Origin of the sequence: Rhodococcus sp. 24CO (assembly GCF_050586165.1) — a bacterium.
In the GTDB taxonomy this organism is placed as follows: Bacteria; Actinomycetota; Actinomycetes; order Mycobacteriales; family Mycobacteriaceae; genus Rhodococcus_F.
In genome coordinates, this window is record NZ_JAZFNF010000002.1 from 113693 (window position 1) to 170301 (window position 56609).

Genomic DNA, 56609 nt, shown 5'->3' on the forward strand with positions numbered 1-56609 from the left:
TAGACGCGCGAAGGGTGAAGTGCGGGTCCCCGTGATGCCGCGAACAGCATCAGAAGACTGCGCGATCCAGCGGACGCGGAAGCGGATCGAGTGCGCCGGTCTCGCGCAGGCGCTCGTACGCCCGAACGACCCGATCGACGGCCCCGATCCGTAGCAACACGCCGCCGCCCGGTAACGCAGCAACGCCTGCTGCCAGGTCATCCGGGATCGCGTCAACGCGAGCGGGCGAGAGGTAGCCGACTCGGCCGATCACGGGATCACCGACGCGATAGTCGGACTCGTCTTCGAGAGCGTCGAGGATGTTGTCGTCGGTGACGTCTCCGAAATCCGGTTCCCACACCGCGGCGAGCATCCGAAGTAGGTCTGTCTCAGGAACTTCGGCGGTGTCCGGCGCGCTGACGGCAAGAATCATCGACTGAAGGACGATTTCAGGTTCGCCGCCCGCCAACCCGGAGAGTTCGAGCCCCCATTCGGGCCCTCCACTGGATGCGAGCCTCAATCCGATTCCCAGACGATCCGACCAGTCTTCGGCGGCCTGCGCGTTCTCGAGGACCTGTGCCAACTGGTCGACGGTCACGGCAGTAGCAGGTCCAGAGGAATGGATCTGTTGCCACGACCCGCCGACCACCTCGGGCAACAGGAATTCGACGTGCTCCAACGTCCGACGCCACCGGGAGGCCACGGCCTGCACCGATTCCGGCCGTCGTCCCCAGAAAACTCGAATAGCGCGTCGTGTCATCGATGCCTCCGGAAGGGGTCGTCCATGGGTAGCCATATCCCGTCTTCGTGGATTCCGAGATCAGTGACGCCGCGGGTGAGAGCATCGACGGCCGCGAGAACTGCAGGGCGCGTTTCGTTCTCGCGGCAGAGGAGTGACCACGTCCAGATTGCCGCGGGGTCGATCACCGGACGTGCAGTGAGATCGCTTGGCAGCGTGATGGTCTGCCCTTTGGGCGAGTTGACGACCGGACGGCCGATAGCGCGGACGTGATCGAAAAATGCGGGGCCGGTGATCCCACCGTCGTTGATGCGCAGGATCTGTGCGCCGGTATCGCGGGCGAATTCTTCGGCGTAGACGTTCCACGAATGCCAGGAGGTGGTGTCGTCGTCGACGAGTACGACGACGTCGCGTGCCCGCACCGGTGTGGTGTCCTCTCCGGTGGAGACCGCGTAGAGCCGATCCGCACCGAGCAGTTTCGCGCTCAGAGCATGTTGGGCGACATCGGTTTTCCGCACCCAGGCGATCGCCAGGTCGAGGCTGCCGTCCGCTACCCGCGCGGCCTGCGCGTGGGAAGGCACCACCCAGGCGTCGACGTGCAGTTGCGCGACCCCCGAGGTACGCGCAATCAGATCGGTGGGAAGCCAATTGACGTAGCCGATCCGGACGGGCTCCGCTCCGGACAGACGCTCCGCGCGGCGTCGCAGATTCTCGGCACTCTCGAGTAGTGCACGGACATCGGGGAGCAAGGCCGCGCCGGCTGGCGTCAGAGCGACGGAACGGCGGTCGCGGACGAACAGCTTGACGCCGAGGTCGCGTTCGAGTGCCATGATCTGCTGCGACAATGACGGCCCGGCTATCAGTAGCCGCGCCGCGGCTCGGCCGAAGTGCAGTTCCTCGGCGACGACCTCGAAATATCTCAGCTGACGCAGCTCCACGATCCTTGATGCTACGTGCGGTGGGAGGTTGTGCCTATCAGTCAGGAGCAAAGCGGTCGTGGCGGTCCGGCGCGGCCGGGGCACACGATAAGACCATGACCACAGTCCACAACGGCGTCTCCCCGCGAGCGCACGCTGTCCAAGCTGCCGCCGCGCTGGCGGCGAGCATGGGAATCGGTCGATTCGTCTACACACCGATTCTGCTGTTGATGCACACGCAGGCCGGTCTGTCCGCCTCGCTCGGCGCCACCCTGGCGACGGCCAACTACGTCGGGTACCTCATCGGCGCGCTCGCGGGAATCCTCATTCCAGGCGTGGTGCGCTCGGCAGCGGTGATGCGTACGTCGTTGGTGGTCCTCATCGTGACTTTGGCGCTCATGCCCACTACCCACGACGGATCCATCTGGTTCGCCCTGCGGCTCGTCGCAGGCATTGCCAGTGCCCTCGTATTCATGATCGCCGTCAGCGCTTTGCACGCGCACCTTCGGGGGCAGTCCCAATTCCTGGCCGGATGGGGATTCGGCGGAGTTGGGTTGGGTATCGCCCTGTCCGGGGTCCTCGTGTTCGTCGTCCGCTTCATCGGTACCTGGAGTACAGCCTGGCTGGCATCTGCGGCCCTGGCAGTGGTGTGTGCGGCCATAGCCTGGGGGCTGACACCGGAACCGCGTCCGACCATCACACCGGACGCGCAGGGAACTCCCAGTTCCCAACGCGGGTTCACCGCCTTGTTCATCAGTTATTTCCTGGAAGGCATCGGCTACATCATCGCGGGCACGTTCCTAGTTGCTGCAATCGATCTCGCCGCTCCAGAATGGGTGGGCAGCGGCGCCTGGATAGTGGTCGGTCTGGCCGCATTTCCCTCCTGCGCCCTGTGGGCCTGGCTCAGCCTGCGTTGGTCGCGGCCGACCCTCCTACTCGCTGCCCTGTTGATTCAGGCGGTCGGCATAGCGCTGCCTGCTCTGATCGGCGGCGTCGGCCCCGCGCTGATCTCCGCTTTTCTGTTCGGCGTGACCTTCCTCGGTATCGGGTCGATCGTGTTGGCCATCGGCGCGCACCTGCAGTTCCCACGCGCCGTGGCGTTGCTGACCTCTGGATACAGCGTCGGTCAGATTCTCGGCCCACTCGTTGTCGCTCCGCTGCTGCGAGACGGGTATCGCGACGCACTGTTACTCGGTGCTGTCATCGTCCTGGTCGCGGCATTGGCCGCGGCAGCATTGCGGTTCCGATTCCCCCATGATGTCGACGCGGCTCCCCGGACAGTGGCCCCGAATGGGGAGGCAGTTTTTGATGTCAGATGATGAGACCGTCGGAGCACTATCCGTCGTAGGAGTGGAGATATTCGAATGAGTGCACTCACAACCGATCTCGATCTCGAGATTCCCGTCATCGCGGCGCCCATGGCAGGCGGTGCGTCAACACCGGCTCTCGTCGCGGCTGCTTCTCGGGCAGGCGGTCTCGGCTTCCTCGCCGCAGGGTACAAGACGCCGCAGGCCCTGTCCGACCAGATCGACACCGTGCGTGCCGAAGGAGTGTCGTTCGGTGTCAACGTCTTTGCGCCCAACCCGGTACCTGTCGACGCCGACGCTTTCCGTACCTATGCCAAAGCGATCCAGGTCGAAGCGGATCGCTATGGCGTCACACTCGCCGACAGTGAGCCGGTCGAAGACGACGACTATTTCGCGGACAAGATCGATCTGCTCCTGGCCAACCCGGTTCCGTTGGTCAGCTTCACCTTCGGCATTCCCAACCCTGGTGTCATCACGGCGTTGCGCGCTGCCGGTTCACTTGTCGTGCTGACCGTGACTTCGGAGGCAGAGGCCCTTCTTGCCGTCGACGCCGGTGCTGATCTGCTTGTCGTGCAATCTTCGGCAGCCGGTGGTCACTCCGGAACGCTCACTCCTCTGCAGGTTCCGGCGGAAAGACCGATCGCCGAACTGATTGCTCAGATCCGCCATCGCACCTCTGTTCCGCTGTTGGCGGCAGGTGGGCTGGCGACCTCCGTCGACGTCGCTGCGGCATTGCACGCCGGAGCCGCGGCGGCAGTAGTCGGTACGGTCCTGCTACGTACCGAGGAGAGCGGTGCATCGGCTCCCCACAAGGCAGCTCTGGCCGACGCATCGCGCGGGAACACCGTAGTCACACGAGCTTTCACGGGACGACCAGCACGAGCACTTCGGAACGAGTTCATCGATCGCTACGACGCGCAAGCGCCCATCGGGTATCCGGCCATCCATCACCTGACTAATCCCATGCGCAAAGCCGCTGTTGCGCAGGCAGATCCCGAGCGCATGCACCTGTGGGCCGGCACTGGCTATCGCCACGCGACGGAGGAACCAGCCGGGGTAGTGCTTACGCGATTGGTCAACCTGTGACGGCGCGGACGCCGGACATCACATTGCCCGAGGTAGTGACATACGACGGGTTGCCCAGTGGTGCACACTCGCTTCGAGTCAAGCGTCCTGATGATGCATTTCAGCGGCTGCAGACATTCCTGGAAGCCTGCACCGAACCAGTATCGTTGCCGTCGTGGACGTTCGAGATCTATAAAGGCGGACCGCCAGTGCCGACCGAGCAGTTGTCGGCGATCGCAACCGAACTCTGCGGTGGACCTCGCCACCGTTCGCAAACCCACACGCAATGGAATGTCCCACCTGGTTCCGTCAACGAAGCGCTCGATGCCCTCGTTGATTCCGATGCAGTCACAACCCACGGACGTTCGCTGGCGGCACTGACCTACAGTGCGCCCGTACGCCTGATCGACCCGAACACCCGCGTGCCGTATCCCGACATCACCCCAGACGCGTTCGGCCGATATGCCGTGGATGGATACGGCCGAATTCTGGGCGAGTCAGGCATGCGCGCAACCCTCGGCAACGCCGCATCCTCACTGTCTCTGTGGCTCAACCTGCCTGCAGACCAGCGGTTGTCGCCCGGTGCTCGTCATCTGCAAGACCATCTCCCGTTCCGACTGTCCGCGAAACACTGGCGACTGTGGCGACCGACGCGGAGCGGGGACTCGTACCGATCCAACAAGATTCCTTCGCCCATCCAGCTACACAATTCGTGACTCTCGCACTTCCGTGTTGGCATGTTCGACGCGAACCCGGTGATCGCCCGGAACCGGCAACGATTGGTCGCTGCGAAAACGAACCTCGACGGCCGATGCCTGGGACACCCCTGATCTCGCGGCAAGGGGCTTTCCGCCAGAGGATCGGCGAGGTATTGCTGTCCGACCGGCGCGAAGAGAAAGCGCTCGTACATTTCTTCGCCCACAGGTCCATATTTCATCATTGCTTGCCTTGGCCCCGTGGAGGAGTGTGAGAGAGGGGGATTGACCCGTCGGTGCCGTCGGGGTGCCGACCGAGAAGAAGGGTGTCGATCGTGTATGCACGCTCTACAACCATTGATGCGCAGCCGTCGTTCATCGACGTCGGGATCAAGCACATGCGCGATACCGTGATGCCCGCGCTCGCCGGCATCGACGGCTGCGCCGGACTGTCCCTGCTGGTCGACCACAGCTCCGGTCGGTGCATCGCCACCAGTTCCTGGACGGACGAGGATTCCCTTCGCGCGAGCGAAGGACCGGTCCTGCAGCTCCGCGCCGGCATGGCCGAGGTCTTCCATGGCGCCACTACCGTCGCGCGGTGGGACATTGCCGTCCTGCATCGTGACCACCGCTCACACCGTGGTGCTTGCGTGCGGGTCACGTGGCTCGAGGTCGAGCCGGGCCATCTCGAGCGCGCCGTCGACGTGTACAAGATGGGCTCCCTGCCCCTGATGCAAGAGCTCGAGGGGTTCTGCAGTGCCAGCTTGCTGGTCGATCCTGCTGCCGGTCGCGCCGTGTCGTCGGTGACCTTCGACAGCGCCGCGGCCATGAATGGCAACAGGGAGGAGTCCGAGACCATCAGAACTTCGGGACTCCGTGAGTCCGGTGCGCGGCTTCTCGAGGTAGGTGAGTTCGAGTTGGCGATCGCTCATCTGCACGTACCCGAGATGGCCTGACAACGATTGTCGATGAGGCGTTAGGTTGCGTGCGAGTAGTGCCGGGCTCCGCTCAGCGCGTGTGTGTGTCGAGGTCGGGATCGGCCGCGACGCCGTACTCGGCGGCGAAACGCTACAAAGCCGACCTCGCGCACAGCGTTCCGATTTCCGCGATAACGCGATCGGTGCTGCGAACCACCCACACGGCCTTGCCGCCTCGCAGCGACGGCATCAACAGTCTTTGTTCCTCAATAGGCCACTGCACAAATCCGCCGGCCAGCTCATCCTGGACTTCTCCGGTGATCAGCACTGTCAGCTCGAGCACCGACTGTTCGATGTGCGGCCCGCCGAATCCGAAGCCCCTCAGCGGGCTGGTTCCTGCGCTCTTGTGCTTTGGCCGCGGTCCAGCGTCGAGCGCGAGGTGGCAGTAACCGTCATCGAGCAACGAGATAGTCCACAGGCAGTTCTCGATGTACGTATCTGGGCCGTGCCATCGGCATTGCAGATCCCTGCCGACTGCCTGGCACGCCTCGACGACGTTGGTGGGAGCGCCTTCTGGCATATCCGACCCCATGATCGGAAAGCTCCAAACTCCTACGTAGTCGATGTCGGGCATGTGCATGCCTTCACTGTGGCATGTTGTCAGAACGCTTCTTCCTCCAGTTCCATGATCTCGTTGTCGAGGGAACCCAGAATTTCTTTGGTCGACGCCAGGATGGGCAGGATGTTCTTCGCGAAGTACGACGCGATGACAACCTTGCCCCGGTAGAACGACTGGTCCTTTGCCGACGCGTCGCGGTCCAAGGCTGCCAACGCGACTTCCGCTTGCACCAACAGTCGCCATCCGATGAGCAGGTCACCTACCGCGTACAGAAAGCGCACCGAGCCGAGGCCTATCTTGTACAACTCGGAAGGCTGATCTTGGGAAGCCATCAGATAGCCAGTGAGCGTCCCGGCCATCTCCTGTACGTCGGTCAGCGCGGTCTCGAGCAGTACCCTCTCGGCCTTGAGACGACCATTGCCGGCGTCGCGGTCGATGAACTTTCGTATCTCACCGGCCACGTGCGCGAGCGCAACGCCACGGTCGCGGGCGATCTTACGAAAGAAGAAGTCCTGCGCCTGGATTGCCGTCGTGCCCTCGTAGAGGGTGTCGATCTTGGCGTCGCGGATGTACTGCTCGATCGGGTAGTCCTGCAGATACCCGGAGCCGCCCAGGGTCTGCAGGCTCTCAGTGAGCAGTTCATAGGCCTTTTCCGAGCCGACACCCTTGACGATCGGTAGTAGTAGGTCGTTGACCCGCGCCGCCAATTCGGCGTCCGCACCCGAAACCAATTCGGCGACATCGGCATTCTGATGCGCAGCGGTGTACAGATAGACCGCTCTGAGTCCCTCGGCGTAGGCCTTCTGCATCGCCAGGCTGCGTCGCACATCGGGGTGGTGGGTGATGGTCACGCGAGGTGCGGTTTTGTTTGTCAGTTCGGTGAGGTCCGCCCCTTGAACGCGTTCCTTGGCGTAGGCGAGGGCGTTGAGGTAGCCGGTGGACAGTGTCCCAACAGCTTTGGTGCCCACCATCATTCGAGCATTTTCGATCACCTGGAACATTTGGGCGATGCCATTGTGTACGTCGCCGACAAGCCAGCCCACCGCAGGAACGTCAGTAGCCCCGAATGTGAGCTCGCACGTCGGGGATGACTTGAGGCCCATCTTGTGCTCGACACCGGTGACGTATACGCCGTTGCGCTCTCCCAGTTCGAGTGTCTCCGAATCGAAGTGGAACTTCGGGACGTAGAACAGGCTCAGCCCCTTCGTTCCAGGGCCGGCTCCCTCGGGACGAGCGAGCACCAGGTGGAAGAGGTTCTCGGCAGTGTCACCGACGTCGCCACCGGAGATGAACCGCTTGACGCCCTCGATGCGCCACGTGCCGTCGTCCTGCGCGATTGCTTTTGTCCGGCCCGCGCCGACATCGGATCCGGCATCAGGTTCGGTCAGCACCATGGTGGCGGCCCAGCCTCGTTCGAATCCTTCTTTCGCCCAATGCTTTTGCTGTTCGGTACCGACGCTGTAGAGCACGCTCGCCATCAGTGGACCCATGTTGAAGAAGCTCGCCGATCCGTTTGCCGCGACCAACATTTCGCCGATTGCCCAGACCAACGGCGCGGGGGCGGGCACACCACCAATGCCCTCCGGGAGTCCGAGCCTCGACCAACCCGCCTCGTTCACAGCCTCGACGGTCTTGCGGAGCGGTTCCGGGACCACGACCGCGTGGTTCGGTGCATCGAACTCGACGGGATTCCGGTCCGCGTCGGCAAAAGAAGCGGCGACAGGGCCTTCGGCGAGCCGTGCGACCTCGGTGAGGATGCTCCGCACAGTGTCGGTATCGAGGTCGCCGTAGGCGCCGCCGTCCAGAAGCTCACCGATCCCGAGTATTTCGAACAGATTGAACTCGATGTCGCGAACATTGCTCTTGTAGTGACTCATGATTCTCCGACCTCGGCTCGTCATCAGTACACAAGAAAGCCTGCCCCACAAAGATTTCAGTACGCAACCGTAGGTTGAACATGTGACAAAGCGAGGGTCGCCCGAAGTGGCGTTGCTGCAAAATAGCGCGTCGTGGCTAGTTTGAATTCGGTGCAATCGCAAGATTTTGCTTGATGTACCGAGTGGTGTCGTCTGCGAGGATCTCGAGCAGGTCTTTCTCGATGCCGTCCAAGGCTTGTGCGGCGACATCGGCGGGGTCGATCTTCTGCTCGGCGGGTACACCTGCCGCCATGTCGGTGTCCATGTATGCGACGTGCAGTGCCGAGACGGTGATTCCGCGCGGCGCCAGTTCCTCTCGCGCAGCGTCCGTCATTGCCCACGCCGCCGCCTTGGCTGCGGCATAGGATCCGAGCGCGGCGGGGTGAAGCCAGGACAGTACGGAAAGAACGTTGAGTACTGTTCCCCCGCTGTTGTTTTCGATGACGGGCGCGAAGGCTCGCGTCACGGCGAGCGGACCGTAGAAGTTCACGTCCATCTCGCGGCGCACTTCGTCCATATCGCCGCCGATCAGCGGAGCGGAGGTGGAGATTCCGGCGTTGTTCACGAGCAGGGTTGCATCCGACGCGGTGCGGGCTGCCGCCCTGATCGACTCCTCGTCGGTCAGGTCCAACTGCAACGGGATGACGCCGGGCAGATCGACCGTTTCCGGATTTCGGGCAGCTGCGTAGACCTTCGCTCCCCGCTCGACGAGCCCCGCGGCCAGGTGCCGTCCGAGTCCCCGATTAGCGCCGGTGACGACGGCAACTGCATTGTTCAGATCCATGATGTCTCCCAGGGGTGAGGTGTGGACGGTAATTTAGATTACGTATGTAATCTAAATTCACGCTAAGATAGATGTCAAATGAAATCCAAACGGGAGTGTGGTTGATGGGCCGCGTATCGCAACAGCAAGCGGAAGAGAACCGTCGACGTGTCGTGAAAACCGCCGCCCGCCTGTTCCGAGAGCAGGGCACCCAGCTCAGCGTCGCCGACCTGATGAAAGCGTCCGGGCTGACCCATGGTGGCTTCTACAAGCAATTTGCCTCGAAAGATGCGCTGATCGACGAGGCCACGGCTCTTGCGTTTGCCGAACTGTCGAAGACCTACAAGTCCGACTTCGAACAGCATGTGGACGGACGCGATTCCGCTCAGCAGTCCTTGATGGACACCTATCTCTCTGTCGAACATCGCGATAACCCGGCTGACGGATGCCCCGCCGCCGCTCTTGCCGTCGATATGGCGCGTGAACCCGAAGATGCCGAGGCTCGTCGGGTCTACACCCGAGGCGTCCGTGATTTTGCCGAAGGGCTCGCCGATGACGATCAGGATGGGATTGCCCGATTGTGCACCATGGTCGGCGCGATCCTCCTCTCGCGAGCAACCAAGGGATCGACCGTCTCGGATGAGATTCTCAGCGCGGCGCGCGCTGCGCTGAAACCCGCCAACGGGTGATTCGCGGCAAGACGACGGCGTGTCAGCCGCGTGCCCGGAAACTTTTTCTCGAGAACTCCCATCCTTGTTTGATCCGGCTACGAATGCCACGCAGACGGTGTTTACCGTCTCCGTGCTCAACTATGTCGAGACGGTGTTGACAGGAAGGGCAGAGTGTCATGCATGCACTGGTAGAAGCTGGTTTTCCGTCAATCCACAGTCCGTTCGTTGAGCTCTCGTGAAGTTCTGGCCGACAATCACAGGAATGTGACCGACATGTCTATTTCTTCTTCTGGTACTCACGGAGACGAGAATCCGCGCCCAAGCAATCCGGGTGTCGGCTTTCTCCAAATGTTCCTGGATGCGAGCCGTCAACCCAGGTCGCCACACGATATGGCGGAAGAATCACCACAGGAACCGCGCGCTTCCGACGACGAAAGACTGTGATGGATGCGCCGACGCCTTCGCCGGCTGCCGAGACGGCCAGGCGAACATCCACCGGAAACGGTTTCTCCGAAAACTCAGGTCGATGGATCGCTCTCGTGTGGGGGCTCGTCGCGTGCGCATTGATCGCCCAGATCATCTATCCCTTGGTGAGTGGAGACTCACGGGACGCGGTCACCGTTGCGGTAGTTGCCCTACTGGCTGCTGCATCGATTGTGCATGCGGTGATTGCCCGTGGGCCGGCGTGGACCTTGGTGCTGTTCGCGGCCACCGCGGGGTTGGGTCTTGTTGCCGAAATGATCGGCACGGCAACAGGTTTTCCTTTCGGTAGTTACTTCTACGCCACTGATCGGTTGGGGCCGGACATCCTGGGGGTCCCGGCAGTGGTTCCACTTGCGTGGACGGCCGGGTTCTATCCGATTTGGTGCGCGGTGGGTTATGTACTCGAGCGAACCCGCGCGTCACCGAAGTGGCAGTCTCGCCAGCGAATCGTGATTACGGCTGCCGGGATGGTCGGGTGGGATCTCTATCTGGACACTCAGATGGTGACGGACGGCCAGTGGACGTGGACGTCCGGAAATTCGGGTCTTCCCGGCATACCGTCGATTCCGTTCACGAACTATCTGGGCTGGTTCGCCACAGCCCTGATAATGGCAGTTGTGATCGAGTATGTCGGAAAGCGTTTCGATACCCGTAGGAAGTACGGGCCGCAGGTTTCGGATGCCGCGCCAGTGGTGTTGTTCATGTGGACGTGGCTCGGCTCGGCACTTGCCCACGCTGCGCTGCTCGACGGGGACGAAATGAAGTACTCGGCGATCTACGGCTTTTGTGCGATGGGGATCGTGGGGATTCCTCTGGCGTGGATGTGGACCTGGAAGCCCCGAGAGGACTCGGTGACGGCATGACCGCTACGGGTTCACGAATCTTGCACCGCCTCACGGCGGCGGGTACGGCGCTGGCCGGAATCTCTGCGGCGATGTCTATCGGGAATGCGCTGTTCATGCCACGCTTGCGACAGACGGATGCAGGCAAGCCACACGATCGCGTCGTTGTGTGCATTCCCGCCCGCGACGAGGAATCCACCGTGCCCCTGCTCATCGCGGATCTGCGGGCGCAAACATATGCGGGCGAGTTTCGGGTGATAGTCCTCGATGACGGCTCGACTGACGGCACACTGGCTGCCGCCCGCCGCGCCGCCGACGGCGATCCGCGCATCACCGTCATATCCACGTGTGTTCCGCCAAGCCCTGGTTGGACGGGAAAGGCCGCAGCGTGTCGGACCCTGGCCGATATCGGTCTCGACGATCAACCGGACGTAATCGTTTTTGTCGATGCCGACGTCAGGCTGACGCCCGGTGCGGTCGCGGCGTCGGTTTCTGCGCTCCGCGAGCGCGATGCGGCATTGGTCTGCCCGTGGCCCGAGCAGAAGTCGGGCAGCGTTGTCGAGCATCTTGTCCAGCCGTTGCTGGCCTTTTCGTGGATGTCGACCCTCTCGGTACCCTTGGCGAACAGGTCGCTGCGGCAATCGCTTTCGGTGGCGTGTGGTCAATTCCTGATGTTCGATGCCGACGCCTACCGTGAAATCGGTGGACACGAGTCGGTGGCGTCCAGCGCCACCGAGGATCTGGACATAGCTCGAGCTCTTCGCAGCAACGGCAAACATACGATCCTGGTCTCGGGGGCAGGTTTTGTCAGTTGCCGGATGTACCGCAGCTGGCCCCAACTCCGGGAGGGTTACACCCGGTGGTTGTGGTCCTCGTTCGGAGGAAGAGCGGGCACCGCCGTTGCTCTTGCAGGCGTAGGCATCGTGTATCTCCTTCCGCCCGCTGCCGCTGTTCTGGGAACGGGCAGCACACGACGCTTGGGAACTGCCGGCTATCTTGCTGCCGTCACTGCTCGGCTGTGCTCTGCGCGATCGGAATCTGCAGGCACAGTTGATTTCGCAGATCTGGCGCGGGCCTGCGCCCACCCCATTTCGGCCACACTTTTTGCGACTCTTGTGCTCGATTCGCGTCGACGCTTCGCGCGAAACGAGCTGTCATGGAAGAGTCGCCCGTTGAACGCCCCGACCGCAGACGTGGCCACCCTCGCTAGCACGATGAAGAAATGAGAAACCTGATGTCGGTCTCGAATGCAGCGCCTGTGACAGGTCATCGATCATGAGATCAGTGAGCGGGCAGGTCGATTCGGTTGTTGTTGTCGGCGCCGGTCTCGCCGGCCTCTCCGCTGCGCTCCATCTCACCGGGGCGGGCAAGCGTGTCACTGTCCTCGAGCGTGAGGCCGCGATCGGTGGGCGTGTCGGTACCTATCCGGTGGTCGATGACGCGGGTAGTTTCCTGTACGACATCGACAATGGCGCCAGTGTTCTCACCATGCCGAATTTGATCGCCGACGCGTTGGCCGCAGTGGGCGAGTCTTTTGATTCCGTCACTCCTGCACTCACTTTGACGAAGCTCTCACCTAGCTATCACACGCGTTACGCCGACGGCAGTTCCATCGACGTGTATTCGGATCCGCTTGCGATGTCGGCAGAGGTCGAAAGGGCATGCGGTCCAGGCGAGTCCGACGGATACCGCAAGCTTCGACGGTGGCTGGCGTCGATCTTCGACACCGAGTTCGGTCGGTACATCGACTCGAATTTCGATTCACCACTCGATCTGGTGTCGTCTCCATCGGCGCTGCGCGACACTGCAACTCTGGCACGGCTGGGTGGTTTCGGTCGACTCGGGCCGCGGGTCGGATCCTTTGTGAAAGACGAACGACTGCGACGAATCTTCACATTCCAGGCACTGTACGCGGGAATGGCCCCCGCTAAAGCGTTGGGCGTGTACGGCGCCATCGCGCACATGGACACCTCGCTCGGGGTCTACTTTCCGGCGGGCGGCATGTCCAAGATCGCCGAGGTGATGGCCGACGCGTTGACGCGAAACGGGGGAGTACTTCACACCGACGCCGAAGTATCCGCAGTGAACATCGAGAATAAGCGCGTCACAGAGGTTTTGACGTCGGACGGTCGGAGCTATTCGTGTGATGCCCTCGTGTTGACTCCGGACTTACCGGTAGTCGATCGGTTGCTCGACCAAGCAGGTGCGCCGTCTACGGGTCGGCGACGCGGATATTCCGTCGTATCGCCATCCGCTGTCGTCTTTCACGGCACTGTTCCGGTGGATGTGACGCAGTCGTGGCCGTCAAGGTCTCATCACACCATCGACTTCGGCGAACAGTGGTCTGAGACCTTTGCTCGGATCACCGCGCGTCGTGGCCGCGGGCAGTTGATGGATGATCCCTCTCTCTTGATCACCCGACCGGCTGTGACGGACCCATCGTTGAATATCGTTCGTGACGGAGTAAAAAGTGAGCCCATCTCGATCTTGGCTCCTTGCCCGAATCTTGCCAGCGCGCCCCTCGATTGGGATCGTCTGGGGGTTCCGTACATGCGTGAAATCCAAGGAGTACTGGAACAACGTGGATATCTCAACCTGACCTCGTCGATGTCCGTCGACCACCTCGACACCCCACAAACTTGGCTGGACAAGGGAATGCTCGACGGCAGTCCCTTCTCGTCGGCACATGTATTCCGTCAGACCGGGCCATTCCGCCGCAAGAATCTGGTTCCTGGTCTCGGTAACGTCGTCCTCGCCGGTTCAGGGACCACCCCCGGTGTCGGGGTGCCGACGGTTCTCATTTCGGGAAAGCTTGCCGCAGAGCGGATAACAGGATCGAACAACGCGCAATCGTCCGCTGCTCTCGGTGTAGAAGTCGGTGTCGGTCATGCGTGAACTCGCCAAGATCGACCCGAGCCTGCACGACGCGTATCGACTATGCCGCGACCTGAACGAGCAGCACGGCAAAACATACTTCCTCGCGACGCGGTTGCTGCCGGCTGACAAGCGCGCGGGCGTGCATGCTCTCTACGGGTTTGCGCGGATGGTCGATGACATCGTCGACGTGGATTCCGGCGACAGTGAATCCGGTTATGTACCAGCGCTTTCCTCTGCCACAGTCGATTCGACGGGCACTTCGCCCACCGATGCCGATCGGAGGGCAAGCGCAAAGCTCGACCTGTTCGAGTCTCGCATCCGAGATGCGCTCGACGGGCAGCCGCTGGGGGAGAGTAGATCCGACCTGGTCCTCAAGGCGCTCGTGGATACCACTGCGAGATACAGCATTTCGCACGAGTACTATTACGCCTTCCTGCACTCGATGCGAATGGACATACCAGGAACCAAGATGTTCCGCTCGCGGTATCGCACGATGGATGAACTGTCCGAGTACATGTACGGATCGGCCGCTGTCATCGGGCTGCAAATGCTCCCGATCCTGGGCACCGCAGCAGATCGCGACAGTGCCGCCGGACCGGCGGTCGCACTGGGTGAAGCTTTTCAGCTGACCAACTTCATCCGGGATATGGGAGAGGATCTCGATCGTGATCGGATCTATCTGCCGACCGAGGAACTGAATGCTTTTGGTGTCGACGAAGACCTATTACAGAACTGTCGTGTCACCGGCCGCAGCGATGCCCGACTCGAGCGCGCTCTGGCACATCTGATCGCACACACCCGCGCCGTGTACCGCACTGCTGAGCCGGGGATCGACATGCTCGACCCGTTGGTACGCCCAGCGATGCGTACGGCGTTTGTCCTGTACGGCGACATCTTGCGCGCGGTGGAAGACAGCGGATACCGCGTACTTCACAAGCGGGCACGCGTTTCCCAGCGGCGCCGTATGTCGATCGCAGCGCCACGACTGGCAGAAACCGGATGGATCAGCCTCCGCACGCGGCTGACGCCGGCGCCCTGATCGAACGAAGAGAACGGACCTTTACATGGAATACGTCGTATTGCTCGACGACGCAGGTCGATCCATCGGGATCGAACCGAAAGCGAGCGTCCACACCACCACAACTCCACTGCACCTTGCATTCTCGGCGTACGTCTTCGATCGAAGCGGCAACCTCCTGATTACCCGGCGTGCACTGGACAAGACAACGTGGCCAGGTGTCTGGACCAACAGTTGCTGCGGACATCCGGCTCCGAACGAATCGCTCGAAGATGCCGTTCGGCGTCGGCTGAACCAAGAACTCGGAATGGACGTCGATAATGTCAGCCTTGCGCTCCCGTTCTTCCGTTACCTCGCAGTGATGGACACCGGCATCGTCGAAAACGAGATCTGCCCCGTCTTCCGGGTGATCTACGACGGCCCACAACCGGTTCCCGATCCGGCAGAAGTGGAAAGCGCAGAATGGGTTGACTGGCAGGAGTTTTCGGACGCTGTTCTTGTTGGCGACCGCGACGTTTCGCCGTGGTGCCATGAACAGGTGCAACAGCTTCGGCAGCTTGGCCTAGATCCGGTCCGGTGGCCCACCGCGCCCGCAACGGCATTGCCGCCCGCTGCGCGGGAAAATCAGGACCGGCGTCTACCGCAGTAGGGGACGTAGCGAGCTGCGGTGTGCCACCGAACTGGTTCGCATCGCAACATCAACGCTCGGTCTCGCCTGAGCCCGGGCGATGTCAAATATCGAAGAATACTGTCTCTGCTCCACCGTCCGGCGTGTCTTGTAGTCGTATGTCGAAGGTGTAGAGGGTCTTTCCGTTTTCGCTGCGGCGATTGGCTATCAGAGTGCTTCGGCGGGTGTGGAGTTCGATCCCCGAGAGGATCGGATCTGCTGCGTTGAGTTCGGGTTCGTCGTCGAAGTACAGGCGGGTATGCAGTCCGATGTTGACTCCTCGGGCGAAGATGACGAAGCAGATGTGGGGGGCTTGGACACGGTCGCCATCGTGCTCGACCGGTCCGGGTTTGATCGTCTGGAACTCGAAGATTCCGGATTCGAAAGCTGCGCCCGTACGGCCCCATCCGACAAAGTTCGGATCAACGCTTTTGTCTTGCGGGTCGAGGTGATGGGCGTACTTGCCGGCCGCGTTGGCTTGCCAGATTTCGAGCAATGCGTCGCGAACCGGCGATCCGCTGCCGTCGATGACGCGGCCCTCGATCGTGATCCGTTCTCCGGCTGTGTCATTGGAGACAAGGTTGTTGTCGAAGTTCTTCTCGAAGATCTCGAAGCCGGCCTGTTGCGGTGCAAGTCCGATGTGGACGTACGGGCCGCCGGTCTGTGACGGGGTTTCGGGAAATCGTGTTGTAAGAGATTGTGCGGCAAACTGATGGGCGACATTCATCGTGATGCTCCCGGAATCGTGTTCTCGAAGAAGGTGGCTCGTCGTCCGCGGAGAGTGACATCGAAGCGGTAGGTTCGAGCGTCGAACGGTACGTCATTCGACGGATCCTCATGCGCAATGAGGCTGCGTACCTGATCGATCGACGGAATGGTTGCGGCAATCGGGCAGCGCTCGATCAAGGGGTCGCCTTCGAAATAGAGTTGAGTGATCAGCCGCTGCGCCCAACCGTCTGCGCTCAGAGACATATGGATATGTGCAGGACGCCAGGCGTTGGCGCTGTTGGCCCACGGGTACGGTCCAGGTTTTATGGTGCGGAATACGTAGTAACCATTGCGATCGGTGAGCATCCGACCGCAACCGCCGAAATTCGGATCGATCGGCGCGAGATACTGGTCATTCTTGTGTCGATAGCGCCCACCCGCGTTGGCCTGCCACACCTCCACGAGTGCACCGGAGACCGGGTTTCCGAATTCGTCACGTACATACCCGTGCACGATCAGCCTTTCGCCGATCGGTAAGCCAGCTTTGGCGAAGTTGAGGATCAGGTCGTTGTCTTTCTCCCCCAAGTCTTTTCCGTTGAACACGGGCCCGGTGATTTCGGACAGGGTGTTGCGGGGAGATAGCAAAGCCTGACGTGGCGAGCGCAGGATGCTCGTCTTGTAACCCGGCGTCAGTGCGGGAGGGTGCAGTCTGACGTCGCGCTCAACAAATTCGCCGATTGTCACGGTGGTGCTCCTGTCGAAGGGATGTTCGCCCACCATATTTTCGATACTCAATCATGTAAATTGACGATTTCTCGCTAGTTCCATAACCTCTGTTTATGGAACTGCTGTGTGGTCTGAGCGCATGGTCGGCGTAGCGAGTAACCGAATTCAGCTTCGGCACCTGACCTGTTTTGTTGCCGTTGCGCAGGAGCGCAATCTCGGTCGCGCGGCACAGCGACTCCACCTGACGCAACCGGCGGTCACCAAGACGCTCAACGAACTCGAGCAACTGGCCGGGATGCGTCTCGTGGAGAGGGGCCGTCATGGTGCCCGTCTGACCCCGGCGGGCGAGTACTTTCTGGGCCACGCATCTTCGGCCGTCGACGCCATGGCGTCGGCGGCACGGGCGTTGGTCGCCCCCGGCGTACCCAGTGCGCCGGTCCGCGTAGGTGCGCTTCCCACGGTCGCGAGTGTGCTACTACCGAAGGCGATTTCACAGCTGCACGAAACGTATCCGGAGTTGGGGGTACATGTTGTCACTGGAGTCAACGACGCACTTCTGGAAGGGATTCGCGCGGGCGACCTCGATTTGGTGGTGGGCAGAATGACGGATCCCGATGTCCTGCAGGGAATTGACTTCGAGCTGCTCTACAGCGAATCGCTGGCACTTGTCGTTCGTCCCGAACATCCTTTGACGGCGTTTATGGAACCGGTGCCGATGCCACGGGTACTCGAATATCCATTGGTGGTGGCGACAACGGGGACGGTTCCGCGCCGACACACCGACGTGTTTCTGCGCCGACACGGGCTCACTCTGCCGAGCGGTTGTGTTGAAACACTTGATGTATCGGTTGCGCGTACACTTGCCCGCCGCAGTGATTCGGTGTGGTTCACACCCGAGCGCGTGCCGCAGACCGACCTCGACGACGGAACGCTTGTGCGCTTACCGCAGTCAACTCCAGGTACAGCTGAGCCTGTCGGACTGTTCCGGCGGACGAGTGAGCCTGCTGCGGGTGTCGAAACTTTGGCTGGGATTCTCAGGCGGTTGGCTGCTGTGTGAAATCTTCCAAGCACAAATCCGAAGGCTTCAGATCCAGTGCTCGGACGACGCCATGAGGCGGTCCATCGTTGCTGCGGAGAAAGTGCTCGGGGAAACCGGTGGAGGTTTGCGGCCACGGCGTGGAGCGGCCAGTTCGGGGTACAGGGAGCGCGACACCTCACGAGTTGCGTCGAGAACCAATGGCGCTACCCGCTCGAGCTGAGCGGTTCGCATATTGCCGCACAGCGAGATGCTGCCGATCGGACCTTCGTGGCCGCGAATTGCCGACGCGACGCACGCGACACCGGGCGTCGATTCACCGCACTCGAAGGCCAACCCTCGACGCTGCCGAATTCGGCTCAGCTCTTGATGCAGAACTGCGATGTCAGTGATGGTGCTGTCGGTGCAGCGCGGGAGCGTCGCACCGAACAGGGTGTCTACCTGCTCAGGGGGGATGCATGCCAGCATTGCTTTGCCGCCGGCCGTCGAATGTGCAAGGGCGCGACCGCCGACGCGTGATGGTAGTGCCGTAGCGGAGCGCCCACCGATCTTGTCGAGGTAGACACTTTCGCAGTTGTCGAGTACAGACAGATGCACCACCATTCCGGTTTTCAGGTGAAGTTCATGCAGAAGCGGTGCTGCGGCAGCACGCAGCTGGCCGTGGTCGCCGACGCCCCCGTCCAATCCGAGTGCGCGTCGACCGAGGCGGTAACCAATCGGCGCGTGAGCGACCCAGTCGAGCTTGACGAGCTGTTCGAGGATGCGGTGAACCGTCGATCGGGGCAACCGGGCGCGGCGCGCGGTTTCTTCGAGACTGAGGTGGGTTGCCCGACCGTCGAAGGCGTCGAGAATGAGGGTCATCCGCTCGACCATCGACGGCGGTAGGTCCGGGGTGGACCGAGCACCGGTCGGTGGAACAGAGGATTTCCTGTCGTTCATGTCGACGACGGTCATGGATGCCTTTCCGATCACGGGGTCCCACGTATCGCCGTGATGCCGTGGGCATCTGGCGCATCCACCAAGTGGTGACCCCTGTCACTTTCACTGTTATAGTCCGATTGTACATTGATCAAGCGATCAAACAACCTGCATATGGCCCTTAAAGCCGAAGGGGTCATTCACGCAGGGTGCCCGCCGTACGCTGCCGACCCACGGAGATGCCCCATGCCCTGTGATGAAGATTCCCCGGTAGCGGTGCTCGATCGCGCCTCGATATTGCTCGACGCTTTCGATGAGGACGAGCGACTGACGTTGTCGGACTTGTCGAGACGGACGGGGCTGCCCGCGTCGTCGACCCACCGCATGCTCGGACAACTCGTACGTCTGACATGGCTTCAGCGCGAGGGGCGCACGTATCGGTTGGGCCGAAAGATATTCGAACTCGGTTCGCTTGCGTTGCATCATGATCGGCTGCACAGCGTGGCGCAGCCCATCCTCTATCAGCTCCACGCGACTACGGGTCTCGTGGTTCACCTCGCAGTCCCCGTTGGAGCTGACGTCCTCTACCTCGACAAAGTTGGTGGCTCGTTCGCCGTCCAACTGCCCACCCGCGCCGGTGGGCGCCTTCCCGCAGCATCGACGGCGATAGGCAAAACCCTGATGGCAGAGCTTGATCCGACCGCGGCGCTGACCCCGCCGCGCTCCACGCCGAACACGATCGTAGACCCAGTTCGACTGCGAAGGGAGTACGCCGACATTCGGAACCGCGGAATTGCCCACGACCGGAACGAGACAGTTCTCGGCGTTTCGTGTGTCGGTGCCGCTATCATTAAGGGCCGCAGTCCGATTGGCGCGATCTCAGTGACCGGTCCTACCGGCACGTTCGACCCGATGGCTGCCGCAGTCCCTGTCCGCCTCGCGGTGGCAACAATCCGAAATCGACTGTCCGGAATCTGACGTTGCCGCGCTCTGCGGGAGGCAGGGCGCGGCAACTTTGATCTCGAGGGAATCTTACGTATCTGCGGAGACGCGAGCGAGGTTCTCCTGCACTTCGGTGGACCAGTTCTCCAGAGCGCGAGTGGTGTCCACCTCGTACTCGTAACGTGCGGTCATTTCGTCTGTGACGTCCTCGACGTCTACATAGAACTGCTGGTACCAGCGACGCAGTTGGTAGACGGGCCCGTCTTCTTCGGTGAGGAGCGGATTCTCGATGCGGCTCTTGTGTTTCCAGATTTCGATATCCTGAAGGAACTGTGTCTCGAGCCCCTCGGTGAACATCTGAGCGGTCGCTTCGGCCTGCTCGTCCGAGTTGCCGGGTGTGCGTTCGACACAGGTGCCGTACTGCAGGACAAACGAATTGTCGGTGACAGGGTAGTGGCAGTTGATGACCTTTGCCTCCACTGTGGTGTCACCGGAAATTGTCCACACCGTATCGAGCATGAAAGACGGACCGTAGTAGGCAGCTTCCGACACTGTCTCCGCGTCTGGAAGGTCCATCTGTACACCGGTTTTGATGTCGTCTCGGCCCACCGAGTGCATGTACTGCGCAGCGACCTGGCCTTCGAACACATTCTTGAAATAGCCCGGCATTTGGAAGTGAACGTAGAAGAAGTGAGCCATGTCGACAACGTTGTCGACGATCTCGCGGCAGTGCGAGCCTTCCACATGGAATGTGCGCCACGACCACTCGCTCCACCGTTCGGTGCCCCATCCTTCGATCTCCGGAATCGTCACGTCCTCCGGCGGATTATTGCCCTCCGGGTCATGCCACGTAAAGAGCATTCCGTTGCGTTCGAGTACATTCCACGATCGTGTGCGTGCAAGTGGAGGTACGCGCCGCGCGTACGGGATGCCGGTGCAGCGCCCGTTCCCGCCCCATCGCCAATCATGGAACGGGCAGGCGATGGAGTCGCCCTTGATCTGCCCCATCGCGAGGTTGCCGCCCATGTGTCGGCAATATGCGTCGAGGATGTGCAACTCGTTCTGGGAGTCTGCGAACACCACCAAGTCTGTGCCGAAAGCCTTGATCTGGTGCGGCTTTCCGTCACGAAATGTCTCGGCGAGGCCGAGGCAGTGCCAGCCTCGCGCAAACCGAGTCGGGTTCTTTCCCGCTTCGATGACCCGCACCTCGGGTTCGGTGATGATTTCAGTCATGAATCCTCCAGTGTGTATTCAGCGATGAAGCGATACGTGCGAAAGGCCCTCAGGACGAAGAGATTCGCGAAGCTCGCCATTCTCGACTGCAGCCTGGACAGCATCGGTCAGCCCGCTGCACGACTGCACGAGTGATCCGGGTTGCAGGGTGTTGACCTCGACGTCGCGATAAGGGCAACGCACCTTCTCGCCAGCCGGCCATTGGATGCCGGTATGGATCGAGCTGTACTTCTCGACGAGGACACGCTGGCCGCACGTTGCGCAGTCGACAGGCGCCATGGCACTTCCTTCCTATCGTTCTTCCTCGAACGTAGAAGAAATGATCGTCAGGAGACAGGCCAATTCCGTTGAGCTGAAAACTCACCGGACGAGGCGCCAGAATCGAGTAGCGGACCACTCGGCGAGCACAGGTCGATACTGTAGGGGGCATTCGCTCGTTTCGGTGAGCGCGCGTATTCGACAGTCGAATACGCGAAGCAGCATCAGGAGAACAGAAAAAATGGAACCGCAGGAGCGACGACAGCAAATTCTCGATCGCGCCGGCGAGATATTCGCAACCAAAGGGATAGCCGCCACCACGATCCGGGAGATCGGCGACGCCGTGGGAGTGCGCTCCGGTGCGCTCTACCATTACTTCCCTTCCAAAGACGCGATTGTCGCAGAGATCGTCAGGGTCTATCTCGAGGATCTTGTGGACAAGGTGCACGCAGTCACTGCCGTGGAGCCGACGGAACGCATTGAGGCGCTCTCCGGGATTGCTCTGCGCTGTTCGCACAAGTACCGGCACGCAACGACCATCTGGCGTCGTGAGGGCGACTACATCCACGCAACAATTCTCGAACAAGGCAACATCGGGGAGCTGTTCGGCCAATTCGAGAGGGAGTGGTCGAACGCCCTTGTGGCCGGCGTTGCTCAGGGTATTTTTCGCGACGACGTCGATCTCGACGTCGTCGATCACATGCTTCGGTATGCCATCTGGTCGTCGAGCGAGTGGCACACGCCGACCGAGGACAAATCTGTGGACTGGCTCGCCCACGAAGTGGTCAAGGTGATCCTCGGGGGACTGTTGCGCACCCCGAACGCGCAGTCGTGAGGCTCTGAGCACTGCGACGGATGAGCTACCACACTAAGATTCGTCGAGACTATTTGTACTGCAGGTAGATTCGATGAGATGATTCATGAGAATTTCGATCAGCTCGCCAAGTTCGTTGCGCGTCACATCAGTGAGGTCGAGTGAGTATTGGGCAGCGAGGCGGCGACCCCAGTCGTGGAAGAAGATCGGGTGTGCCGGGATTTTACCGTCTCCTGAGCTATCGACGGCTGCCAACCATTTTTCGATACTGGAGTCTTGTGATCTGGGCTTTCTCAGCGGTTTCTTGGAAGTCAATATTGTTGCCAACGTGCCTATTCCAGAGTTTGTGCATGCCGACTGAATTTTCGGAACAGAAAGGACTGGAGCCAGGGGCATAGCCAATAGGTGAGCGGTTCGTCTCGCCGCAGCGAGGTCATCGCCACAGTCGACGTGCACGCCGAGACGGGCGATCCACGGGAGGTGCGGATTGCTCTTGTCGTTGCAACGGATATCGATGCAGAAGTACGCGTCGTCGGTCCCTGACGGATGCGGTAGGTACGCAGTGATGGATGGCTGTCCGCCAGAGGTTGAACGTGTGTACATGTCGTACGGCGTGCGTGCAGCCAACTCGTGGGAAACTGCTCGCAACGCGACGGTCACGATCGCTGAATCCATTTGGCCGAACCGGCCGTTCAGTTGCGACTTCCATGTCGCGAAGACAGTTGATGCCTCGATGGCCAGGCCGCGAGCTGTTGAGTTCGTCGATGCAGACCAGCAGTCGAATAGGTCGGCGAGTCCGATGTGGGTCCACCCTTGTGGCACGGTTGAACCGTCGGTCTCCAAGTCCACCAGAAACTTACGGGCGTCATGTGTATGTGCGAATTCCGCGTATCTGTCGAGCTGATCGCCGTGCTCGGTTGCCGAAACCTTCAATTCGAGAATCGCGATAGGACTCGCGGCACCGTACAGCACGACATCCATGCGGCCTTTCCCATGGGGAACTTCTACGCGGACGCTGACGATGTTTTCATCGAGTCCGAGCGCATTCTGTAGTGGCGTCGCGTCGCGCTCCACTAAATATCCGATGAATGCACCGACATTTACCTCTGAACGAAGGAGACGTTGAAGGAACATTGATGCGTGTGTAGTCATATCCGGCCTATTCCTGTCTGTTGGCAACCGATACCGTGTCCGTCATGAGTGCAATGTGGGGTATCCACAACGATGAGCCCAGCGTTGATCTGATTGCCGGGAAATTTATCAGTATCGGTTGGGACAGGGTCGGGAATCTGAAGCAGATCGGAGACAATCGCGGCACCATCAAGACCTTACTTTCGGAGCAATATCCCGCAGGGAAAGCGGGGTCGTATCCGGTGCAGGCCGGGGTACTGGTGCGATTCGCTTTCGACATGGAAGTCGGCGACATCGTTATTGCGCCCCACAAGGACGATTCGACGATCAACATCGGCGTCATTGGTGGTGATTACTATTTCGCTTCCGATGCGCCTACGCACCGCCACCGTCGACCTGTGCAGTGGCAGCGTATCGGGATTCCACGGTCGGAGTTCACCACGTCGGCGCTGTACGAAATCGGCTCGGCAGTAACTCTATTTCGGGTTAAACGCCACGAAGGGGAATTTCGGACATATCTTGAGACCGGTAGGGCGGATGCAGTTGCTGCGGTCGTCGAAACCGAGGCGACTGCTGACGACATGGATGTTGCGGTCGACAACGCAATCGAAGAACCGAACCCGTCACGGCTTATGGAGTCGACCGCTGACTTCATCATCAACATGTTGAAAATCGACGTCAGCCACCGAGGTTTCGAAGAATTCGTCGCTGATCTGTTGGCCGCGATGGGGTACCGCACTCGTGTTCTCCCGTACTCACGAGACGGGGGAGTCGATATTGTCGCGCACCGTGATCCTCTGGGGTTGGAACCACCTCTGATCAAGGTGCAGTGCAAACACACCGATAGAACCATGGGGCGGCCCGAAGTGCAGCAACTCATCGGCACCTTGTCCACAGGGGAGGTGGGTTTGTTCGTGTCGCTGGGTTCGTACAGCGCCGACGCGCAGGCGCTGGATCGAACTCGTGGCGACCTGCGGTTGATCGGTCGCAGCGAGATCGTGGAATGGATTCTCGATCACTACGATTTACTGCCCGCCCATTGGCGTAGCAGACTACCGCTGCGGAAACTGTTTGTCGTTGACCGAGAAATCGGACTCGATTGAACAATTCATATCCACCCGAATTTCGGAATGATTCAGTTTCGAAGATGAAGACTTACAGCGATTTTGAATGGGGATCCGCGATTGACCATCGGTCGAGAACGGTCTTTTCGTGACGTACATGCACGACGCTGATCCGATGACAGTTATCGAGGCGATGACCGATGAAAATCTGGGCACTGCAACTGGATTGGATGGCGTCAATGAGCGCGGAGTTCTTATCCGCAACGACGTTTCCGGTAGGCAGCAACGACCAATCGACAGCGGCGGGGGATTGGCTTACTCGGCTACCTGGCTCAGCACGGTCGCTCCGATTCCGAGGGCGACTGCATCCTCGACGAGGGCTGCTGCCAGCGCCGGAACGCGCTTCGACGCCCACGCGCGGTAGGCGTGGCCCGCATAGGAAGCTGCCACCGCTGAGGCTGCGCCGATTGCGATGGCCGGAGCGACGGGTTCACTCTGCGACCGAGCTATCGCGTAGGCCGCGGCACCCCCGGCTGCGGCTCGCGCAGTCAAGGACGGAGGCGCGAGCCGAGATGGCGTCGTCGGGAGTTTGTCCATGACGAACTCGCCACCGATTGCAACGACGGATCCACCGATCGAGAGTCGTTCGTACCGCGTGTCACGGAACCTGAGCAACAGGAACGTGGTGATGCCGACTGCGCTGCGAAACCCACTGGCCTTGCCGACGGCGGCGTAGAGAACTGCAGATCGAATGTTCATGCGGTTCAGTATGTCCGTTTTTGCCCTCCGGTGGAGGCAATTGGGCTTCGCACGATGATCGATGAACGGTCTATTCATCAGCCGCATCGGTCGCGTCGAGAAGTGCGACGAGGGCACGATGGAGTTCTACGATTTCGCGGCTGCCCTCACCGCCGAGGGTGCGTGTGTTCTCGTGGTCCAGCTGGCGAACGATCTCTTTGGCCTGCAACGCAGTTCGGTGACCCTCTTTGGTGATATCGAGTCGAACAGCGCGCGCGTCGCGGGTATCGCGTTCGCTCGAGACGAAGCCGCCTCTTTCCAGTGCGCGTACGAGTTTCGAGATGTAAATCGGTTGCAGTCCAGTCTGTTCGGCGAGTTCGCGTTGGCTGGGTCTTTCGCCCGCGAGGACAAGGCCGTGAAGGGGAGCTAGTACCGAGTATTGAGCGTGTGTGAGGCCAATAGGGGTGAGCGCCCGGTCGATTCCCGCGCGCCAGCGCAGGCTGAGGTGCCAGACGAGTGATCCTGTTGTCCATGATTCGCGGTCTTGCATGTAAATAGAGTACATGGCTACTATTCAAAAATGGAGTACATGGAAACTATTTTGAGGAGACGTCATGCCCATCACCCCAGTGCTCGGTTCGACCATGGCTCATCGGGAATCGGGTGAGGGTCCGCCGTTCGTGCTGCTGCACGGTAATCCCACGTCGTCGTACCTGTGGCGGAACATTCTGCCGACGGTCGGCACGCTCGGCCGCGCTCTCGCTCCCGACCTCATCGGGATGGGGGAGTCCGGTAAACCCGCGATCGACTACGGCTTCGTTGACACTGCGCGCTACCTCGACGCCTGGTTCGCCGCCTTGGAGCTCGACGATGTTGTGCTCGTCGGACACGACTGGGGTGGGGCACTTGCATTCGACTGGGCTGCGAGGCATCCCGATCGTGTCCGCGGAGTTGCCTTCCTCGAGACGATCCTCCGTCCGATGACGTGGGCCGAACACTTTCCGGGTGACGCCAGGGCGCGGGTCGAGGCATTGCGAACTCCCGGGATAGGCGAGGCAAAGGTGCTCGAACAGAACTTCTTTCTCGAGGTTGCCCTCGACAAGACCGTGCTCAACGGACTCTCGGACGGCGATGCGGCCTCATATCGTGCGCCGTACCCCACGCCGGAGAGTCGTCGGCCACTGTTGGCCTGGCCGCGTGCATTCCCCATCGAAGGCACCCCGGCGGACGTGCACACGCGCGTGGCGTCGTACGGCGAGTGGCTGGCCGTAAGCAGCGATGTACCGAAACTGCTGATGACATTCAACGGCCCGTCCGAACTACTCATGGTCGGCCACGACGAGATCGAATGGAGCCGATCGAATATCGCTCACCTCGACGTCATGGAATGTGGCCCCGCCGGCCACCTCGCACCCGAGGATCAGCCCGATGCCATTGCCTCCGCAATCGTGGAGTGGACTAGGCGCCACCGGCTCGATTGCTGAGGGGAAACGGGTTTCGATGTTTGGCTCTCGTGCTCGGGGTACTCGCTAACGTATGCGGCTTGGTGTTCTCGATGTCGGCTCGAATTCGGCCCAGCTTCAGATCGTGGAAGCGACTGCAGGGGCGCCGCCACTGCCGCTGCACGCACTGAAAGCCGCAACAGGTTTGGCTGAGTCGATCGATGCCAGCCAGTGTCTGGACGGCAACGGAATAGAGCGGGTATGCGACGCGGTGACGCAGTCGCTCGAGGCTGCGCGGCACTACGAGGTCGATCAGATCTATCTCTTTGTCACTGCAGCGATCCGTGATGCGGCGAACAGGGAGGAAGTTCTCGATCGTGTGGCCGCGGAGTGTGGATTACGCCCACAATTCCTGACCGGCTTGCAGGAGGCGCGTTTGACGTATTTTGCCGTGCACCGCTGGTATGGCTGGTGCGCCGGCAGGTTGCTGGACATCGATATCGGCGGTACGACAATGGAGATCACGCTGGGGCGCGATGCCGCTCCGGAGTTGGCGGTCTCGCTCCCGCTCGGCGCTGGACGGCTGACTCGCACCTTCTTCGATACAGATCCACCGCCGAGTAAGCAAGTCAAAGAACTGCGCCGGTACGTTCGGTCCTCGCTCCGCGAGACGGCGGATCGTCTTCTGTGGGAAGGGAAACCGCAGCGAGTTGTCGGTACGTCGAAGACCTTCAAGCAATTGGCGCGATTAGCCGGAGCGCCGCCACAGCGAAAGGGGCCGTTTGTGCGACGAACATTGTCGCGCAAGGATCTTCACGGTTTGGTTGCACGGATGGCGACCATGACGACCGATCGTCGCGCCAAACTGCAAGGCGTGGCGCGATCGCGCGCTCATCAGATTCTTGCAGGCGCAATCGTGGCCGACGAAACTTTGTACGCCCTAGATGTCGATTCGATCGATGTGAGTCCGTGGGCCCTACGCGAAGGCGTCATCCTTCAGCATCTCTCCGCCGTCCCCGATCCACAGAATGATCTTCCGCTCCAAGTGTTGTCTCCGAAGGTGCACGTGGACAAGGCGGTAGTCACGTCATTGCCGGTCGCTGAATCGTCGCGCGACCGCCCGCGCTGATCGGATGATCATCCCAATCCCTTCACTCACGAATCGAGGAGACGAAAGAGATGAACAAGACCATTGCATCGATCGCGGTTGCGGGTGCGCTCGCCTCCGCTGTCGCGTGCGGTAGTGACGACACGGACCAATCCACAAGTGACGGAATGGATAACGGAACCGAACAAATGACGACTCCGCCCACCGGAGGTATGACGGAGGAGAGTGAGCCGGAAACCTCCCCCACCGATCTGGGAATGATCGATCAGGCGAAACTTGCATCGTTTGTCGTAGCCTTCCGCGCCGGGTACTCGGAGTTGGCGCAAGATCGCGACGACAGCAGCATCGAACTCATCGTTCTTCAATCCTGCGAAGGCATCGCGAACGGAGTTGACGAGCAGCAGGTTACGGATGAAATCCGAACTCTCGCTGCACACAACGGCAACGAACCAACTCAGGATCAAGCGGAACAGATTTACGACATGGTCACGCCTGCCTGCCCGGGATGAACTGGTGCGGCGCCTCCTCCGGGTTCGAGGTCAGGAGTCCGCCGACCCCAGGCCGTATATATACGCTGCTCGGATAACTAGTTGTGCATACTGCTGCCTCGCTGTGCTCGTCAAGAAGGTCACAGCGAGGCAGCAGACCGCGTCAGTGCCTGAATCGGCACGCACCACTACGTGAGTGCCAGATCAGGCCTCCGGGATCTCCCGGCCGTAGTTCTCGAGGGTGATGCTGTCGGGATCGGGTCCGCCGCGTACGCCGGTGTCGAGGGCATCGATCGCAGCAAGCTGGTCGCTGGTCAGGTCGAAGTCGAAGACGTCGAAGTTCTCAGCGATGCGGGTTGGCTTTGTCGACTTCGGGATAGCGGAGCGGCCTTGCTGCAGATGCCACCGCAGCATCACCTGTGCGGCCGACTTGCCATGCTGCGCAGCGATATCGAGCAATGTCGGATCGTCGAAGGTGCTCTTCTCGCCACCGCCGTATGAGGTGATGCCGCCGATCGGCGACCACGCCTGCGTCACGATGCCGTGCTCGGCGTGCAGGCGCTGTAGTTCCTTCTGCTGGAAGTACGGGTGTAGTTCGATCTGGTTCACGGCCGGTACGACGGTTGTCTCGGCCAAGAGTCGGTCGAGGTGCTCTGGCATGAAGTTGCTGACGCCGATGGCCCGGACCTTGCCATCGGCGAGTAGCTTCTCGAGAGCTCGGTAGGCGTCGAGCGCGAGGTCGAATTGGTTGGACAGCGGCTGGTGCAAGATAAGAAGGTCGAGTTGGTCGACGCCGAGCTTGCCCGTCGCCTTGTCGAACGCGTGCAGGGTGGTGTCGAAACCGTAGTCGCTGATCCAGACCTTGGTTTCGATGAACACCTCGTCGGAGTTGACGTCGGAACGCTTGATACCTTCTCCGACCTCACGTTCGTTGAAGTATGCGGCGGCAGTGTCGATGTGCCGGTATCCGATACGCAGGGCCGACTCGACCGCGGAAACCGTGACGTCCGGTGGGGTCTGGAAAACGCCCAGCCCGAGGGCCGGCATTTCCACGCCGTTGTTCAGGGTGATCGTAGTTTCAGTCATGTTTTCAGAGTAGGGACGTTCAAGAGTTGGTGACAGGCACTGTCGTTAACCCCCAAGGTGCCCGGATGTCCGGACGGGCCGCTACACAGGTTGTCGAGTCATGTCGTTTTCTGCCCTAAAGGTGTCGCAATCGCGATAGTTTCGCCTTACACGTCGACGGAAAGCGAATTTGCCATGACTTCAGATCCGGTAGCGACGGATTTCGACCCCGCATTGAAGCTCGCACGATTCCTGCCTCGCACCGTGATCACTCGGCGGACTGCGGGACTCCTTCGTCGACTCACAGGGTTAGGAGCTCTGGTTCCACCCAAAGGTGGGGAAGTTGTCCGTTGTGACGAGAAGGTTTCGGTCCGGGTATTTCGACCAAGTGCTCCCGTTAACCTCAGGCCGGGTGTGCTCTTCATCCATGGCGGTGGATATCTCATCGGCAGCGCAGCGATGGGGGATGGCATGTGCCGCAACATCGCCGCGAAATTGGGTGCTGTTGCAGCATCGGTGGAGTACCGGCTCGCACCGCAGCATCCGTACCCCGCACCCTTGGAGGACTGCTATACCGCACTGCGGTGGTTGGCGGATCAACCGGACGTCGACTCGAGCCGAATCGCTGTCGTGGGGGAGAGTGCCGGTGGGGGCTTGGCGGCTGCTCTGACTCTGCTGGCCAAAGAACGCGGTGAGGTGCTGCCGGCATTCCAGTTGTTGTCGTATCCGATGCTCGATGACCGGACCAACAATCGAACAGACTTCGACGAGAGCCGATTTCGGGTGTGGAGTCCCCGCAGTAACCGCTACGGATGGAGCGCGTATCTCGGATCGTCGATCACGGATGTGCCGCCGTTGGCTGCGCCGGCACGGTACGAAGATCTCGCGGGACTCCCGCCGACGTGGATCGGCGTCGGAACAAACGACCTGTTCTACGACGAAGACGTCAGCTACGCCAAGCGGCTGAGCGACGCCGGTGTGCTGTGCACCTTGTTCGAGGTACCAGGTGCCTACCATGGCTTCGATCAAATCGAAGCCCGATCGGCTCCGGCGCGGGACTACCGCCGCGAACAGTTGAAGGCTCTGTCCGTCCTCACTACCGAAGGACCTTGACTGCAAGGCGCCTACTTCGTTTCTGTGCGATCGCCCTTCGATTCCGCAAACCATGCGGCAACCTGTGTGCGCGAGGTGAATCCGAGCTTCACGAGCAGATGCTCGACGTGGCCCTGCGCGGTGCGCGGCGAGATCACCAAACGGGCTGCGATCTCCTTGTTGGTGAGACCGTCAGCCACCAGAGCGGCGACTTCGAGTTCGCGCTTTGTCGGCCTGCTCGACGGGCCGGTAGTGGAGCTTCGAGGGCTGGTGCGTTCCTCGCCCAGTGCGTAGTCGACAGCGTCGCGGAACCGAAGGTCGGCACCCTTTCTGCGTGTGTCATTGAAGGCTCGCTCGCCCAACGCGAGTCTGATCTTGCGTTCGTACTCGTCTTGGAAGACGGCCATGCTCGGCACGACAACAGACGAACTTCCGACGGACCGGCTCGCTCCCTCAGCGGTGCCCATCAACATGGCTGCGCGTCGAGCATCATTGTTGTCGATCGCGACCCACGACAATACTTGCAGGCACATGCTGGCATTCAATCGGTCATTGAGGTTGCGGCCCAATCGCAATGCCTGCTTCAGTAGTCGAGAGGCCTGATCGCCATTGCCCTGCTTCCAGGCCGCAACAGCCAGCGTCCACAGCACATACGACCGATACACAGTTTCGCCGTGTTCCTCGGTAATGGCAAGTACGCGTTCGTTGTATTCGATTGCCCGGTCGGTGTCATCCATCAGTTCGAGTGTCATGCCGAGGGTAAGCATGGCAGTTACCTGGAAGGGCAGGTTCTTCTGTTCGGTGAACAACTGAGCAGCCTTTTCGAGGTGGACACACGATTCGGCAAGGTTCTCATTGAACAGGGCAAGATAGCCCTCTGCATGGTGGAGGTAGGCGTTAATCATGGGGTCGGTCGATTGGCCGGCGAGGACCCGTCCCTCGTTGACGAGTGCTGCCGATGTCTGAATATCTCCCTGTACCGCAGCTAAAAGGCTTCCTGCATGAATTGCCCTGGCACGCTCGATGGTTGGTGGGCCCGTTCGATATTCGCTGAAACGCCGTAACCATTGGCGGCCTTCGGTGATTGCGCCGCGTGAAAGCCAGTACGAAAAGAGGGCTGTGGTGATCCGAGTGCCGATTTCAGGGCTGTCGGACACACAGAATTCCAAAGCCTCCCGCAGATTCGGCTTTTCCCGAGCGATAGTGCTGATCAACTCGATCTGCCGAGGACTGATCCACTCGGTATCTGCTGCGAGCGCCAGAGCTTCGAACCAATCACGGTGTCGGCGACGAAGTTCCGTGTACTCAAGTTCTCCCGACTCTTGTGCCTTCTGCCGCCCGTAGTCACGGATTGTCTCCAGCATCCGGAAACGCACGGTGTTGCCGGATACTTCACGGATCAGTATCGACTTGTCGACCAGAAACGTCACGGCGTCGAGCACGTCCGTGGGTGTCAGATCTCCGTCGCAAATCTGTTCTGCGGCTTTGAGTTCGAATCCACCGGAGAACACCGACAGTTGTGCCCACACCGCTTGTTCCATCGGAGTGCACAGGTCGTAACTCCAGTCGATGCACATTCGCAATGTCTGTTGCCTCGACGGTGCGTCCCTGCTTCCGCTGGTCAACAAGGCGTATCGCTCGGAAAGTCGTTGAAGGATTTGTGTGGGCGACATCGCCCGCAACCGCGCTGCTGCCAACTCGATCGGTAGCGGGAGCCCGTCCAGTTGCCGGCAGATCGATGCGATGGCGACTTTGTTGTCCTGCGTGAGTTCGAAGCCCGGCACAACTCCGGTGGCGCGATCGACGAACAGTCGCACGGCATCGTTACTCGATGCGCCCTTCGGTAGGTTGTCAGGATCGGGGACCGGTAGTGGGGGGACAAGGAGTATCGACTCTCCTCCGACTCCGAGTGGTTCGCGGCTCGTCGCCAGAATCCTCAGGTCTGGGCAGGCGCGTAGCAGGAATTCCGATAGCTGCGCCGCTGCAGTAACTACCTGTTCGCAATTGTCGAGTACCAGCAAAAGTTCTCGTTGAGCAAGGAACTCGGCAACCATCTCCCGTACGGGCTTCGCGGACCGGTCTTGTATTCCCAGGGTGCGTGCCACAACACCTGGGAGCAGGGATGGCTCTTGCAACTCCGCCAACTCCACCAGTCGGACGCCGTCGGCAAAACTGGGTTGTGTCTTGGCCGCGATCCGGAATGCGAGACGAGTCTTTCCCACGCCGCCGATTCCGGTCAACGTCACCAGTCGTGCGGTCGTGAGCAAGTTTTTGGCCGTGGCGAGTTCGGTGCGGCGGTCGACAAAACTGGTCAGTTCGAGCGGGAGTCCCCCGGTCCGATCCGTCGGCGGAGGAATGCTTGCTTCGGGGTACTCGTTTGGATGATGACCTTGTGCGGTGGACGGTGGGACAGATTGCGTGCGTACAGGTTCGGAGTACAAGGACATTTCATCGACCGGCAGACCATGGCGGCGTTGAGCTTCGCGGAGTTGTTGTCCCAGTTCCTTTGACGACGGGCGGGTTCCCGGGTTGGCGGACATGGCTCTTTCGATGAGACCGCCGACGTCGTCCGGGATGCCGAACTCGCGTGGGTTCGGAACAGGTTCCGACGTAACACGCAGGAACTGAGCGACCAGTCGTTCACCACTGCGACGTTCGAAGGCAGCATGGCCGGTCAGTGCGGCGAACAACGTAGAGCCGAGACCATAGACATCGGCTGCTGAACTCGGCGGCTCGCCAGTCACGATTTCCGGCGCAATGAACGCCGGCGAACCCGTCACAATGCCTGTGCCAGTTTCGAATCCGCCGGAAAAGTGAGCGATGCCGAAGTCCGACAGTGCCGGCTCACCGTAGTCGGTGAGCAAGATATTCCCGGGCTTGACATCTCGATGCAGGATGCCGAGTCGGTGTGCCGATTCCAAGGCGCCGGCGATCTTCACACCGAGGCGCAGAGCTTCGCCGAGTGGGAGCGGTCCGTGCCGTCGGATCTTGGTGTCGAGGGAATCCTGGGCGTAGTACGGCATGACGATGAACGGCCGTCCACTGTCGGTGACACTGGTTTGAAAAACGTTCACGATGTTGGGATGTCCGGTCAGTCGTCCCGCTGCTCGCTGCTCTCGAAAGAACCGTGCGCGGTTCTCCTCGTCGAGGTCGGCAGTGAGAACCTTGAGCGCCACAATGCGGTCGAGTGCAGGCTGGGCGCAACGGTAGACGACTCCAAAACCTCCACGGCCGATCTCGGTTGCGTCCTCGAACCCGGACGCAGACAATTCCGCCGCGACCGAACCAGCCGCGTCGAACTGCGTCGCGAAGGGATCGATATCGGTCATCGACTACATCGATCCACCTGTGCACGTCGCGTGGAGAATCCGACGAAACTCACCTATCGATGATGGACCCTCAACGCCTCTGCTCGCCACCCCGAACGGATATTCTGTTGGAAATTCAAGTGAGTTGGCTCAACGCAGACTCACGTCGCGGCAACCTTGACGGCGAAGGCACTCAGCAGTGCCCCGGTGACGAGGCGCTGGGCCGCCATGACGCGCGGATGGTGACGAAGGTATTCGGAGACCGATGACGCAGCGAGCACTATCGCTCCGTTGATCGCCACAGCAACGGTGATTTGAACTAGTCCCAACTGAAGGAATTGACCCAGCACCGGTCCGTTTTCGGGGTGCACGAACTGAGGGACTAGTGCCGCGTACATCAGTGCGATCTTGGGATTCAAGATGTTTGTCACCAATCCCATGGTGAACAACCGGAAAGGTGAGTGATCGTCGAGTTCTCGGGCCTCGAACGGTGAGCGTCCGCCTGGTCGCAACATGTTCCACGCGAGATATGCCAGGTAGACGGCGCCGACGAGTTTGACGGTCGTATATGCAGCCGGGACCGCTGCGAACAGCGCGGACAGTCCTGCAGCGGATGCACCCAGGTAGAAGACAAATCCCAGAGCGACTCCGCCCAGCGAGACCAATCCGGCGCGCCTGCCTTGTGCGATGGAGCGTGACGCGAGGTAGACCATGTTCGGGCCGGGGGTCAGCGCCATAGCCAGCGCGACGAGCCCGATCCCGACCACGGACGCGATGGGCAGCATGTTCTCTCCTCTGTACTTGTTTGTGGACTTCGATTAGTTTCCGGTGCGAGCACTGTCCACGTCCATCGCATATTTGCGAACTATTTCGTGAAGGATTGCTTCATGGATGAACTTGCCACGCTTCGCGCGCTCCAGTCGGTCAAGGAGCATGGGACGGTCACGGCTGCAGCTGCAGTTCTGCGACTGAGTCCGTCCGCGGTCAGCCAGCAACTCAAGCGACTCGAAAAGGCGACGGGTCGGTCCTTGTTGACGCCCACGGGGCGGAGAGTGGCTCTGACGCCCGAGGCCCATGCTCTGCTCGACGAGGCGGGCCCGGTGTTGAGTCGGTTGGAAGCCATTCTCGGTGTTTCGTCCGGTCGAGAGACCCATGTCGTGGGCCATGTGCGGGTCGCCGCATTTACGACGGCCATCCGGCACGGTGCGCTGACGGCGATAGCCGAAGTTCAGGACCAGCACCCACAGCTCACGTGTTCACTCGCCGAGATGGACCCCGGCGAGGCGTATCACGCCCTGTCTGCCGGGATGGTGGACATTGCAGTCACACATCATTGGCAGGGGCTCCTCGAGCCGGTGCACCCAGCGATCACAGTGAGCCCCCTGACCGACGATATTGCCGACGTAATTTGCCACCGAGACCATTCACTTGCCCTCTCGCCCGCACTCGAAGACCTTGCGACGCACAGTTGGGTGTCTACAGGTGCGGGCACGATCTGTCACTCGTGGCTTACCCATATGTTCGCCCTGCATGGTCATCGGCCACGTATCACCGCGGAAATTTCAGATTTCGCGCTGCATGTCCCGTTCGTAGCCGCGGGTCTCGGGCTCGCTCTGGTGCCCCGGCTGGGCCGTCCCGAATTGCCTGGCGAAGTTCGCGTCCTCGAGCTGGAAGATCCACCGGCCCGCAGGATCGGCATCGCACTGCGTACCCATCAGGTCGGCGACAACGCGATATCGGTAGTCGGGGCGGCGCTACGATCACGCCTGCGCGATTAGGTCGAGAGTCTTTGTTCGGTAGGCACTTTGGCACGTATCGTGACCTGTTTGCAACCCCAGTCGTCGATCCTTATGTGTCTACCAGTTTGGCCGAACACTCTTTCGGGTAGGTCCGAAATAGTGCAGCGATCCACTCAGGAAAAGGCATGCTTCCAGCAGAAGAGAGGACGTACCAGATGGCTCGTGGGGACTCACAACCACAACTCAAAGACCAGGACCTCTACGAGAAATTGCGCGAGAAGGGAGATTCCAAGGAGAAAGCGGCGCGGATTTCCAATGCAGCAGCCAATCGTGGTCGTTCGAACGTAGCTGAAACTGGCGGTCGGTCCGCTTCGTACGAGGAGTGGACAGTAGAGGAATTGAAGACGCGAGCAAAGGAACTTGACCTGCATGGGTACTCGAAGATGAAGAAAAGTGAATTGATCGACGCACTTCGCAACCACTGAATTGGGCTCTTTCCGTTGAAGGCTCGTGGTTTGTGAGTGTCGAAGCCGAGGATCCCATGGCAAAAACCGCTCCGCCTCAATCTGCCGTCCTAGACACGCCCACTCTGGGCGTGGAGGAGGAATTCCTCCTGTGCGATCCGCTGACCAAACAGCCGAGGTTGCGCAATACCGAAGTTGCAGCCGCAGGAAGAGACCTCGGAGTCGATCTTCAATTGGAGCTCACTCGCTGTCAGGTCGAGACCGCCACATCGATCGGGGGTCATATCTGCGATCTTCGGGATCAACTGCGTGAACTTCGCTTCGCCGCGGCCGACGCTGCAGCCCACGCGGGATGTCAGCTGCTGGCAGTGGGGACACCGTTCTACGACCCACCGCCGAACGAGACCACTGACACCTCGAGATATCAACGCATGGCCGGTGAATTCGGTGCTCTCACTGCGGGAGTGATGTGTGGCTGCCATGTGCATGTGGGTGTGGAGGACCGTAAACAGGCCGTTCGGATCATCAACCATCTGCGTCCGTGGTTGCCGACGCTCTTGGCGTTGACTGCGAACTCACCGATCAGTGCCGGCATCGATACCGGCTATGCGAGTTGGCGTTACATCATGTACGGGCGATGGCCGAGCTGCGGGCCGCCGCCGTACTTCGAGTCCGTGAATCACTACGACGCCGCAATCGCCACGATGCTCGAGGCGGGTGTCATTCTGGACCCCCACATGGTCTATTGGGATGTTCGGGTCTCGGATCACCTTCCTACCGTGGAGATTCGGATCAGCGACATTCCAGCCACAGTTGACGAGACGATCACGTATGCCACGCTGGTACATGCGCTGGTTGTCACCGTGATGAAAGAGATCACAGCTGGAAGCCCTGCCCCGATCATCGATCAGGAGGTCTTGCGCGCAGCGTGCTGGCGGGCAGCCCGCGATGGGATCGCCGGTCAAGCTCTCGACATGGATGCTGTGCGCCTGGTGCCCACGCGTCAGCTGGTTCGGCGACTGCTGGATTACGTTGCGCCGATGCTGGCCGAGTTCGGCGAGCTCGAGCGGGTTATTGCCTCACTGGAGAAAGTCTTCGATCAGGGTAACGGGGCAATGGTGCAACGCCGCACGCTGGCACGATCCGGCATCACCGAGGTGATCGACGAATGCGCTCGCCGCACCGCGGAAGGGCGCGATCGGCAGACGGATATCGCGCTATCGCCGTCGTAGTGTGAATCGGCACCGGCGGTGCGGGCGGACGCTTCTCGAAACAGCTCGTAGTTTGCCCTGTCAACGGTAATTCGGGTTGTTGAACTCGGGGATCTCGATGCTGATCGGTCGAAGTTCGGACATGTAGAGCAGAACGAACTGTCGGAGTAGTTCGTCGAAGGTCCAGTAGGCGTGTGGTGCAAGGGGGATGGGAAGGAGCCCTTCACGGACCTTCACGAATGGACCCCATGCCGTTTCCAGGAGGGTGCTCCACACCGGTTCCCGTGGAATGTTGAGCCAGTTGGCTATTTCGTTGCCGAGCATGAAGCGAGTCAACGCGCCGAGGATGGGCCGAGTGAGAAGTGTGAAATCGAGGCCCGCACCCAGATCGAGAAGAATGTCGGCGAGCTTGATTCCTTCCGGTGTGGGAGCCAGGATCGGGTCCAGGACTTGTGTGGCTTGAGATTCCGCGTCGTTCCACGTCGCGGGAATGTACTGATCCTCGATACCGAGAAGATGAGCGCTCAGTTGCCACGAATGGAGAAATCCGTCGGACTCGTCGGCGGGGACTTTCACGTTCCACGCGTTCAGGTTTCGCATGGCGGTCGTCGGCAAACTGTGCCACGTGACCATCATGTCGTGCTGACTGATCGGAACATCCTCCGGCGCCATGTGCGTCCAGTGTGGAGACTGAGGCAGCAGATGCCGCACCGCGGCATGCACAAGTCTGGTCTTGACGGAGGTGACGATCATCTCGCCGTCAGGCTGAAATGCGTTGCGAGAACCGATGTCGTATCCCAACTTTGCTGTTTTCGAGATGCGGTTCTTCATATTCGCTCCGCCTTTGGAGTAATACACAGCCAACGCCTCTTTAGGTATGACAGTGCTCATCATTCCGCTGGCGAAGCCATAGAGAACGCCGAGGTAGAGACCTCGCTTCTCATTGAATCGCACGGCCGCCGCGAGCTTGTTCTGATCGGCCCAGGACGGTAGCTGCCGGGCCTGTTCCATGAATTCGCGAAGGTCGGACGGAAGTCCCGTCGGCAGCGGCTGGCCGTTCTTCTTCCAGGTACGCAAGAGTTCGTTGACTTTCGGAACGTCGCCTCGGTCGAGGAGAGATGCCACGAGTGGGTCAGCTTCGGTGTCCCACGTTTGTCTCGGATCTGCACCGCTCCCGGTTCCGGGCACCGAACCTGCTGGTGACCAGTGCCACGGCTGCGCACCGGCTGGCGTCGCGAGCGCGCCGAGTGCTCCCAGTGCCCCGAGTGCACCGCCAACTCTCAACACATTGCGCCTACTGAGATCGTCCATGTCGTTACTCCCGGTTAGTCCGATGAAGCAATGAAACAATTCATGTATCTCCGTATCATTGGTAACATAGCGTGATGGGCGCCACAAGTGTTTTGTCTGATCTGCCATCTGCGCACCCTCGCGGCATGAAGGAGTGCATGTGACCCGTAAGGCGCCTAATTCATCTGCGTTGGAATCGATTACGTTCCTCGGGGATGCGATAGCAGAAGAAGATCCAGGCAAGGAAGATCGCTCGCGTATCCGGCTGCTCGATGCGGCCCACGAACAGTTCTGCAAAGTGGGAATTCAGCGCACGTCGATGGAGGACGTGGCCCGCCGAGCCAGCCTCTCCCGTATTACCGTCTACCGGAAATTTGCCACCAAGGATTCGCTCGTCGAGCAGGTCGTTCTCCGGGAGTTCCGCAAATACTTCGATCAATTTCTCGTTGACATAGAGCTCGCGGAAACGGTGGATGATCGAATAGTTCTAGGGTTCGTGAGCTCGCTGCGCGCGATTTCCAACAATGCACTGATCTCGGCGCTCATCGACGCCGGCCCGCACGTACATGGATCGATTCTCGGCGATAACGGACGAACACTCGCAATGGTGCGGCAGTTCGTTGCCTCTCAACTGCGTAGGGAGCAGGGAGCGGGCACCATTGTGGATGAGGTGGATGTCGACCTCGTGGCCGAGATGTTCGTCCGAGTGACGGCTTCCTTCCTGATGGTTCCCAGCGAGGCCGTCAACCTTCACGACGATGCGCAGATGGAGGCAATAGCACGGCAATTCCTCGTGCCGATGACCAAAGCGTAGTTTTCTCGCAGAAGCGAGAACAACCTACACGGCATCGAGCACCATCATCATTGCCGTTGCACGAGCACGGTTTTCGATGGTATCGACGTGGAATCCGATGTGGTGGGAAAGTTTCGCCAAGCGGTGAGCGACGCTACTGTGGTGAAGGTGCAGGCAGTCTGCTGCGGCTCGCAACGTGCCGGATCGCAGATACACCCTCAGTGTTTCCAGCAGTTCGATGCCATCCTTGGTGCCTCGGAACTCTTTGGCGCGAACCAGGTCCGGAATTCGGGTGTGATCGATCCTTGTGCCCGGTGCCAAGAGGTTGAGAGCGCCGAGATCGTCTGCGTTCACAATCGGTGTGGTGGCCGATGATTGACTGCGGGCGAATCGCGCGGTGCCGATGAGTGTGTGGATTTCGGAAGCGGCGGCAGCCAAAGATATTCCGGCCCGGACAGGCATCGCTTGTGCGATTTCGGAAAATTCTGCCGACGAGATGAATGAACCCGTGACGAGATCCAGGCATTCGCCGCCCACTTCGATTCCGGTCGCTCGGCCCGGTGTCCAATCCTTCGAGAATTGCAGGTGCGCAATCTGATTGGTTGTGGAAACGATGATGCGCACTGAAGCGGCAGGGTCGAGGCCGAGACCCGCACACGATGTCAGCACCGCTAGCTCGTCCATCGGGAAGAGCAGATTGTGAGTGTGCTCGGCTTCGGTCAGTAAGCGTCGGGGCCGCAAGATTATCGAGGCCGTGAGAGCCATCCGGTCGACGAGCATCTCGTCGAGCGGCAAGTTCGCACCGGGCCGCTCGATCCATACCGTGCCGAGAACCTCGTCGTCGACAGCGATGTCTCTGACAATGCTGGGGGTGAGCTGCGGTTCGGGTGACCAGCGGCCGCGAGGGTCACAACGGCGCCGGTGGCTTCGACCGTGCTCGGCGATCTCGATGCCCGCAACACAATCCGCCAACTGGGCGCTCGCGCGAAGTAGTGACGCTGTGTCGGCGCCGTGACGCACGAGGGTGTCGAAGTAATCGATGACGCGTACCAGGCCTGCCGAGTCGGCATCGAGCTCGGCAAGCCGGTACATCAGTCCTTGCATCTTGCAACGCTACGAGACCCGTGACGGCGAATGCAACCTTCTCCCTAGCACCGTGAGTGCTTCAGCGGCTGCTCGTTTGCTGATCTCAGCGGCTCCGATAAGACCTGACCCGTGAAAGGTGCCGGGGAATGAGTGCAGTTCGACGCTGACTCCGGCGTGGAGCAGTCGTAGGGCGTACTCGATTCCTTCGTCACGGAGCGGGTCGAGTTCCATCGTGGCCACGTAGGCCGGTGGCAAACCGGTTAGATCGGTGGCCCGCGAGGGCGCGGCATAGATGGAGACGTCAGGGTCTTCGGAACCTGAGTACGACTCGCCGAGGTAGTACTGCCATGACACGATCGCGTTGGGGCGGTTCCACATGGGGGTGTCGACGAAGTTCGTCATCGAGACCGTCGCCAGACGGTCGTCGAGTGCAGGGATTTCGAGGTACTGGAATACGACGGGCACGACGCCCTCGTCTCTGGCTTTCAGTGCCGTGCCAGCGGCCAGTCCGCCGCCGGCGCTCTGGCCGCCGACTGCGATGCGATTCGGATCGATGCCCAGTTCCTCTGCGTTTGTGTAGACGTAGAGGAGTGCGGCGTAGCAGTCATTGACGGGGCCGGGGTCAGGGGTTTCCGGTGCGAGGCGGTATTCCACGTTGGCAACGGCGAATCCGAGTTCGCGGGCAACCTCGACGCAAAATGGATCGCTGGACTCGGCTGTGCCGATGGCGAATCCGCCGCCATGGAACCAGACCAGAACAGGGATCGGACCGTCGACATTGTCCGGAGTGACAAATCGAATCGTGACCTCGGGATCGCCGTCCCAGCCGGGGGCGGACAGTTCGCGAAGTGTGACTCCGTCGAACGACAGGTCAGCCAGCACGGGCCTGCCCAGGGTGTCGAGCATGGCCCGCGCAGCGGGCAGGTCTGCGAAGTCGAGCTGCGGGAGCATGGTGAGTGCCGGCGCCAGTTCGGGGTCGAGGGTGGGGAAGGTTGTCATGCACACATCATCGGATTCGAGTTTGACCTGTGTCACCTGGGGTTTGTAGGAAATTGTCGGGTTCTTATCCGACGGGTGTCGGATCTCCCTAGGATGACGCTGGTGGACACACTGCGTCTCGGGGTTGATTCTAGCGATTCGGAAGTCGGGGCCAGGATCGGTGGACGCCCGCCACAGGTTTTTGCCGGGCAGTCGATCCTGCAGACGCACGAGTACCTTCTCACGCTCGCGGCACACACGGCTCCGTGGCTCGGTGCGCGAGAGCTTTCCGTCTTCATCCGTCGAGGCTTCTCCATCGGCGACGACGACCTCGACTACCCGGACATCGGGGTTCGCGCAGTCCTGCATCCACCGTCACAACGAAGTGGGGAATCGGCCGGCAGTCATGAGGGCCTGGGGAGCGCGGCGTTGATCAAGATTCCCGCGGTCGACGAGGTGATGCCGCTGGTGCTGATCGCGCCGCAACCGGTGCTCATCCAGCATCAACCGTCCTACGCCGACGCCGTCGAGGCGGACGGACATCACTTCCTGTTCCAGATCAATGAAGAGGGGTGGCCCGTGGTTGCCGAGCCGCAACCAGAGTTCATCGAGGAGTACCTGTTCGGCTACGGCTCGGTGTACCTCTACGGGAGCTGCGACGAGACCGGGCTCGTTCGTGACGTTGTACCGGGATTTCTCGACTTTTGACCTGCCCCAAGATGCGTCTGTCGATACCGTTGGCATTGCGTCCGTGGCCTCGATCTCTGTGGTTCGAATTTTTTTCCGAAGTTATGTCGATCGGAGTATTCGCCGTTCGACGTGTAGACAGAGGGACCGAATGAGCGGTCCACAAACGAAGGAGAATCCCATGAAGTACATGCTGATCATGCGATCCACCGACGAGGCCATCGAAGCGTCGAAGGATATGGATTTCGACGAAATTATCGCCGCGATGGGCCAGTACAACGAGTCCTTGATCAAGGCAGGAGTCCTTCTCGCTGGTGAGGGCCTGGCTATGGAGGAGGGATTCATCGTCGATTTCGACTCCGATCCGCCGCTCGTATCCGACGGCCCCTACGGGGAGACCAAGGAGCTGTTCTCGGGCTTCTGGATCATTCAGACCGCTACCAAGGACGAGGCTCTCGAGTGGGCTAAGCGCTGCCCCCTTGGACCGGGCAGCAAGCTCGAGGTTCGCCGGGTCTCGGAGATGGAAGATTTCGACCAGAGCAACGAGTACATCCAGAAGGAAGCCGGCTGGCGTGAAGAGCTGGGTACAGATCGCCCTGTCTCGAGCTGAGCCGTGACTGATGATGCGGTGAGGAACGCCGTCGATGCGGTGTGGCGCATCGACAGTGCGAAGATCGTCGCCGCACTCACTCGTACCGTCGGCGATCTCGATCTTGCCGAAGATGTTGCTGGGCAGGCACTGCTCGAAGCGATCGAGCAGTGGCCTGTCACGGGTATTCCCCGGAATCCGGCGGCATGGTTGACCTCCGTCGCCACGCGGCGCGCCATCGACGGGTGGCGTCGACGGGAACGCCTCGACGAGCGATACGCGCATTTTGCGCGTGAGCTCGAGAACGATGCACATCGGTTCAACGAAGACGGTTGGGATCCGGATCGCATCGACGACGATGTTCTTCGGTTGATTTTCATGGCCTGCCATCCGGTCTTGAATCGAAAAGCTCAGGTGGCATTGACTCTTCGCGTCGTCGGAGGCTTGACGACGGAGGAAATCGCCAAGGCGTTTCTTGTGCCAACCGCAACGATGCAGCAGCGGATAGTGCGTGCAAAGAAGACGCTGACGGCGGCCAAGGTGGTCTTCGAAGTGCCTCCGCGGGAGGAGTTCCCGAGTCGGCTGAGCGCTGTTTTCGGTGTTCTGTATCTGATTTTCAACGAGGGCTATGCCGCCAGTTCAGGCACTGAGTGGATGCGAACCGACCTCAGCAGTGAAGCAGTGCGTCTCGCGAGAATTCTTGCGGAACTTGTTCCGGGGGAACCGGAAGCGCACGGTCTCGTTGCGTTGATGGAGCTGTCGGCATCACGATTTGCCGCACGTACTACCGCCGACGGTGAACCGATTTTGCTGGCGGATCAGGATCGAGCGCGGTGGGACCGGACCCAGATCACACGTGGTCTGGTTGCTTTGGCGAGGGCGGACGACGTCGGTCGGGGTCGAGGACCTTACGGACTGCAGGCCGCGATTGCCGAATGTCACGCACGAGCAGCAACTTTCGAGGAGACGGACTGGAAGAAAATCGTGCTGCTGTACGAGGCGCTGCAACAGCTTGCCCCATCGCCGGTCGTAGATCTGAACCATGCTGCGGCGGTATCGATGGCGTACGGTCCGGCGCCTGCTCTCGAGTTCGTCGACAAGCTTGTTGCTTCCGGTGAACTCGCCGGGTACCACCTGTTGCCCAGTGTTCGGGGCGAGCTCCTCGGCAGGCTCGGGCGAACCGAAGAGGCTCGCACCGAACTGCTCGAGGCTGCTCGTTTGGCAGGCAACGACCGGGAAAAGGTGGTGCTCATCGCTAAAGCGGACGCACTTCGTGACCGGCACACCTGAGCGAGGGAACTGCTTCAGGCTGTTTTTGCGCGATGGGTTCGTTCGTAGCCTTTCCGATCGTAGAGGCGTGTGACAACAAATCCGAGGACCAGTCCGATTGCCAGGCCGAGCAACGTCATCCAGATCGCGTGGGTCAGTCCGGCGTCGCCGTGGGCACCGAAGAACAGGATCGCGCGTGTGCCCATGTAGATCTGGTGCATCGGTTCGAACTGCGCAAGCCAGGAGTAGAGGCCGGGGCTTGCTTCGAGCGGTATCGTGCCGCCGGACGATGGCAAGGCAAGGATGACAAACACGAAAAGGTTGATCAGCATGCCAAGCGATCCGAACGCCGCCATCACCGACATGGCGGTGACTCCAACCGCGATGATGACGAGGGTGCCATACGCCCACAATGCAAAGCCTTGTGTGACAGGCATTCCGAGGGTGCGGCTGATCAGCTGGAATAGTCCGGACACCACGCCGGACAATACGATCATGAAGCCCCATTTGATGAGAAGCGTTTGAAATCTATTGATCCCGACTACGTCGTTCTGCACGAAGAGCGGACCGAACTCGGTGGGTGCGTAGCCGAGCATTCCGTCTACCAGTGAATTGACGACTGTCGCTCCGGTGAATCCGGCGAGCACCAGCAGTAGCGCGAAATAGAAAGCGACTAGACCGAATCCTGTGCCGTCGGGGAGCGGATCATGTGCAACGGTAAGAACATTCACCGGATTTTCGAGGAGAAGGCGGCTAGCGCCGGACAGCTGCATTCCGGTACCACTTGCCTGCAATTGTTGTGTGACAAGCGTGGTGAGTTGCTCACCCATGTTCTGGTTGACCGGCTCCAGCGCAGTTGTGCTGATCGACTGCACCAGCGACGCGGAGATGGAGCCGGCACGTGGATTGGTGTAGATGGTGATGATCGGTTGTTGCACCTCAGTGGCGGCGATGCTTCCCTGTGCCAGAGCTATTGTCTGCTGGGTGAAGTCGCGGGGGATGACGATGGAACCGTAAAGCGTCCCGGAGCTGAGTCGCGGTGGCGATGTCGTTTCCGAAGTTCTTGACTGCAGCGGGATCGCTGCCGGGCAGGGTACCGCCGACATCTTCGTTCACCAGAGCGATCGGGAACTCGTCCAGATGCTTCTTGGGGTCGAGGATTCCGCCCATGTACAGCGCAGCGAGTGCCGACATCAGCAACAGCACAACGATCACCGGTGCCAGCCAGAATCGCGGTGTGTGCAGAACAGAGCGGGCGGATCGCTTGTCGTGTGTGCTCATCGTCAGTCGACCGGCTTTCTCTCGCACGGAAAGTGTGTGACTGAGCGTAGAGCCAAATATGTGGTGTTGCCGTTCTGAACGTTCTTCAGGAAAACCACTGATCCGGATTTGTTCGAGCAGCATCAACAACTTCGTCGATTGCCTCGGCGGTGAGTCCTGGCTGCTCGGTATGGACGTAATGGCTGGCGTCGGTGTCCAGATCGAGGTGTGCGTGTAGACGTTCGGCCAAAGCTTGCTGTCCGGCAATGTGGGCTGCGAATATCGTCGGACCGAACTCGACAGGTATCCCTGGAGGCAATTCACCTGCAGCCGAGATTGGTTCAAGGTCAAACGGTTGATCTGAGACAAGGATGCCAACCGGCATCGGAGGGGGATCGCCTGCATCGCGTAGTGATTGGAAGCTGGGCTCTAAATTGCTCTTCTCCTGGTTGTACGGTTCGAGATCAGGAGAGTAATTGCTGTTGAGCGTGAGCCACCACTGCTGCTCTTGCGGAGTCAGCCCGTCGTAGAGAAGTTCGGTGAGGGTATCCACGAGGACCAGGCCGTCGACGTCGGTGGGATAGGTGTCGGCATAGAGGCGAGCGATCAACCCACCCCAGGAGTGAGCGACCAGGACATAGGGGCCCGGAACATCGGCCGCGCTCAGTAAAGTGTGGAGGTCGCGCATTCCGTCTTCGGCGGTGGTGGGCTGGGGCACCGCAGTGGAGCGGCTCGCGTCGACGTGCTCGCCGGTGATGGTGACGGTGCCGGGGCGGTCGTAGGCGCACACCCGCGTCGTCTCGGCCACGGCGTCGAAAACTGCAGTTTCGGTCGGGTTCGGATCTGCCACGGTTTTCCAGATATCTGCGCGATCGGTTCGGCCGGACACGAACATGACGGTGGGCGATCCGGTCCCCTTGCACGTCAAATACATGCTGCGGCCGCCACCGATGTCCACCAGTCCGGCGAAGTCGCCATTGCTCGGGGAAGCCGTGGTCGAGCTGACCTCGGGGCTCGTCGAATTCGAGCAGCCACCCAAAACCAACGCGGTGCAGGTGGCAAGTGACGCCATGGCTCGTGAGTTGAGGTTCATGATCTTGCTCCTCGCGATCGGCGGTGTGCGCGAAGTCAGGGGTACCCCAGTTGCGTGCCGCCTAAGTGTCGCTATCGGGAGCCGCGTGAGGAATCGACGACGTCCGCAACGGTGCCCTAGCTGCAGTTTTGATGCCGCGCCCGGTGTGTCTGAGCGGTCCCATTGGGCGCCGAATGCGGTCCCCGTCACAAAAGCTCATTGACGTACCCCGCTTCGTGGTTTCTAATAGACGCATCGTGCATATAGTGCGCTACGGCGCGCGATAGTTACACCAGCGCAGATAGGAAGCCATGAAAACCACTCAGGACACCGAAGTACTCATCGTCGGCGCCGGTCCCGCCGGCCTGATGCTGGCGAACATCCTCGGCATGTACGGCAAGCGGGTCACCGTGCTCGAGGCCATGGATACGCTGATCGACTACCCGCGTGGCGTGGGACTCGACGACGAGTCATTCCGCACCATTCAGACGGTGGGCCTGGTGGATGCGATCCGCCCGCACACAAATCCGCAGCACATCATGCGTCTGGTCAACGGGGCCGGAAAGGTCATGCTGGTCAACAATCCGCAGACCGTGGAATTCGGTTGGGAACGCAAGCACGGCTTCATCCAGCCTGAAGCCGACCGAGCACTGTACGAGGGACTGTCCCGGTTCGAGAACGTTCAGGTGCTGTTCGGCCATCGCGTCGAGAACGTCGAGGAAGACGGCCAGTCTGTTACCGCTATCGCGTTGGTGACCCGCCCCGACGGAACTGTCGAGGAACGACGCTTCGGCGCGCAGTATCTCGTGGGGTGCGAGGGTGGTAAATCCCCGACTCGCAAGCGTCTCGGTGTCAGCTTCGAGGGTGAATCACCTTCTACACGTTGGCTTGTCGTGGACGTCAACAACGATCCGCTGGGCACCCCCAACGTGTTCTTGGGTGCCGATCCGAAGCGTCCGTACGTGTCCATCGGTCTACCCCACGCGGTTCGGCGCTGGGAATTCATGTTGCACGACGACGAAACCGAAGAGCAGGTCACGGACCCCGACTACGTGAATGCTCTTCTGGCAGATCATGTTCCCAACCCGGCTGAGCTGGATTTCATTCGACGACGCGTCTTCACCCATCACGGCCGCGTGGCTTCCGACTTCCGCAAGGGCCGCCAGTTGATCGCGGGCGACGCCGCGCATCTGATGCCGGTGTGGATGGGTCAGGGCTGGAATTCGGGTATGCGCGACGCAACCAACCTGGGGTGGAAGTTGGCCGCCGTACTTTCCGGTCAGGCGGACGACGCACTGCTCGATACCTATACATCGGAGCGCAGGGACCACGCTCAGGCAATGGTGGATCTGTCGCTGACGTTCGGACGGCTCATCAAGATCACCAATCCGGTCGGCGCTGCACTCCGCGACGCTGCGTCGTCGGTGCTCAATCTGTTCCCTCAGGTCAAGAGCTACTTCGCGGACATGCGCTTCAAGCCGATGCCGCGCTACACGAGAGGCGTGCTGGCCGACCCGAACACTCGGGAATCGGGAAGTGCAGCAGCGAAACTCACGAGCAAGCTCATCCCGGTGCTGACCGCCAACGTCAAGAACTCTCCGGTTGGCGTTCAGTTCCCGCAGCCGCGTGTGAACTCGCGTGATGCGTCGGACCAATTGCTCGACGACGCGATCGGCAACTGGTGGTCGGTGATCGTGTGGGGCAACAGCCCCAAGGACGTGCTCCCACAGGATTCGCTCGACAAGTTGTCTCTACTCGGTGCCCGTCTTGTGGCGGTAGTTCCGGAGACCCAGCGCGAATGGGCTCAGAAGCATATGGATCCGGACGTCATGGTCCTCGGCGATCACACCGGCCGACTCAAGAAGTGGTTCGACGACCGTCCCACTCCCTTGGTCTTCCTTCGCCCCGACCGTTTTGTTGCCGGCGCCTGCCTGACGCAGCATGCCCCGGCAACGTTGGACGCGATCCTGGCCGCAATGAAGTTCACGCCGGCCGGCGTTGTTGCGGACGCAGTCGCAGTGCCGGTCGCGCTCTAACTATCAGCCACACACACCTACGAGAAAGCCGGATACATGACTACAACCGAGATTCCCGCATATGTCACCGATGATTTCTTCGGCCTCGAAGACAAGTGGATCGAGACCGCAGACGGCGAACTCACCCACTATCACGAACTGGGCGAAGGTACCCCGATCCTTTTTCTGCACGGTTCGGGCACCGGCGTCACCGCCGCGGCCAACTGGTGGCTCAACCTCCCGACGCTCAGTGAGCAAGGACGCTGCATCGCAATCGATTCCATCGGCTACGGGCAGAGCGTTGTTGCTCCGAACACGGAGTACGGCATCAAAGAATGGGTTCGCCATGCCGTGCGCGTTCTCGACGCCCTCGGCATCGAGAAGACGTGGATTGTCGGTAACTCCCTCGGCGGTTGGCTTGCCTTCCAGTTTGCCATCGATTTCCCGGAACGCCTTCTGGGAATCGTCTCGATGGGCACGGGCGGCGCAAAGTTGACGGGCGCCCTCGCCGGCCACTCCAACCCGAACCTGACCGAAGCGGGTATTCGCAAGACCCTCGAACTCTTTGTTGTCGACAAGTCGCTTGTGACTGACGAATTGGTGTCCTTGCGGTACCAATCCGCGCTCAACGATACGGCGTCGGATCGTCTGGCCGAGGTGGTCGCAGCCCGTGATCGTGACCGTACCGAACTGCCGCTCGATTTCGATGTGCTCTCCCGCTTGGATATTCCGGTTCTGCTGATCCATGGTGTCCAGGACGTAGTGATCCCGGTGTCACGTACGTGGGAGTTGCTCAACGTCATCCCGAACGCTGATGTGCACATCTTCAGCCAGTGTGGCCACTGGTCACAGGTCGAGCGGGCAGAGGAGTTCAATACCGTTATCACGCAGTATCTTTCCGCTCGGGGTGTGAGCTAGTCATGAAGCAGGCTTTGCTGTGCATGTCGCACAGCCCACTTTTGCACCACCTCGACCCGCCGGCCGATGTCAAAGCATCGGTGGAAGCGGCGTTCGACCAGGCGCGCGCGTTTGTCCACAATTTTGATCCCGATGTGATCGTGAACTTCGGACCCGATCACTACAACGGGTTCTTCTACGACCTGATGCCGCCGTTCTGCATCGGCTACAAGGCAAAGGGCAGTGGCGATTACGACTCGTTTGCCGGTGAACTGAACGTGCCGGAGGCTATGGCCGAGGACTTGGCGCAGTTCGTGATGGACCAGGGCCTCGACATTGCGATTTCTCGCCAGATGGAGGTCGATCACGGTGCGGTGCAACCGATGGAGATCATCTACGGCGACGTGGCGTCGAAACCGCTGATTCCGGTCTTCGTCAATTCGGTGGCTCGGCCGTTCGTGAAGGTCGCCCGCGTGCGTAAGTTCGGCGAGGCTGTCGGCGCGTACTTCAAGAATTCCGACAAGAAAGTGCTGTTCATCGGTTCCGGTGGGCTGTCGCATGATCCGCCGGTTCCGCAGATTGCCACCGCCAATGAGGCTCAGCGGAAAATGCTGACCGACGGCCGGAATCCGACGCCGCAAGCGCGGGCGGCCAGGCAACAGCGAGTCATCGACACTGCCGTCAAGTTCGCGGCGAACGAGGCCGACATCATGGATCTGAATCCGGAGTGGGACAGAGGATTTCTCGACGTGTGCGCTTCGGGGCGCATCGAGGATTTTGATCGCTACACCGCAGACGACATGGATGCGGTAGCCGGGCACTCCTCGCATGAGGTGCGCAATTGGGTGGCTGCCTACTCTGCCCTGCGGGCCTGCGGCGAATACGAGATCGCCTACGAGTTCTACCGGCCGATCAAGGAATACATCTCCGGCTTTGCCGTCACGACCGCGATTCTGCGGGATATCTGATTCTTGCTCTGCGGGCAAAGCCCCCTCCCACCTCATGAAAGTAGACCTCGATGGATGTTCGTGAAGCGATTCGGACGCAACCGATGCGCCGATATCAAATTTCGACAATCGCGATCTGTCTGATCCTCAGCATGATCGACGGTTTCGAGATCCTGGTCATGGCGTTCGTAGCGCCTCACCTCGGAAAGTCTTGGGACATCAGCTCCGTCGAGATCGGCTACCTGCTCAGCGCCGGCATCATCGGCACCGCTCTGGGCGCTATCTTCATATCCCCGTTGGCAGACAAGATCGGCAGGCGCAGGCTTGCGATCTGGTGCCTCGTCGGTATCACTGTCGGAATGGGGTTGTCCGCCTGCGCCGTCAACGTTCCCCAGCTCATCGCATTCCGTGCGTTTGCGGGCCTGGGAATCGGCGGGCTCGTCGCCAACCTGAATGTTCTTGTATCGGAGTTCAGTTCGGACAAGCGTCGTGGCACCGCACTGGGAATCTACGGTGTCGGCTACCCGCTCGGTGGAGCTGTGGGTGGCGCGATTTCCGGCGTCCTGATTTCCGTGTTCGACTGGCGGTCGGCGTTCATCTTCGGCACGATCATCACCGCGATCATGCTGGTTGTCGTGATCAAGACCCTGCCGGAATCCATCGAGTTCCTCATCGAGAAGCGACCGGCGGGGGCATTGGAGCGGTACAACGAGATCGCGGATCGGCTCGGTTACGAGCAGTCGCCGGAACTGCCCGTTCCTGTTCGAAAGACCGAACGTGTTGTGCGTGACGGACTTTTCAAGGGAATCATGCTGCGTCGTACGGTTTTCCTCTGGCTCGGGTACTCGTGCTTGATCGCGTCGTTCTACTTCGCCAATACCTGGACGCCGAAGTTGCTGTCCGATGCAACGGGCGATTCGAACATGGGCGTGACTGCCGGTGTGCTCGTCAACGTCGGTGGTGTCATCGGATCGATTATCTTCGCCGGCCTGTCGATCGTGTTGCGGCCGAGAGTTGTGACAGTTCTCCTGATGTTCGGTGGAGTATTTGCCTTCATCGGTTACGCCGCCGGATTCCACATCGTCGCGCTGGCTTTGACGCTCGCGGTACTGGTCGGCATTTTTGCCAACGGCGGCATCACCGGTTTCTACGCGATCAGCCCGCCCATCTACCCGGCGGCAGCCCGGGGCACCGGTGTGGGGTGGATGATCGGATGCGGTCGCACCGTCTCGATCATCGCTCCGATTCTGACCGGCTACCTCCTCGACGGTGGTTGGACTCCGAAGAGCGTCTACATGATGTTCGGTGGGGTGTTGGTGATCGCCGGAATCGCGACCTTGCTTCTCGACGCGACCTACCGCGGCCGCAGTGAAAATCCGGAGACGCCTGAGGCGAGCCGGGAAGAGGACCTGGCCGACCCAGTCCACGCTCGAGAGATGTGATGATCCGGCGTCAAGCCCCGAGAGAATAGAGTCAAGGGCGTGGCTTCAGAATCGAATGGGTCGTCCGGCAAACAACCGGGCTCGCAAACACTGGCGAGGGGATTGCAGGCTCTCGAATTGGTTGCCACCACTCCCGACGGGATGACAATTCAGGAAGTTGCCGATGCCCTGGGTGTTCACCGGACCATCGCGTCGCGGTTGCTCTCCACTGTGGCTGACTTCCGGCTCATCAAGCGCGGCGCGGACGGCAAGTACCGGGCCGGGGGTGGATTGGCGGCGCTCGCTCGGGATTTGTACGCCGGCCTTCGGGACGAGGCGACACCGTTGTTGCGTCGGCTCGCGAATTCCCTGGGCGCGAGTGTTGCGCTCTTCGTCGCGGAAGGCTCCGAAGCGGTGGCCGTCGCCGTCGTCGAGCCGAAGAATGCTCGGTACTGGGTGTCGTTCCGTGAGGGTGGTCGCCACCCCATCGACCGCGGCGCCGCAGGCTATGCGCTGTTGGCCGGGCAGCCGCCCGTCCCCGGGGAATCGAGTCGAGTCACCGATGCCCGCCGGGACGGCTACGTCGTCAGTTACGGCGAAGTCGAGCCGGGATACTGGGGCCTCGGGGTGCCATTGACACAGCCGGCCAATGAGCCGGCCGGTTGCCTCACGTTGATCACCGCGTCCGAGGATCTGGCCCGCGGTGCAGTACGCGAACTGATGGAGGCTGCTGAAAAGATCAGCGGCACAACACACTAGCTACACATACGGCAGGATTCCCACGAAGAACGATGCGCTCAGGGCAAGCCCGATGATGCCGGTGATCAGGCCGACGACGGCGTCTCCCGGCAGCGGGCTACTCGGATCCTGGCGAAGGCGCCGCAAGGTGAAGATTCCCATGACGACGGCGCCAGCACCCAGCAGGATGCCGACGCCGAAAGCCCAGAACACGAGTACCGACAGGGCGCCGAGCATCTCCGATCTTTCGCCCCAGCGCGCAGTGCGTTGCGCCGGCGTCGGTGGTGGCCACTGCAGAGAGGCGGACGACATGGCTGTCCCGAAGCGATGGGTGCGGTTGCGAAGAGACTGGTCACTGAGAAACATCGTGTACTCCACTGGACTGGGTTGGCGAGCAGTCGGTACTGCTGTCTACCCGGTCTCCGTGGATCTATGCGTTGATCGGAATTCGGGTGTTCGCCGACGCAAATCCCAACCAGGTGTGACGGTTGCCGGCCCAGCACCAGCCGACCTTGGGAGCGTTGCGATTGTCCTTACCGTCGCGCCCGGTTCCGTTGCTGATCCACAGGGCGGGGGTACGCGTATCCAGGGCTCCGTTGGGTTTGCGCAAGCGTGAGCCGATAGTCATGAAGCAGTGGCCGCGTTCGAGAACGTCCGGGCATTGGAGCAGCCAGTGGATACCCTCGGTGAGGGTCAACGGCGTGCGCCCGGCTTCGAGGATTGCGGGCAGCGCTTCGTCCGGACTCCAGTTGGACATTGTGTCGCCTCGGTCGAGGTCCTCGAGTAGGTACACGGGATTGTCCGGGGGCACCGCGTGCTCGGTGGGAGCGAACTGATCGACATCGGTCATGTCGGTGACAACAAAGCCGTGTTTGCCCTGGCGTTCGAGAAGGTGAGCCAATGATGAAGCGGGAGCGTACTTTTCGTGGATAGTGAGCAGAGAGTTCTCAGCGCGGGACGTTGCTGCTGTACGTAACGCAGCCGGGGCTATCCCGGCGATGTCACCGACGCCGAGAGCGATGAGTCGTTCAGCCTGCTGATCTAGGGGTGGGAGCACGATGCCCGATGGTAGCGAATCTTGCGTCGACTCGAGAAAATGCCGTGAGGCGAATAAATGAAGTCCTAGTGGGTATACATAAACGCGCTTATCCAAGAATTGAATTCGATACGGTAAATATCGAGCGCATTTATCGCAGCCGGACTGGTTCAGGTCTAACATTCCTGAAATGGCAAGTCCGAGTCGAAAGAACAGTATTGCATTAGTTCTTCTTGCCGCGGCGATGGTGGTCTCGTGCTCCACTGCGCAGGATTCACAGACGCCTCCCTCGGAATCTTCGCTCACTTCTGCACCTGGCTCAAACTCAGCCCAAACGATGCTCACCCCATTGATTGCCGCAACCCTTGCCGCTCCGATTCCGGTGACCGCCACCGACGGAGAGGTGCACCTCGCGTACGAGCTGTTCCTCACGAATACCCTCGCACAGCCGCTTACCTTGCGGAGTATCGAGCCGGTGTCGAACGGAGTTTCGTTACAGAGTCCGATTACCGACGGCCTTCTGCCGTGGATCAGGGTATTCGGCGCTACGGGGCCCACGGCCACTCTGGGCCCCGGCCAATCGGCCTTGGCCTGGATAGATGTGACGGTACCGTCCAGCTCCGAGGTTCCCGAGGTCGTCGAACATCGAGTTTCGGTGACGGTGGCCACCCCGAATCCGCCGCTTCTCCCGGCCGAGATGACGGAAACCGTGGCTCGGACCACGGTATCGACCCAGTCTGCGGTCGTGATCGATCCGCCGCTGAACGGTGAGAATTGGTTGAACGGAAACGGCTGTTGTGGTGTGAGCGCACACCGGGGTGCCGTCAGTCCTCTCAACGGACAACTTTTTGCTCCGGAGCGATTTGCCATCGACTACGTTCAGCTGACGTCCGACGGAAAGATGTTCAATGGAGATCGAACGTCGGTCAAGAGTTATCCCTACTACGGCAGCGATGTTTTTGCCGTAGCGGAGGGCAAGATTGTTTCGATGGTGAATGACCTTCCGGAACAGACTCCTGGCGCTAATCCCGTCGGGCTCACGCTCGATCAATTCGGCGGTAATCATGTTGTTCAGGATCTCGGAAACGGTCGATATGCCTTCTACGCTCACCTGCAGAGGGGAAGTATCCCGCTCGAAGTCGGTGACAATCTGACGGCGGGTCAATCGCTGGGCAAGTTGGGTAACTCCGGCAACACCGACGCCCCGCATCTGCATTTCCACATCATGGACGGACCGGATCCTCTGGCGTCGAACGGACTTCCGTTCGAGATACGTTCTTTCGATCTGACAAACCGAATCGTGAACCAGGGCAACCTCGATTCGGTCACGGATTCCGGGGCCGCGGCGCAATTCGCAACGGGCGTGGACACCGGTCAGCGCAGCAATCAGATGCCGCTCACGTTTGACGTCATGACGTACGACGTAGATCAACAGGGGAGCTGACATGGGAACGAGCAAGCAGCGATGGTTGGCCAGAGCGGCTGTGGTCGTGGCGTTCGCAGCAGTGGTGGTTCTGCTGGTCTTTGCGGGTTTGAAGACGTTGATGCTGTTGATCATGGGTGTCGGAGCTGTGGTGGTGAGTGTGGTTGCCGCGTACTGGTTCCTCACCAGTCGCGGATTTGTACGCTGGTTCGCTCTGGCAATCGGGGTGTTGACGCCAATAGTTGTGCTCGTCTTTCTGATCCGGGCGAATCTGCTTGCGGTGGTGTTGGTGACGATCGGCTTGTTGGCTCTGGCTGCGTTGTGCGCCCGCGCCGCCCTGCAGGACGACGAGTCGGGTTCTCCTGTCCCGGAACATCCTCCGAGTCCTGCGGAGCGGCCCTTCTTCGTGATGAACCCGAATTCGGGCGGCGGGAAGGTCGGCAAATTCGGTCTGATCGACAAGGCTCGAGAATTGGGCGCCGAGGTCTACGTTCTCGACGCCGCCCACCCGGTGGACGTGGCAGACGTGGCGCGCAGGGCCGTCGACAACGGGGCCGATTTACTCGGTGTCGCGGGCGGCGACGGAACACAGGCCTTGGTGGCGGCGGTCGCCGCCGAACACGGGCTGCCCTACCTGGTGATCAGCGCGGGTACGCGCAATCACTTTGCCGCCGATCTCGGTTTGGATCTGCAGGATCCGTCGCGATGCCTGGACGCTTTGAATGACGGCGTCGACATCTACGTGGATTTGGGGACTGTGGGGGATCGACCGTTTGTGAACAACGCGTCGTTCGGTGCGTATGCCGAAGTGGTGCAGAGCCCTTCGTATCGCGATGCCAAGACCAGCACGGTCGTGCGGATGCTCCCGGATGTGCTGGCGGATCAGCAGGGTGCAAAGTTCGTCGTTCGCGTTCAGGACCGAGTGATCGAGTCACCGCAAGCGGTGTTGGTCAGCAACGGCCCGTACGAGATGGATGATCTTGCCGGACTTGGGCAACGCCCGCGGTTGGACCTGGGAACACTCGGTGTTGTCGCGTTGTCTGTCAACAGTCCACGGCAGGCGCTCGGATTGCTTCGCCGCGCACATCGGCGGGGACTGACGCAGGCCACGGCATCAGAGGTGATCGTCGACGCGGACCGGCCGGAGATTCCCGTCGGCGTCGACGGTGAAGCATTGATCTTCCCGGTCCCGGTGCGGTGCGAGGTCAGGCCCGCCGCGCTTCGGGTTCGGGTTCCGCGGGGTCGCCCGGGGGTGACGCGTCCGCGGCGGAAAGTCGATCTGGTGAGACTGCGTCAACTGGCGGGATTCACAGCGCTCGACGCATGACCTGCACGGTTCACGGTCGACTGTGACAGGCTTTTCGGGTGACGGGATACAGCAGATCGCTCATCGGATTGGCGATAGCGCTTGCCGGGCTGGCGGGATACGTCGACGCGATCGGCTTCATCGTTCTCAGTGGACAGTTCGTATCGTTCATGAGCGGCAACATGACTCAGATGAGCGTCTCGCTCGCTGACGGCTTGTGGTCGGCCGCACGAGTGCCCGCGGCGGTGATAGTGCTCTTTCTGCTTGGTATCGCGCTCGGCACGGTAATCACCTATGTCACGGAACGCTATTCGGTTCGGACCCGTAAGGTCACCGTGCTATCGGTGGTCACAGCGTTGTTGGTGCTGGGGGCGATACTGAGTAGCTTCGACATCGTTCCCGGCGCGGTCACTGCCATGGCGTTGGCGATGGGCGCAGTCAATTCGGTGTTCCAGCGTGACGGCGAGGTGACCATCGGCGTCACCTACATGACTGGCGCTCTGGTGAAAATGGGCCAACGTTTGACGGGCGCATTCCTTGGTGGCCCGCGGTGGGCGTGGCTGCAGCACTTCGGAATGTGCGCGGGCCTGATCGGCGGTGCCGTCCTGGGAGCGCTTGCACATCGGTGGATCGGCATTCATTCCCTCTGGCCGGCGGCGGGAACTGCCGCCGCCCTGACGGCTGTGGCGTGGCGCGTGACGCCATTACGCGGAAACAGATCCTCGGTTTCCTGAGACGCCGACGCGCAGGCGGAGCGCGATCGCTGGACCGAGGTGAGTGACAACACATTGCACGTAACCCTTAGTTACATATACTTGTTTTCAGAAAAGTGTTTCCACTCG

56 protein-coding genes and 1 pseudogene (1 of these 57 cut by a window edge) are annotated in these 56609 nt (G+C 60.6%); 34 read left to right on the plus strand and 23 right to left on the minus strand.

The features are described 5' to 3' along the window. Positions 1-3, plus strand: the end of a protein-coding gene (locus V2B23_RS04685; RefSeq protein ID WP_430949277.1) for a class I SAM-dependent methyltransferase. Its footprint begins 630 nt before the window's first position; the window shows 3 of its 633 coding nt (coding positions 631-633); its start codon lies beyond the left edge, outside the window; its stop codon occupies positions 1-3. A 46-nt stretch (positions 4-49) separates the two neighbouring features. Here the strand turns inward: V2B23_RS04685 and V2B23_RS04690 are convergent, their stop codons facing one another. Next, positions 50-739, minus strand: a complete 690-nt coding sequence (locus V2B23_RS04690) for a hypothetical protein (protein WP_430949278.1) — start codon at positions 737-739, stop codon at positions 50-52. Then, positions 736-1656, minus strand: coding sequence for a LysR family transcriptional regulator (locus V2B23_RS04695; RefSeq protein ID WP_430949279.1), 921 nt, complete (start codon positions 1654-1656; stop codon positions 736-738). Before V2B23_RS04695 ends, V2B23_RS04690 begins: the two co-directional genes overlap by 4 nt. A gap of 95 nt (positions 1657-1751) precedes the next feature. Here V2B23_RS04695 and V2B23_RS04700 point away from each other — a divergent pair, with 95 nt between their 5' ends. The 4 genes from V2B23_RS04700 (at position 1752) to V2B23_RS04715 (ending at position 5658) form a co-directional block, all read left to right on the plus strand. Beyond that, a complete protein-coding gene (locus V2B23_RS04700; protein WP_430949280.1) occupies positions 1752-2954 on the plus strand; it encodes a YbfB/YjiJ family MFS transporter in 1203 nt (400 codons plus the stop codon). Between the two features lie 45 nt (positions 2955-2999). Continuing rightward, positions 3000-4028, plus strand: coding sequence for an NAD(P)H-dependent flavin oxidoreductase (locus V2B23_RS04705; protein WP_430949281.1), 1029 nt, complete (start codon positions 3000-3002; stop codon positions 4026-4028). Then, the gene (locus V2B23_RS04710) at positions 4025-4723 is read left to right on the plus strand and encodes a hypothetical protein (protein WP_430949282.1); all 699 of its coding nucleotides are present in this window, start codon (positions 4025-4027) and stop codon (positions 4721-4723) included. The genes V2B23_RS04705 and V2B23_RS04710 overlap by 4 nt, the downstream gene beginning before the upstream one ends. Positions 4724-5028: 305 nt before the next feature. Further along, the gene (locus V2B23_RS04715) at positions 5029-5658 is read left to right on the plus strand and encodes a hypothetical protein (protein ID WP_430949283.1); all 630 of its coding nucleotides are present in this window, start codon (positions 5029-5031) and stop codon (positions 5656-5658) included. Positions 5659-5770: 112 nt separating this feature from the next. Here V2B23_RS04715 and V2B23_RS04720 read toward each other — a convergent pair whose 3' ends face one another. The 3 genes from V2B23_RS04720 to V2B23_RS04730 form a co-directional block, all read right to left on the minus strand. Beyond that, complete coding sequence (locus V2B23_RS04720; protein ID WP_430949284.1) at positions 5771-6259, minus strand: hypothetical protein; 489 nt, start codon at positions 6257-6259, stop codon at positions 5771-5773. Between the two features lie 20 nt (positions 6260-6279). Then, positions 6280-8115: an acyl-CoA dehydrogenase gene (locus V2B23_RS04725; RefSeq protein WP_430949285.1), complete on the minus strand. Its 1836-nt coding sequence runs from the start codon at positions 8113-8115 to the stop codon at positions 6280-6282. Positions 8116-8251: 136 nt separating this feature from the next. Next, positions 8252-8938: an SDR family oxidoreductase gene (locus V2B23_RS04730; protein ID WP_430949286.1), complete on the minus strand. Its 687-nt coding sequence runs from the start codon at positions 8936-8938 to the stop codon at positions 8252-8254. Between the two features lie 71 nt (positions 8939-9009). On the opposite strand from V2B23_RS04730, the gene V2B23_RS04735 reads away from it, so the two are divergent. The 6 genes from V2B23_RS04735 (at position 9010) to idi (ending at position 15457) form a co-directional block, all read left to right on the plus strand. After that, positions 9010-9606: a TetR/AcrR family transcriptional regulator gene (locus tag V2B23_RS04735; RefSeq protein WP_430949287.1), complete on the plus strand. Its 597-nt coding sequence runs from the start codon at positions 9010-9012 to the stop codon at positions 9604-9606. A gap of 425 nt (positions 9607-10031) precedes the next feature. Continuing rightward, on the plus strand, positions 10032-10934 hold the full coding sequence (locus tag V2B23_RS04740; RefSeq protein WP_430949288.1) for a carotenoid biosynthesis protein: 903 nt from the start codon (positions 10032-10034) through the stop codon (positions 10932-10934). Continuing rightward, positions 10889-12139, plus strand: coding sequence for a glycosyltransferase (locus tag V2B23_RS04745; RefSeq protein ID WP_430949289.1), 1251 nt, complete (start codon positions 10889-10891; stop codon positions 12137-12139). The genes V2B23_RS04740 and V2B23_RS04745 overlap by 46 nt, the downstream gene beginning before the upstream one ends. 49 nt (positions 12140-12188) lie before the next feature. Next, positions 12189-13808, plus strand: a complete 1620-nt coding sequence (crtI, locus tag V2B23_RS04750; protein ID WP_430949290.1) for a phytoene desaturase family protein — start codon at positions 12189-12191, stop codon at positions 13806-13808. Next, positions 13801-14829 (plus strand): phytoene/squalene synthase family protein, encoded by a 1029-nt coding sequence (locus tag V2B23_RS04755; RefSeq protein WP_430949291.1) that lies wholly within the window; start codon positions 13801-13803, stop codon positions 14827-14829. Before crtI ends, V2B23_RS04755 begins: the two co-directional genes overlap by 8 nt. A 25-nt stretch (positions 14830-14854) precedes the next feature. Further along, a complete protein-coding gene (gene idi / locus V2B23_RS04760) occupies positions 14855-15457 on the plus strand; it encodes an isopentenyl-diphosphate Delta-isomerase (protein ID WP_430949292.1) in 603 nt (200 codons plus the stop codon). 82 nt (positions 15458-15539) lie between these two features. On the opposite strand, the gene pcaG is transcribed toward idi, so the two are convergent. Further along, positions 15540-16202, minus strand: coding sequence for a protocatechuate 3,4-dioxygenase subunit alpha (pcaG, locus tag V2B23_RS04765; RefSeq protein ID WP_430949293.1), 663 nt, complete (start codon positions 16200-16202; stop codon positions 15540-15542). Then, positions 16199-16927 carry a protocatechuate 3,4-dioxygenase subunit beta gene (gene pcaH, locus V2B23_RS04770; protein ID WP_430949294.1) on the minus strand — a complete coding sequence of 243 codons (729 nt, stop codon included), beginning with the start codon at positions 16925-16927 and terminating at the stop codon, positions 16199-16201. Before pcaH ends, pcaG begins: the two co-directional genes overlap by 4 nt. A gap of 121 nt (positions 16928-17048) precedes the next feature. On the opposite strand from pcaH, the gene V2B23_RS04775 reads away from it, so the two are divergent. Next, positions 17049-17966 (plus strand): LysR substrate-binding domain-containing protein, encoded by a 918-nt coding sequence (locus tag V2B23_RS04775; protein WP_430949295.1) that lies wholly within the window; start codon positions 17049-17051, stop codon positions 17964-17966. 27 nt (positions 17967-17993) lie between these two features. Here V2B23_RS04775 and V2B23_RS04780 read toward each other — a convergent pair whose 3' ends face one another. Continuing rightward, a complete protein-coding gene (locus V2B23_RS04780; RefSeq protein ID WP_430949296.1) occupies positions 17994-18899 on the minus strand; it encodes an IclR family transcriptional regulator in 906 nt (301 codons plus the stop codon). Between the two features lie 210 nt (positions 18900-19109). Between V2B23_RS04780 and V2B23_RS04785 the strand changes: the two genes are divergently transcribed. Continuing rightward, positions 19110-19841, plus strand: a complete 732-nt coding sequence (locus tag V2B23_RS04785) for an IclR family transcriptional regulator (RefSeq protein WP_430949297.1) — start codon at positions 19110-19112, stop codon at positions 19839-19841. Between the two features lie 54 nt (positions 19842-19895). On the opposite strand, the gene V2B23_RS04790 is transcribed toward V2B23_RS04785, so the two are convergent. After that, positions 19896-21038 carry a Rieske 2Fe-2S domain-containing protein gene (locus V2B23_RS04790; RefSeq protein ID WP_430949298.1) on the minus strand — a complete coding sequence of 381 codons (1143 nt, stop codon included), beginning with the start codon at positions 21036-21038 and terminating at the stop codon, positions 19896-19898. A gap of 18 nt (positions 21039-21056) precedes the next feature. Beyond that, entirely contained in the window at positions 21057-21317 is a 261-nt protein-coding gene (locus V2B23_RS04795; protein ID WP_430949299.1) for a hypothetical protein, read from the minus strand. Between the two features lie 220 nt (positions 21318-21537). Here V2B23_RS04795 and V2B23_RS04800 point away from each other — a divergent pair, with 220 nt between their 5' ends. Then, the gene (locus tag V2B23_RS04800) at positions 21538-22131 is read left to right on the plus strand and encodes a TetR/AcrR family transcriptional regulator (protein ID WP_430949300.1); all 594 of its coding nucleotides are present in this window, start codon (positions 21538-21540) and stop codon (positions 22129-22131) included. 33 nt (positions 22132-22164) lie between these two features. Here V2B23_RS04800 and V2B23_RS04805 read toward each other — a convergent pair whose 3' ends face one another. Continuing rightward, positions 22165-23244: a PD-(D/E)XK nuclease family protein gene (locus V2B23_RS04805; protein WP_430949301.1), complete on the minus strand. Its 1080-nt coding sequence runs from the start codon at positions 23242-23244 to the stop codon at positions 22165-22167. Positions 23245-23306: 62 nt separating this feature from the next. On the opposite strand from V2B23_RS04805, the gene V2B23_RS04810 reads away from it, so the two are divergent. Further along, entirely contained in the window at positions 23307-24344 is a 1038-nt protein-coding gene (locus V2B23_RS04810) for a restriction endonuclease (protein ID WP_430949302.1), read from the plus strand. A gap of 276 nt (positions 24345-24620) precedes the next feature. On the opposite strand, the gene V2B23_RS04815 is transcribed toward V2B23_RS04810, so the two are convergent. After that, a complete protein-coding gene (locus V2B23_RS04815; protein ID WP_430949303.1) occupies positions 24621-25064 on the minus strand; it encodes a hypothetical protein in 444 nt (147 codons plus the stop codon). A gap of 70 nt (positions 25065-25134) precedes the next feature. Continuing rightward, on the minus strand, positions 25135-25593 hold the full coding sequence (locus V2B23_RS04820; protein ID WP_430949304.1) for a MarR family winged helix-turn-helix transcriptional regulator: 459 nt from the start codon (positions 25591-25593) through the stop codon (positions 25135-25137). A 64-nt stretch (positions 25594-25657) separates the two neighbouring features. Here V2B23_RS04820 and V2B23_RS04825 point away from each other — a divergent pair, with 64 nt between their 5' ends. From V2B23_RS04825 to V2B23_RS04835, 3 genes are read left to right on the plus strand one after another with little or no spacing between them, the layout of a single operon-like run. After that, positions 25658-26527 carry a haloalkane dehalogenase gene (locus V2B23_RS04825; RefSeq protein WP_430949305.1) on the plus strand — a complete coding sequence of 290 codons (870 nt, stop codon included), beginning with the start codon at positions 25658-25660 and terminating at the stop codon, positions 26525-26527. 52 nt (positions 26528-26579) lie between these two features. Then, the gene (locus tag V2B23_RS04830) at positions 26580-27614 is read left to right on the plus strand and encodes a Ppx/GppA phosphatase family protein (protein ID WP_430949306.1); all 1035 of its coding nucleotides are present in this window, start codon (positions 26580-26582) and stop codon (positions 27612-27614) included. A gap of 50 nt (positions 27615-27664) precedes the next feature. Then, the gene (locus V2B23_RS04835) at positions 27665-28102 is read left to right on the plus strand and encodes a hypothetical protein (RefSeq protein WP_430949307.1); all 438 of its coding nucleotides are present in this window, start codon (positions 27665-27667) and stop codon (positions 28100-28102) included. A 183-nt stretch (positions 28103-28285) separates the two neighbouring features. Here V2B23_RS04835 and V2B23_RS04840 read toward each other — a convergent pair whose 3' ends face one another. Next, positions 28286-29167, minus strand: a complete 882-nt coding sequence (locus V2B23_RS04840) for an aldo/keto reductase (RefSeq protein ID WP_430949308.1) — start codon at positions 29165-29167, stop codon at positions 28286-28288. 174 nt (positions 29168-29341) lie between these two features. On the opposite strand from V2B23_RS04840, the gene V2B23_RS04845 reads away from it, so the two are divergent. Further along, positions 29342-30259 (plus strand): alpha/beta hydrolase, encoded by a 918-nt coding sequence (locus V2B23_RS04845; RefSeq protein ID WP_430949309.1) that lies wholly within the window; start codon positions 29342-29344, stop codon positions 30257-30259. Positions 30260-30270: 11 nt separating this feature from the next. Here V2B23_RS04845 and V2B23_RS04850 read toward each other — a convergent pair whose 3' ends face one another. After that, positions 30271-33567, minus strand: coding sequence for a protein kinase domain-containing protein (locus V2B23_RS04850; RefSeq protein ID WP_430949310.1), 3297 nt, complete (start codon positions 33565-33567; stop codon positions 30271-30273). Between the two features lie 140 nt (positions 33568-33707). Further along, a complete protein-coding gene (locus V2B23_RS04855; RefSeq protein ID WP_430949311.1) occupies positions 33708-34331 on the minus strand; it encodes a LysE family translocator in 624 nt (207 codons plus the stop codon). Positions 34332-34433: 102 nt separating this feature from the next. On the opposite strand from V2B23_RS04855, the gene V2B23_RS04860 reads away from it, so the two are divergent. From V2B23_RS04860 to V2B23_RS04870, 3 genes are all read left to right on the plus strand, one after another. Next, positions 34434-35324 (plus strand): LysR family transcriptional regulator, encoded by an 891-nt coding sequence (locus V2B23_RS04860; RefSeq protein ID WP_430949312.1) that lies wholly within the window; start codon positions 34434-34436, stop codon positions 35322-35324. A gap of 176 nt (positions 35325-35500) precedes the next feature. Next, the gene (locus V2B23_RS04865) at positions 35501-35770 is read left to right on the plus strand and encodes a DUF7218 family protein (protein ID WP_430949729.1); all 270 of its coding nucleotides are present in this window, start codon (positions 35501-35503) and stop codon (positions 35768-35770) included. 56 nt (positions 35771-35826) lie between these two features. Next, on the plus strand, positions 35827-36981 hold the full coding sequence (locus V2B23_RS04870) for a glutamate--cysteine ligase 2 (protein ID WP_430949730.1): 1155 nt from the start codon (positions 35827-35829) through the stop codon (positions 36979-36981). A 60-nt stretch (positions 36982-37041) separates the two neighbouring features. Here the strand turns inward: V2B23_RS04870 and V2B23_RS04875 are convergent, their stop codons facing one another. Continuing rightward, complete coding sequence (locus tag V2B23_RS04875; RefSeq protein ID WP_430949313.1) at positions 37042-38271, minus strand: oxygenase MpaB family protein; 1230 nt, start codon at positions 38269-38271, stop codon at positions 37042-37044. Positions 38272-38410: 139 nt separating this feature from the next. Between V2B23_RS04875 and V2B23_RS04880 the strand changes: the two genes are divergently transcribed. Further along, positions 38411-39064 (plus strand): TetR/AcrR family transcriptional regulator, encoded by a 654-nt coding sequence (locus tag V2B23_RS04880; RefSeq protein ID WP_430949314.1) that lies wholly within the window; start codon positions 38411-38413, stop codon positions 39062-39064. 24 nt (positions 39065-39088) lie between these two features. On the opposite strand, the gene V2B23_RS04885 is transcribed toward V2B23_RS04880, so the two are convergent. Both V2B23_RS04885 and V2B23_RS04890 read right to left on the minus strand, forming a co-directional pair. Then, positions 39089-40147 (minus strand): helix-turn-helix domain-containing protein, encoded by a 1059-nt coding sequence (locus V2B23_RS04885; RefSeq protein ID WP_430949315.1) that lies wholly within the window; start codon positions 40145-40147, stop codon positions 39089-39091. A gap of 9 nt (positions 40148-40156) precedes the next feature. After that, entirely contained in the window at positions 40157-41164 is a 1008-nt protein-coding gene (locus tag V2B23_RS04890; RefSeq protein ID WP_430949316.1) for an alpha/beta hydrolase, read from the minus strand. Between the two features lie 57 nt (positions 41165-41221). Here V2B23_RS04890 and V2B23_RS04895 point away from each other — a divergent pair, with 57 nt between their 5' ends. The 3 genes from V2B23_RS04895 to V2B23_RS04905 all read left to right on the plus strand — a co-directional run bounded on the left by V2B23_RS04895 (position 41222) and on the right by V2B23_RS04905 (position 43673). Continuing rightward, on the plus strand, positions 41222-41815 hold the full coding sequence (locus V2B23_RS04895) for a hypothetical protein (RefSeq protein ID WP_430949317.1): 594 nt from the start codon (positions 41222-41224) through the stop codon (positions 41813-41815). 160 nt (positions 41816-41975) lie between these two features. Then, positions 41976-42404, plus strand: coding sequence for a YciI family protein (locus tag V2B23_RS04900; protein ID WP_430949318.1), 429 nt, complete (start codon positions 41976-41978; stop codon positions 42402-42404). 18 nt (positions 42405-42422) lie between these two features. After that, positions 42423-43673, plus strand: a complete 1251-nt coding sequence (locus tag V2B23_RS04905) for an RNA polymerase sigma factor (protein ID WP_430949319.1) — start codon at positions 42423-42425, stop codon at positions 43671-43673. A gap of 14 nt (positions 43674-43687) precedes the next feature. Here V2B23_RS04905 and V2B23_RS04910 read toward each other — a convergent pair. Together V2B23_RS04910 and V2B23_RS04915 are read right to left on the minus strand one after the other, a co-directional pair. Beyond that, a pseudogene (locus tag V2B23_RS04910) lies at positions 43688-44933 on the minus strand (YhgE/Pip domain-containing protein). Positions 44934-45018: 85 nt separating this feature from the next. Then, positions 45019-46005, minus strand: coding sequence for an alpha/beta fold hydrolase (locus tag V2B23_RS04915; RefSeq protein ID WP_430949320.1), 987 nt, complete (start codon positions 46003-46005; stop codon positions 45019-45021). 290 nt (positions 46006-46295) lie between these two features. Here V2B23_RS04915 and V2B23_RS04920 point away from each other — a divergent pair, with 290 nt between their 5' ends. Genes V2B23_RS04920 through V2B23_RS04940 form a run of 5 tightly spaced genes read left to right on the plus strand, consistent with a single transcriptional unit; the run spans position 46296 to position 52023 of the window. After that, positions 46296-48020 carry a bifunctional 3-(3-hydroxy-phenyl)propionate/3-hydroxycinnamic acid hydroxylase gene (locus V2B23_RS04920; RefSeq protein ID WP_430949321.1) on the plus strand — a complete coding sequence of 575 codons (1725 nt, stop codon included), beginning with the start codon at positions 46296-46298 and terminating at the stop codon, positions 48018-48020. A gap of 36 nt (positions 48021-48056) precedes the next feature. Then, a complete protein-coding gene (locus tag V2B23_RS04925) occupies positions 48057-48917 on the plus strand; it encodes an alpha/beta fold hydrolase (RefSeq protein WP_430949322.1) in 861 nt (286 codons plus the stop codon). 2 nt (positions 48918-48919) lie between these two features. After that, on the plus strand, positions 48920-49864 hold the full coding sequence (locus tag V2B23_RS04930; protein WP_430949323.1) for a 3-carboxyethylcatechol 2,3-dioxygenase: 945 nt from the start codon (positions 48920-48922) through the stop codon (positions 49862-49864). A gap of 50 nt (positions 49865-49914) precedes the next feature. Beyond that, the gene (locus V2B23_RS04935; protein ID WP_430949324.1) at positions 49915-51285 is read left to right on the plus strand and encodes an MFS transporter; all 1371 of its coding nucleotides are present in this window, start codon (positions 49915-49917) and stop codon (positions 51283-51285) included. Positions 51286-51324: 39 nt separating this feature from the next. After that, positions 51325-52023 carry an IclR family transcriptional regulator gene (locus V2B23_RS04940; protein ID WP_430949325.1) on the plus strand — a complete coding sequence of 233 codons (699 nt, stop codon included), beginning with the start codon at positions 51325-51327 and terminating at the stop codon, positions 52021-52023. Here V2B23_RS04940 and V2B23_RS04945 read toward each other — a convergent pair whose 3' ends face one another. Together V2B23_RS04945 and V2B23_RS04950 are read right to left on the minus strand one after the other, a co-directional pair. Further along, positions 52024-52368: a hypothetical protein gene (locus V2B23_RS04945; RefSeq protein ID WP_430949326.1), complete on the minus strand. Its 345-nt coding sequence runs from the start codon at positions 52366-52368 to the stop codon at positions 52024-52026. It lies immediately after the preceding gene. A 64-nt stretch (positions 52369-52432) separates the two neighbouring features. Further along, positions 52433-53059, minus strand: coding sequence for a DUF5701 family protein (locus V2B23_RS04950; protein ID WP_430949327.1), 627 nt, complete (start codon positions 53057-53059; stop codon positions 52433-52435). 316 nt (positions 53060-53375) lie between these two features. Here V2B23_RS04950 and V2B23_RS04955 point away from each other — a divergent pair, with 316 nt between their 5' ends. Genes V2B23_RS04955 through V2B23_RS04965 form a run of 3 tightly spaced genes read left to right on the plus strand, consistent with a single transcriptional unit; the run spans position 53376 to position 56501 of the window. Beyond that, positions 53376-54482 (plus strand): M23 family metallopeptidase, encoded by a 1107-nt coding sequence (locus tag V2B23_RS04955; RefSeq protein ID WP_430949328.1) that lies wholly within the window; start codon positions 53376-53378, stop codon positions 54480-54482. Position 54483: 1 nt separating this feature from the next. Beyond that, positions 54484-55788 carry a diacylglycerol/lipid kinase family protein gene (locus V2B23_RS04960; protein ID WP_430949329.1) on the plus strand — a complete coding sequence of 435 codons (1305 nt, stop codon included), beginning with the start codon at positions 54484-54486 and terminating at the stop codon, positions 55786-55788. 38 nt (positions 55789-55826) lie between these two features. Then, complete coding sequence (locus tag V2B23_RS04965) at positions 55827-56501, plus strand: YoaK family protein (RefSeq protein ID WP_430949330.1); 675 nt, start codon at positions 55827-55829, stop codon at positions 56499-56501. Positions 56502-56609 lie beyond the last annotated feature (108 nt).

Coding starts and splice junctions, on each gene's coding strand:
- V2B23_RS04885 (WP_430949315.1), bottom strand. CDS start 40,147: ATGCAAGGACTGATGTACCGGCTTGCCGAGCTCGATGCCGACTCGGCA.
- V2B23_RS04960 (WP_430949329.1), top strand. CDS start 54,484: ATGGGAACGAGCAAGCAGCGATGGTTGGCCAGAGCGGCTGTGGTCGTG.
- V2B23_RS04805 (WP_430949301.1), bottom strand. CDS start 23,244: ATGTTCCTTCAACGTCTCCTTCGTTCAGAGGTAAATGTCGGTGCATTC.
- V2B23_RS04755 (WP_430949291.1), top strand. CDS start 13,801: ATGCGTGAACTCGCCAAGATCGACCCGAGCCTGCACGACGCGTATCGA.
- V2B23_RS04840 (WP_430949308.1), bottom strand. CDS start 29,167: ATGACTGAAACTACGATCACCCTGAACAACGGCGTGGAAATGCCGGCC.
- V2B23_RS04815 (WP_430949303.1), bottom strand. CDS start 25,064: ATGAACATTCGATCTGCAGTTCTCTACGCCGCCGTCGGCAAGGCCAGT.
- V2B23_RS04795 (WP_430949299.1), bottom strand. CDS start 21,317: ATGGCGCCTGTCGACTGCGCAACGTGCGGCCAGCGTGTCCTCGTCGAG.
- V2B23_RS04865 (WP_430949729.1), top strand. CDS start 35,501: ATGGCTCGTGGGGACTCACAACCACAACTCAAAGACCAGGACCTCTAC.
- V2B23_RS04925 (WP_430949322.1), top strand. CDS start 48,057: ATGACTACAACCGAGATTCCCGCATATGTCACCGATGATTTCTTCGGC.
- V2B23_RS04690 (WP_430949278.1), bottom strand. CDS start 739: ATGACACGACGCGCTATTCGAGTTTTCTGGGGACGACGGCCGGAATCG.
- V2B23_RS04720 (WP_430949284.1), bottom strand. CDS start 6,259: ATGCACATGCCCGACATCGACTACGTAGGAGTTTGGAGCTTTCCGATC.
- V2B23_RS04780 (WP_430949296.1), bottom strand. CDS start 18,899: ATGACCGTCGTCGACATGAACGACAGGAAATCCTCTGTTCCACCGACC.
- V2B23_RS04835 (WP_430949307.1), top strand. CDS start 27,665: ATGAACAAGACCATTGCATCGATCGCGGTTGCGGGTGCGCTCGCCTCC.
- V2B23_RS04875 (WP_430949313.1), bottom strand. CDS start 38,271: ATGGACGATCTCAGTAGGCGCAATGTGTTGAGAGTTGGCGGTGCACTC.
- V2B23_RS04860 (WP_430949312.1), top strand. CDS start 34,434: ATGGATGAACTTGCCACGCTTCGCGCGCTCCAGTCGGTCAAGGAGCAT.
- V2B23_RS04920 (WP_430949321.1), top strand. CDS start 46,296: ATGAAAACCACTCAGGACACCGAAGTACTCATCGTCGGCGCCGGTCCC.
- V2B23_RS04850 (WP_430949310.1), bottom strand. CDS start 33,567: ATGACCGATATCGATCCCTTCGCGACGCAGTTCGACGCGGCTGGTTCG.
- V2B23_RS04915 (WP_430949320.1), bottom strand. CDS start 46,005: ATGAACCTCAACTCACGAGCCATGGCGTCACTTGCCACCTGCACCGCG.
- V2B23_RS04800 (WP_430949300.1), top strand. CDS start 21,538: ATGGAACCGCAGGAGCGACGACAGCAAATTCTCGATCGCGCCGGCGAG.
- V2B23_RS04725 (WP_430949285.1), bottom strand. CDS start 8,115: ATGAGTCACTACAAGAGCAATGTTCGCGACATCGAGTTCAATCTGTTC.
- V2B23_RS04790 (WP_430949298.1), bottom strand. CDS start 21,038: ATGACTGAAATCATCACCGAACCCGAGGTGCGGGTCATCGAAGCGGGA.
- V2B23_RS04705 (WP_430949281.1), top strand. CDS start 3,000: ATGAGTGCACTCACAACCGATCTCGATCTCGAGATTCCCGTCATCGCG.
- V2B23_RS04870 (WP_430949730.1), top strand. CDS start 35,827: ATGGCAAAAACCGCTCCGCCTCAATCTGCCGTCCTAGACACGCCCACT.
- V2B23_RS04735 (WP_430949287.1), top strand. CDS start 9,010: ATGTCAAATGAAATCCAAACGGGAGTGTGGTTGATGGGCCGCGTATCG.
- V2B23_RS04810 (WP_430949302.1), top strand. CDS start 23,307: ATGAGTGCAATGTGGGGTATCCACAACGATGAGCCCAGCGTTGATCTG.
- crtI (WP_430949290.1), top strand. CDS start 12,189: ATGAGATCAGTGAGCGGGCAGGTCGATTCGGTTGTTGTTGTCGGCGCC.
- idi (WP_430949292.1), top strand. CDS start 14,855: ATGGAATACGTCGTATTGCTCGACGACGCAGGTCGATCCATCGGGATC.
- V2B23_RS04775 (WP_430949295.1), top strand. CDS start 17,049: ATGGTCGGCGTAGCGAGTAACCGAATTCAGCTTCGGCACCTGACCTGT.
- V2B23_RS04820 (WP_430949304.1), bottom strand. CDS start 25,593: ATGCAAGACCGCGAATCATGGACAACAGGATCACTCGTCTGGCACCTC.
- V2B23_RS04900 (WP_430949318.1), top strand. CDS start 41,976: ATGAAGTACATGCTGATCATGCGATCCACCGACGAGGCCATCGAAGCG.
- V2B23_RS04930 (WP_430949323.1), top strand. CDS start 48,920: ATGAAGCAGGCTTTGCTGTGCATGTCGCACAGCCCACTTTTGCACCAC.
- V2B23_RS04935 (WP_430949324.1), top strand. CDS start 49,915: ATGGATGTTCGTGAAGCGATTCGGACGCAACCGATGCGCCGATATCAA.
- V2B23_RS04945 (WP_430949326.1), bottom strand. CDS start 52,368: ATGTTTCTCAGTGACCAGTCTCTTCGCAACCGCACCCATCGCTTCGGG.
- V2B23_RS04855 (WP_430949311.1), bottom strand. CDS start 34,331: ATGCTGCCCATCGCGTCCGTGGTCGGGATCGGGCTCGTCGCGCTGGCT.
- V2B23_RS04730 (WP_430949286.1), bottom strand. CDS start 8,938: ATGGATCTGAACAATGCAGTTGCCGTCGTCACCGGCGCTAATCGGGGA.
- pcaG (WP_430949293.1), bottom strand. CDS start 16,202: ATGAATGTCGCCCATCAGTTTGCCGCACAATCTCTTACAACACGATTT.
- V2B23_RS04700 (WP_430949280.1), top strand. CDS start 1,752: ATGACCACAGTCCACAACGGCGTCTCCCCGCGAGCGCACGCTGTCCAA.
- V2B23_RS04825 (WP_430949305.1), top strand. CDS start 25,658: ATGCCCATCACCCCAGTGCTCGGTTCGACCATGGCTCATCGGGAATCG.
- V2B23_RS04740 (WP_430949288.1), top strand. CDS start 10,032: ATGGATGCGCCGACGCCTTCGCCGGCTGCCGAGACGGCCAGGCGAACA.
- V2B23_RS04785 (WP_430949297.1), top strand. CDS start 19,110: ATGCCCTGTGATGAAGATTCCCCGGTAGCGGTGCTCGATCGCGCCTCG.
- V2B23_RS04895 (WP_430949317.1), top strand. CDS start 41,222: ATGACGCTGGTGGACACACTGCGTCTCGGGGTTGATTCTAGCGATTCG.
- V2B23_RS04830 (WP_430949306.1), top strand. CDS start 26,580: ATGCGGCTTGGTGTTCTCGATGTCGGCTCGAATTCGGCCCAGCTTCAG.
- V2B23_RS04955 (WP_430949328.1), top strand. CDS start 53,376: ATGCTCACCCCATTGATTGCCGCAACCCTTGCCGCTCCGATTCCGGTG.
- V2B23_RS04845 (WP_430949309.1), top strand. CDS start 29,342: ATGACTTCAGATCCGGTAGCGACGGATTTCGACCCCGCATTGAAGCTC.